Source organism: Phormidesmis sp. 146-33 (assembly GCF_052939515.1).
In genome coordinates, this window is sequence record NZ_JBJPHU010000006.1 from 1 (window position 1) to 57,671 (window position 57,671).

Sequence of the window (57,671 nt, forward strand, 5' to 3'; positions counted from 1 at the left end):
TATCCTGTGCTTGTATTGTCGTCAGGGCAATTCAAGTTTTCGGATAGGCACTTACAAACATGATTGCATTCCCGTGTTTATTGATCTAAAGGAGTTCAATACGGGCGAAATCGACATCGAAAAAACGATCGCCAAAGAGTTTCGCATTTGTGGATTTCCATCGCCAGAAGAATCAACGCAGAAACTTTTGCAGCAGGGCAAGCTTTTGGTCTTGCTGGATGGCTTAGATGAAGTGGCGACGGGGCGAATGAATGAGGCAATCAGCCAGATTCAAAACTTTGTCGATGCTCATAAACAAAACCGCTATATTGCGTCGTGTCGAGTGGCAGCTTATCGGCATAACTTTCGGCTATTTACCGATGTGGCGATGGCGGATTTTGACGACGGGCAGATCAAACAGTTTATCGACAACTGGTTTCGTTCAGAACCCGACCTCGCCCAAGAGTGCTGGAAGAAATTAAATAGTGATGAGCATACAGCCGCGAAAGAACTGACTCAAACGCCGTTGCTGCTGACGTTGGTTTGTTTGTTGTATGAACGATCGCGCAAGTTTCCCACCAATCGATCGACGCTTTATGAACGGGCGCTGCGAGTGTTGCTCGAAGAATGGGCTGCTGAGAAGGGCATTCCGCAAGACGACCTCTACAAAGGGCTAGACACCAAGCGCAAAGAGATGATGCTGGCAGAAATTGCCCATGATAGCTTTCAACAAAATCGATTGTTCTCGACTCGTCGCGAAATTGCTGACCAAATTGAGCAACTGTTGAAAGAAATTTTGCCAGATGAGAAAGGCGTAGATGGATCGAAGGTGTTGCGAAGTATTGAAGTGCAGCAGGGCGTATTGGTAGAACGGGCAGACGGAATTTATTCATTTTCGCATTTGACCCTGCAAGAATTTTTGACCGCGCAGCACATCGACGACCAGCGACAGATTGAGAAATTGGTGACAGAACACCTGACTGAGAACCGATGGAAAGAAGTCTTCATTCTGGTTGCGGGACTGATGCGCGGTGGAGCTGATGAACTGCTGTTGCTAATGGAGAGAGAAGCTCAAACCTACCTCAACACACCCAAATTAAAAGCTTTGATCAGGTGGGCAGACCAATCAACGGCAGGATCAGAGGGAAACTCTAAGCCTGCGGCTAAACGGACAGCAGCAATCTTTCTCGCCCTTGCTCTTGCCCTCGATATCGCCCGTGCCCTCGCCTTCGACACCGCCCTAGACATCGCTCTTGCTCTTGCCCTCGATATCGCCCGTGCCCTCGCCTTCGACATCGCCCGCGACCCTGCCCGCACCATCGACTTCAACATAGACATAGACATCGTCCTCTTCCTCGCTCGCGACATCAACATCTTCCGCGACCGCGCCCTCGCTTTTGAAGACACAAAAATCTTTAACTCTGTAAACTTTGTTGTGTTGGTTGCTCGACTAGAAGCTCTGAAGACTAAGATCCCCAACGACAATCAACCTATCGAAGTATACCGAGCCTTTTGCAACAAAGTTCTGCAAACCTGGTACAACGCCCTCAATCTAAATCCAGAACTAGTCAATTTATCCGAAGCAGAAGCTAAAGCTTTAGAGAACTATCTCTATGCAACCTTGCTGATGGTGCAGTGCAGACAAACCGCCGTGCGAGTGTCGCCCACAACCTGGGCAGGCATTGAAGACCGCATGGTGACAGTGAGAGAGTAGCTGACCCCTCTATACTGTTAGACAAACAGATTGATCAGCAGACAATGACGATTCAAACGACTTATACAGATGCCACCAACGACTTCGGCAGCGTCTACGAACAAGCGATCGCTCACCGTGAAGCGATCGAGATTACCCGCGAAGGCTCCGAGAGCGTTTCGGTCATCCCCACTGCCGAACTAGAAAGCATCAAAGAAACCGCTTACTTATTCCAGTCTCCCGAAAACGCTGCACGCCTACTCGCAGCGATCGAACGCGCCAAAGCCCGAACCTTTGAACCTCGAACCGTTGCTGATTTGCGCCAGGAGTTTGGGCTTGACGAAGAAGCGTAAAGAATCAAACTCTGAGAATACAGAGTCAGAGCAGCCTTCAACTTCAGAACGCATCCTGGTTTTTGATGCTCAATTTTTAGACGATCTGACCTATTGGGTTGAAACCAACTGCAAGACCGCACTTCGCCTATTGTCTCTGGTTGAAGAGATCAAGCGCAATCCATTTATGGGAACGGGAAAGCCCGAACCTTTGAAGTATCAGGGTGCAAATATCTGGTCACGTCGCCTCACTGACGCAGATCGTATTGTCTACCTGGTAAACGGCAACCGCATCGATTTCCTTCAAGCTCGATATCACTACAGCGATCGTTGAGTAGCGCCCTATTCTTCATCGATCGCATCATCCCGATCGCCATCGATCGTCCCACCCAAAATACTTTTGACTAACTCATCAACCGTGATACCGCGCTTTCGGGCAATGTATTCCAACATGCTCTCAACCTCGGCTTTCTGTTCTGCAACACCGACGCTAATGAGAGCCGCTGCCTGACTCGCCCTACTGCGACTATATAGCCATGCCAAAATGGTCAGCCAGTCATCATCATGTTCACCCAATGGCGGCAATGTAATTCTCTTCGTCATATTTGACTACACGGCTCCTGACTGATGACTGAATGTGCGCTTATCTGTGTGTTTGTGATTTCGATTGACACAGATCTGCACACTGCGGTAATATTCAAACAAGCGAAAAGCCAGCGCGTCCCGTGGAAAGTTCAGCACTGGCTATAGCTCCAAACTCAATGGAGACAATATCATTATGCCCTATCGAGACTTCTTGAATCGATGGTTAGTCGTGCGCTTATTGCCCGACATGCGCCACATCGTCGTCGCCTGTTGCCGAAACTCATCTGACGCAGAAGGCTACCTAAAAGTTTTGCGACGACTCTTACCCAAAGAACGCTTCATCATCGTCTTCGACAGCGATCCCGATTCCTCAGATCACGGGCTATAAAGTCACCGTTAGATCACATTAAACTAACGTGAATTCGATGGAGTTTTTTCGCTTCGGTCTTCAGCGCTTCTGCCCCCCAAGCTGCCAATTTTGGGGAACTTTGAGACAATATTTCTCGTTCAAAGTCCCTCACTCGTGGGGGATTTAGGGGGCTGCCCGGATTGGTAACCGTAGCGAAGGATTATCGTCGAATTCACGTTAACCAAGTCATCAACGCCCCAACCATTCAGTGACCAACTCCGGCTGATTTTTGGGCGCAAAGACCCGAACAGCATGATAGTTAACCTTCTCTCGCAGACGATAGACCTGCTTAATTGGGATATTCAAATCCTGCGCGATCGCCTCCTGAGTCTTGCCCTGCAAATAGAGTTTTAGCCACTCCGCCGCCAGAGGATCGACCCGCTCCGAGAGATAAGTTTCAAACTTCTGAGTCACCGACTGTCTAAGTTCTTGCTGTTCGGCTTGCGCTTGCGCGTCTTGATACTCAGAAACCGCCTGCCCATCCAGCAAACTCACCGACCCTTCAGACTCATCGGGCGCAATCTCTTCAGACACCAGACGAATAAAGTCCGCCGCCGGAACCTGAGTCATCCCGCCTCGCTGCGATCGCCGCAGATAATTCACAAATCGGTAAACCAAAAGTGGCTGATTGCGAATCGGACGCAGACAATACTCCTCAGTCGTCGCCAAAACCAGCGCATTCCGCAAGCGGGGATCACTCGTGCATTTTGCGATCCAGTTAATCTGCTGCTGCATATATTTGTCGTTTTGCAGCAATTCTTGAATCACCTCTTGCAGCACATCCACCACGCTACGCTGACGATCGCGAGACAGCGCAATCCACGTCCGAATCTTGTTGCGAATCAAAAATAGACTGCTCAACCGTTGAATCAGCCCCTTATAAGCGCGTTCGGGCCCAGCTTCGAGATATCGCTGCTGCAAAATTCGATAGCGGTAATCCATTGCTTGTTTGGCAACCTCAAGCTGCGTAGGAAGCAGATTCTCAAATCGAGCCTGATCTTCACCCAAAAGCCACTGAATGATCGCTTCGTGAGTAGGGCGACCGTGCTTAGAAAGGTCACTTTGCAAGTGGAGTCGCCATCTGTCAGCCAGTTCTTCTGCAATTACCATGAGACTGCCGTCCTCAATGCCCTGTTATAGAGAGTTTGCCTTATGTGCCAGGTCGAAATCACTTACCCATTCGGGTAACACTGGGGAGATGGATTCGATCGCTGACTGCCAAGTTTCTTAAAAGCACCTAACGTTAAAGTCTGATTACCAAAGCTTTAAGCATTGAAACTCAAAGTATAAAACGTTCTTCAGAGTTTGTTCTCAACTTAATAAAATTGATAAAACGCTGACTTTTGCCCGCGCCACAATCCAGAACATTCAAGACTGCTCGTGACTGCCTTCAAGGGATGCAGATAAAGACGCTGCGATGCGCTGTAAGGTTTCTGTGAGGCGATTGAGACGATCGAGCGTGTCATCCTGATTAACCGACAAAGTTTGCACGGCATCGCTCAAAGCAAAAAGCTGATAGCCCTGCTGCTCAACTTGATTAGACAGATCATCTACCCGCTCGGCCAGGCTTTCGATCGTTTCAGTGGTCATTAACACGGTTTCTCCTAGCTGCTGCACGATAAATTCCATGCGATTGGGCTGACTCTCCACACCTTGACCCCTTTTCTGTGTTCAACACGGTTCATAGTCTAAGGCAAACTGGAGCCTACAAAAATTATTCGGGCGATCTTCCCTGAAATATGCACATGCCATTGGAAGAGTAGTCTATTCGGAATGAATTCTCCAAATGGTGGAGTTACTTTCATCCTTTTGACGCTTGACACCGGGAACCTAAACCCGATCGCTTTCTTTTTGCCACGAGAGAGGCTAAATTCTGTTTTCTTCGATTCGGAAAAGTCCTCCGCAGAAAATGAGTGATCTTTCAGCATATTCACGGAAATACCGCTACTCTTCATCAAATCTTTACAAAAACAAGGAATCGTGAAGCCCGCAACAAGATTTGAGCAAGTGTGTCGAGTAAGACTGTTGGCAGATAGGGGTTTCAGCGTATAGTCGTACGTATATCTACGGAACTATTCTCAGTGTTTTCGCGGTTCCAGTAATCGGTTCGGAATCATGACACAAACTGCATTCTACTCAACGGACGCTAATTCCATTCGGTCAGGGGACACGTTTCAGATTCCTCATCAATCGAGCTACTCACTGGTCAAGCGGGCGATCGACCTGGTGGGCAGTCTTGTTGGGTTGACGATTTTGGCAGTTGTGTTTGTCCCGATCGGGCTGGCAATTCGCTTTGATAGCTCCGGGCCAATCTTCTATAGTCAAGAACGCCACGGGCTGATGGGCAAGCCTTTTCAGATCTACAAGTTTCGATCGATGGTAGACGATGCTGAGTCACTCAAGTCTCAAGTCGAGAATGAGGCAGATGGGCTAATCTTCAAAAACCAGTCTGATCCACGGGTGACCAGAGTTGGGCGCTTTTTGCGACGCACCAGCCTCGATGAAATTCCTCAATTTTGGAACGTCCTGCTCGGCGAAATGAGCTTAGTCGGGACTCGTCCACCCACCTCAGACGAAGTGTCTCGCTACAGCGACCATCATTGGCAACGGCTCAACGTCAAGCCCGGACTGACAGGCGAGTGGCAGGTAAATGGTCGATCGACCGTCAAAGACTTTGAGCAAATCGTTGCCCTTGATCTGCGTTATCAGGCACTTTGGACACCGATGTACGACCTCGTTCTCATCTTCAAAACCATCTATGTGATCTTTGCCAGAGTGGGAGCCTTCTAAATTGCGTGAGTTCGATGAAGTTTTTTACTTCAGTATTCACGGCTTCTACCCCCCAATCTGCCAATTCTAGCGACTTCCAGACAAGATTTTTGGTGCAAAGTCTCTCACAGGTGGGTTAGAGATTCTTCCCAGATTGATGGTCAAAGCAACGAACTTTATCGAATTTATGCTCCCTAGAATTGGGGGAATTGAGGGGGCTTTGCAAGATGGGTAACTTGTTTGGCAGAAATCTCCTTAATGCGATCGAGAAGGAGAATTGCAACACCAGCCGTTCTCCCTCCCAATTGATGATTCTCTAGGCGTGCCGCTTTTGGTGCCATTGCCAGGCGTGGGTGAGAATTTTGTGTAAGTCAGCATATTCAGGCGACCATCCCAACACGGTGCGGGCTTTTTCACCACTGCCAACCAGAGCGGGCGGATCACCAGGGCGACGATCGTGTTCCACAGCCACAATGTCTTTACCCGTGACCTGACGCGCCGTTTCGATCACTTCTTTGACCGAAAAACCGCTGCCATTGCCCAAATTAAACACATCGCTCTGACCACCTTTGAGCAGATATTCCAACCCCAAAACGTGGGCCTGGGCGAGATCATTGACGTGAATATAGTCGCGAATGCAAGTTCCATCGGGCGTGGGGTAGTCAGTGCCAAAGATCGCGATCGACTCCAGCTTACCCAGAGCAGCCATCAGCACCAGCGGGATCAAGTGAGTTTCAGGCTGGTGGTCTTCTCCCAATCGTCCTTGAGGATCAGCCCCCGCCGCATTAAAGTAGCGAAAGCTAACGGATTTGAAATCGTAGGCTTGATCAAAATCTTTGAGGATGCGCTCTACCATCAACTTGGTTGCGCCGTAGGGATTGATCGGATCTTGAGGGTGGTCTTCTGGAATCGGGACGATCGTCGGCACCCCATAGGTCGCACAGGTCGAAGAAAAGACAAACTGCTTAATGGAGGCGGCGACCATCGCTTCTAAGAGGGTCAGCGTCCCAGTGACGTTGTTGCGGTAATACTTGCCGGGAGTCGTAACAGACTCACCCACATAGGCGTAGGCCGCAAAGTGCATCACAGCCCCGATCGCATGATCTACAAAGACCTGATCCAGCAGGGCCCGATCGTTCGTATCCCCAACCACTAGCTCGGTCTGGAGAACCTTTTCGACAATATCGCGATGACCATACACCAGGTTGTCTAACACAACAACGGGATAGCCTGCCTGCTGGAGCGCTAACACGGCATGAGACCCAATGTACCCGGCTCCCCCGGTGACTAAGATGGTTGGCTTTTCTGACGGCACACTCATTCCTCTCAACTTGGACTATTGGGCAACTAACGATCGATTCAGATGATCGTCGCAACACTCAGGACAAAAGAGTGATTAAATTTCCCTTCGACAGCCAGCATCCAGAGCGGGGAAATGTCTGCGAGGCGGGCGATCGTCCTGACTTTTATTCTAGTTATCCCATCGCTTTACTTGCCAAACAGTTCTTTGGAGAGCAGAAAGAAAATTACGACAAATACAACCCCTGCCAAAATTAGTTCCATTGGTTTTACCTCCTAAACACCATCCCTTGAGACTGTTGATCGGCTCGGCGATCGAGTTAAATCATCTTGCATTTTCGCCGACGACGATCGTGTGACTCGCTGATTTTGCAAGGAACTTTACTTTTTGAATTGACTTTGAAGAAATTCAGGCGCGATCGCACAAAAATTGAGTGACAAACTGAAAAACTTCTGTACAATCCTAGTCTTGATGGGGTTAGATTTCCAGCGATTTTCCCGCGAATTTTTGATCCTTTTCTAAAAGATTAGCCGTCACATAGATTTTCCCAAATCGAACGTCCGAATCCAGGCTCAAAGGTTTATCTAAAGTCTCCCGTTCAATTCGCTTTTGTAATGGTTTAATGAGTGAGTCCAAAAGCCAGGTGACGGTCATCACCCCAGGACACTAAGGAATTACAGCATGGTTTTATTGGTAACAGATGTATTTGTCCTCTTAACCCAGGTTCTGCTCTGGGTCGTCGTCGGGCTGTTTGCCTGGTACGTTTTGCTGAGGGCACTACCCAGGGTGTTTTTAGGTGGGTTAGTTCTTTTGCTGCTGCTGGGTGTCGCGGCACTCACCTTTTATCGAGGATCGCCCGAACAGGGACTATTGGGAGACATTTGGCGAATTATTGCCGTCCCCTTTAGCCCGATCGGACTCATTCTAATTCTTCTACTGATTGCTTTTTCGCAGGTCTTTCGCGGCAAGGGGTTGACCAAAACGGGGATCAACCTGGTACGAATTGCCGTTCCGCTGCTGCTGATTTTGAGCATTCCAGCGGTGTCTTACTTTTTGGCCCAGCGAGCCGAATCGGAGGCCCTTGAGATCACTCGTCCCGCTCCGACGGAGGCTCTGGGTGGCGGCAGACGGGTAATTGTGGTCTTGGCTCAAGATACAACTCGCCTTCAGCTTCGTCCGCGTACCCAGCCGATTCCCGATCAAGCCCTTCCTCGAACCACCCAGGCCCCTTTGATTCCACCGCCTGAGCCACTCAATGAAAGCACGTTTGGAATTTTGGCGAGTCAGCCGATTCAGTTGACCGAGCGAGGAAACCGTCTGACTTATGCAGGTCAGCTTTACGCCGAAGAACGGGCCCGCGGCACGGCTCCTCTAATCGTGGTCACGGCTGGAGAAACGGCCCGCGAACGCAAAGAGGGTGACACGCGAGAAAACACGTCTGAAGCGAGGGCAGCCAGCACCTATCTGCAAAATCGATTTGGCATTCCTGAAGGCGACATCATTGAGGAGAGCCAGAGTCCGACGGTACATGACAGCGCTGAGAATGTTCGAGAGTTGCTGCGATCGCGAAACATTAGTTTTGGCAATCAACTGATCGTGGTAACTTCGGCGATCGAGATGACCCGCTCTGCGCTGACGTTTTCTAGAGAGTTTGCCAACGCTGGGACAAATGGTGCAGATGTCACGATCATTCCTCGTCCGACTGATTTTTATACGCTCCCGCCGCGAGATGCTCTTCGCCAGCGTCTTCGAGGTCGAGATCTGATTGAGCGAGGGTTCCGTCTCAGCGATCTGTTACCCAGCACCGACGCTTTTGCCCTCAGTTCTAGAGTCGTTGGCGAGTACGTCAACTCAATTTATTACTTCTTGCGCGGCTGGATTAGACCTGTGAGAACGCTTTAGAAGGGAAGAGGGAAGAGGGAAGAGGGAGAACTTTATTCTGCTTCGTGAGGGATGAAATGGGTCAGTCTGCGAATCCTTCTGCGATTTTCCGATCGCTTCTTGTTCCTCAATAGCAGTCAAACAAGAAATCAGGAAGGTGAATGCTCCGGAGTGAGCAGGAACAATTCTTTCCTCCCTCCTCCCTCTTCCCTCTTCCTCATCCCTCCTCTGCCGGATAGCGCTACGATGAGAAGTCGATCGCTCATTAAATCATCATGGCAAAGTCGCAGCTTAAGAAACTAGGGGTCTATTTGCGTCCTCATTGGCGAGATACGACGCTGGGCATTGTGGCACTGCTGGTGGTGAATGGGATTGGGGTGTACATTCCTTTGCTGATTCGAGATGGGATCGATGAGTTAGGGGTGACCTTTAGCTTCGACCAAGTTCTCCTGTATGGGGCGCTGGTGTTGGGGCTGGCCTCGGTGATGTGGGTCGTGCGGATGACTTCGCGGGTGCTGCTATTTGGGGTGGGGCGACAGGTTGAATTTGACCTCAAACAAAGGATTTTTAATCACTTACTGCATTTAGAACCTGCCTATTTTGGGGTGAATACGATCGGGGATCTGATCAATCGAGCGACCAGCGATGTGGATAACATTCGGCGGCTGCTGGGATTTGCGGTCTTGAGTTTGGCGAATACATTTTTTGCGTATAGTTTGACGCTGCCTGCGATGATGCGGATCAATCCCCGACTGAGTTTGCTGGCGATTTCGGTGTATCCGTTTATGTTGATTTTGGTGAATCTGTTTAGCAATAAGCTGAGAAATCAACAGTTGGCGGTGCAAGAAGAACTCTCGACCATGAGCGAGATGATTCAAGAAGATATGAGCGGCATGGCGTTGATCAAGATTTACGCTCAAGAAGAAAACGAGCGGGGTGCCTTTCGACAACTCAATCGACAATTGTTGGATGCCAATCTGCAACTGGCGTTGACGAGAAATATTCTGTTTCCGATTTTGCAGGTGTTGGCGGGCGGGAGTGGACTAATTCTTTTGTGGTTTGGGGGGGGCGCGATCGAGCAGGGCGTAATCTCAGTTGGAGACTTTATTGCCCTGTTGTTGTATGTGGAGCGATTAGCGTTTCCGACCGCGTTATTAGGATTCACCATTACGGCTTATCAACGCGGAGAAGTGAGTATCGATCGTATTGAATCTATTCTCACGGTGCAATCCAAAATTCAAGATAAACCGGATGCGATTTCATTACCGTTGTCTCAAGTCAAAGGCAGATTGACGGCTCACGATCTGACATTTACCTATTCCACAACTTCTCCTGAGAAGGCCGTTCCTGCGCTCGATCGCGTTAACTTTGAGATTCCGCCGGGTGAAACGGTCGCGATCGTGGGTGCGATCGGATCTGGTAAATCGACGTTGGCGAATGCGTTGCCGCGTCTGTTGGAAATTGCGCCTGGTCAGCTTTTGGTCGATGGCTATGATATTACGACGTTGAGAATTGAGGATTTGCGAAGCGCGATCGCCTATGTGCCTCAAGAGAGCTTTTTGTTTAGCACGTCGATCAAAAACAATATTCGATATGGCAGTCCGTTTGCCGAACAGTCAGCCGTGGAGTTGGCAGCGATTCAGGCTCAGATGCACGATGAGATTCTCAACTTTCCGCAGCAGTATGAAACGATCGTGGGGGAGCGAGGCATTACTCTATCGGGTGGACAGCGGCAACGAACGGCTCTGGCGCGGGCCCTACTCGTCGATAGCCCGATTTTGATTTTGGATGATGCGCTGTCGAGTGTAGACAACCAAACGGCGACTAAAATTCTTAGAAATCTTTCAGAAGGAACGGCCCGCAAAACCGTCGTATTTATTTCTCACCAACTGTCTGCGGCGGCAATGACTGATCGCATTTTTGTCATGGATCAGGGGCGAATTGTGCAATCTGGAACCCACGCTGCCCTGATTGAAATAGACGGACTGTATCGATCGCTCTGGAACCAAAACAAACTCGAAGAAGCGCTGAAGTAAGGAGGTGAATTTGATGAAGTTTTTTCGCTGCGTTGTTGACGGCTTCTGCCCCCCAACCCCCCAATTTTGGGAGACTTTCAAACAAGATTTTGGGTTCAAAGTCCCTCACTCGTGGGGGATTTAGGGGGCTGCCTGAATTTGTGAGTGGAGCGAGGAGATTCATTGAGTTCGTGTTGAATTAACGTGAATTTGATGAAGTTTTTTCGCTGCGTTGTTGACGGCTTCTGCCCCCCAACCCCCCAATTTTGGGGGACTTTCAGACAAGATTTTGGGTTCAAAGTCCCTCACTCGTGGGGGATTTGGGGGGCTGCCTGGATTTGTGAGTGGAGCGAGGAGATTCATTGAGTTCGTGTTGAATTAGCGGAGCGATCGAATCGTATCCATCACGACTTGAGCCACGCGATCGATTTCCTCAAGGGTATTAAATCGACCGATCCCAAACCGAATCGACGCATAGGCTAACTGATTCGACAATCCCAGCGCCGTCAGAACGTGAGAGGGTTCGATTTTTGCCGAGGTGCAGGCTGACCCCGAAGACACCGCGACGACTGGCTGCAATCCTAATAACAATGCTTGCCCGTCTACGCCTTCGACACTGAGGTTGAGGTTTCCGGCGAGGCGTTGGGTGGGGTGTCCGTTGAGATGAATGCCGTCTAGCTGACTGAGGGTTTGCCAGAGGCGATCGCGCAGTCCTAAAATGCGTTCTGACTCGGCTGGCATCGTTGCAATGGCTAACTCGACTGCTTTGGCAAATCCGACGATTTGAGGGGGATACAGGGTGCCCGATCGCAGACCTCTTTCTTGTCCGCCGCCGTGCATTTGAGCCGCAAGCTGGACTCGTGGATTTCGTCGTCGCACATAGAGCGCACCGATACCTTTGGGCGCATAAACTTTGTGCCCCGTTAGCGACATCAGATCAATCTTCATCGTCTCGACATTGAGGGGAATTTTGCCGATCGCTTGCGCTGCGTCTGTGTGGAATAGAACCTGATGTTGATGACAAATCGCGCCAATTTTTTCTAAAGGTTGTAGTACCCCAATTTCATTATTAGCAGCCATGATCGAGACGAGAATGGTGTCTGATCGCAGCGACTTTTCTAACCGATCTAAATCTAATAGTCCATCTGATTGGACGGGTAAAACTGTGACTTCAAAGCCTAAAGATCGTAGATAGTGACAGGGATCAAGCACTGCACGATGTTCAGTTTCCGCTGTGATAATGTGTCGCCCCTGACCAAAATAGGCTTCTGCAATACCTTTGATGGCTAAATTATTCGCCTCGGTTGCGCCACTGGTAAAAATGATTTCTTCGGGTGTTGCATGGATCGAATTGGCTATCTGAATGCGCGATCGTTTCACACTTTCTTCGGCTTCCCATCCATACGCATGACCCACACTTGCCGGGTTACCAAACTGCTCGGTAAAGTAAGGCAACATCGCAGATAAAACGCTTGGATCGACAGGCGTAGTCGCGTGACAATCGAGATAAATGGGACGTTGCATCGATCTTATGGATTGAGCCATTCTAGTTTCTAGGGTGCGACGCTTCGGGTGTCATCAGGTATCAATTATCAAACCTATTTTTTAGGCAGTCGTCGCGCCGTGTAAAACTCCTTAATTGGACGAGTCACTAGGTACGACATCGTACTGAACTCGACTCACAGGAACTTTATTATGAGAACAAGGTTAATTAATTTGAACCGCGATAGTGACGACTAGTTTTTTGTGACTATTACAGGTTTCAACACAAAGACATCTACCGATCGTTACAACTGATTGTATTCTAAACAACCCTCTCAAAAAATGCTTCGCTGGATTATTCACCTAATGTTACAAGGATTATTAGGAGTGACGTACTATTCTTTGGCGCTTGATGGTTTGAGAATTCTGGTGGTTGACCATGATGAAGATTCTAGAGACTTGTTAACAACGTTGTTTTTAGGATATGGCATCACAACTTTGACAGCAGACTCCGCCCAAAAAGCCCTGGAAATTGTCGAAAGAGACAAGCCTGACTTGCTAATTAGTGAATTGTTGTTGCCCTACGAGGATGGGTATTCGCTGGTAGAAACCTTGAAAGCTAGAGTGCCAGAGATGCCGAAGATCGCTTTGACGGTTTGTGCCAGCGATCAAGATCGAGATCAGGCACTTGCTGCGGGCTTTTATGATTATTTGATCAAGCCATTTGATTTTGAAAAGTTACTGAGTACGATCGCTTTTCTGATGCCTCAGTTTGCATATGTCTTAGATGTATCTTAGGCAATGGGCAACTTTCTGATCAACGTCTTCAAAAGGGGGCTAAGAAAAAGTTGCACATCGCCTATTTTCTTAAAGAACATTGAAGAAAGAACATTGAAGAACTGAGATGCTATTCAGATGATATAGAACGATGACTGCAACTCTGCCCATAGTCGCCAATTGTGTAGTTGTTTTGTTCATATTAAGTTTCTCTGACGATCGTCGTGGGTCAGGTTAATTTTCTCTACTTTTGCGGTAATGTCTAGTAATCGATAGAACCATTTCGTTTTGGACAGCAAAGCAACTCAGAACTTACTTTTGATGGCTGTTTTATCCAGGCAACAATTTGGTAGTTTGAAGAACATTGCGCCAGAGCACTGCCTCCTGAATTCGTTCTCAAAAACTGCCCCAAAGAATGTTCTGAAAAGGCTTTTATGGCTCCTCAAAATCAGATATTAGCCGCTCTGTCACCTGAGATTTATGAACAGCTTGCACCCTTTCTTCGGCAAGTTTCGCTAGAGCAAGGAAAGCGACTTCATGACCCAGGAGAACCGATCGAGGCGGTTTACTTTCCGATCGATTGTGCTTGCTCAATTACACTCACCATGAGCGATGGCATTACGACCGTAGAAACGGCGATCACGGGCTATCGAGATATGTTGGGAGTCAATGTGCTGATGGCAAAACAAGTCACGACCAGAACGACTTATCTAGTGCAAATTCCGGGTGATGCCTTCAAGCTGGATGCTCAGACACTACGGCAACTATGTGAGCGATATCCAGAACTGCGCGATCAATTGCTCAACTACACACAGGCTTTGATTGCTCAACTCTCTCAAAATGTGGCTTGCAATCGCGCTCATACATTAGATCAACGGTTTGCTCGTTGGCTACTCGAAGCCCAGGATCGGGTTAAATCCAATGAGTTTCGACTAACGCAAGACTTTATTGCAGAAATGCTGGGAGTCCGTCGGGCAGGGGTGACGGTAGCTGCCAACAAATATCAAGATCTGGGTCTAATTTCTTATCGACGCGGTGTGATCGAAATTCGAGATCAACAACGACTCGAAGCAATGTCTTGTGAATGTTTTAAAGCAATTAAAGCTGAATACGATCGCTTACTCGGTGCAGGGTGATGAGAAGTTCGACCATCGATTAACTCCGCTGTATGCAGTCCAGAATATCTATACCATACCTAGCTAAATGGGTGGTTTCAAAAAGATTGACTCAAGTAATAATGGGGTTCATTGGTGTGAGGTTGAAAAACGCGCGTTGCTGGAGGGATGAATCTGTGGGAAGTGTCCATCTTTTCGCCCCCTAAATCCCCCAAAAATAGGGGACTTTGAACATTAGGTTTCCCGCCGCTTTGGGGCAATTCATCCCCTGATTCAGCAACGCCGAAAAACGCAACGAATCACTCAACTAAGCGGAAGTCGAACGTTATGATGAATCACCTACTCAGAGTCAAAACTTTAATGGTTGCGATTGCGCTGTCACTCAGCATGTTCTTGGCAATTCCCAGTCTGGCTCAGGCAGCGACGACGGTCACGCTCGATGGTACAAAAGATGTGGTGAATGTGATGACCGTTTATCCCACCACTTCAAAAACTCAAGACCAGGTTTTCTCGCAGGTTTCTAAAGAAGAGAAAGCATCATTTTCAAAGGTTCCTGGCTTTCAAGACTCCTCTATCCTCAAAGCGCAAGATGGTTCTCAAGTGATTGCTTTATCTCAGTGGAAAGGCAAGGATTTGTCGAGCTTTCAGTCTTATGCATCCGAACATGTTCTCAACATTGCAGCAGGCGGAAAACCTCAAACCTTTGCTTGCCAAGTGCAACATACCGAAACGCGATCTGCTTCCTCGCCCAACTTTAATCAGGGGGATGTGATTATGTTCAGTCAATTCAAGATGAAGCCGAGTCAGAGTCAATCTGATTTAGCGATGATTATCAGTCAAGAAATGCCTGGTGTGTTAGAAATGACACCCGGATTGCAGTGGGCCGCCATGTGTCCTAGCACTGACAAATCGACGATCGCGCTGCTTGCTCAATGGAAGAGTCGCGACGATTTTGAGTCTCTCGGTCAGCAACCGGGCTTTGACAAAGAAACCAACTACTGGCAAACCTACGCCAACAATGAACATGGGCTATATGACGTAGCGCAGATCGTTCGCTAAAGTAGACGCTCAAGTAGCGTGCGATCGACTGGTTGCCAAAACAGGTCGATCGCTAAATAATTGAATGATCTGGAGTCGGAAAGCTCTTTTTAGGAATATCCTCAAACGCTTCGTCTGCAAAGCTCGAAAATGCCCATTCAATGTGAGCACAAAGTCCATCCAAATCAGGAAACAGACTTGCTGAATTCACATCCAAACGATCTAACTGAAAGCGAATATTTGCAAATTCATCAAATGGAATGATGAGTTTTGTGAGACGAGGTTTGTATGTGGGATCGTCTTCTAATGAGATAAACTTCTCTTGTTCCATATCAAAATAATGGGCAGTAAACCAGCCTGCTTGCGCTCGAATCCGAGAAGCAACCTTCTTGCCTCTGAGCAAATAACTTCGATCAATGCAAGTCGGATCTGCCTGCTTTGAGGGAATCGCATAATCGTCACTTTCTGGATGAAATAACCAGATGACACCAGATTCAGTCTCAACGGGGGGCTTGCAGACGCAAAACCAGAGAGACGCTAGAGGATTAACGCTCCAGTCCAACAATCTTGTGGCGAGTCCGTGGTGCTGCATAATTGACAGCCAATCCCAATCGTTATCAGGATGCTGCTCAAGCAACGGAAGGCTTCTTAGCTTAAAAACCTCAATGATTTCTCGCTCTGCCTGAAGAATAGGTAAGTAAGTTGTCAGACGAGCAATTTTGGGTAATAGAGTGCGATCGCGCCGTTGACCCCGATAAAGCGCACGTTTTCCACGATTGATCTCTGCAAGACAATCAATGTACTCGGTAACCGTGTGAATAACAACTTCTTGCATATGTTCTTCTCATTAAAGATGTTCTCATTAAAGATGTTTAGAGCAGAGAACTCGCATAAAGATCATAGCTCCAGTAATGATTTTATGAAACAGAAATTGTTAGAAGTGCAAGGAACGCAATGTTAATCTGACAGAACCTTATGGTTTGAGAATTTTGAGGATGGGATGGTTAATGAAATCGCACGATCGCTTCAAGATTCGATGCTCTTGGTATAGAAAGCATATTGGTCAGTGTTTACTAACTTTTAGGTCGATCGTCGTCCAAAAACTTTGAGCATATTCTGACTAGAACTTAGGGCACGATCGGTTAGTGCTTTGCGGTCTGCGGGACTAAACTTTGTAGTGATTTTGTTGTAGCCAGGTGCAACTTTGCCAACTTCTACTTCAGCGATCAAACGCCCGTCTTTAAACATCTGCGCCTCTCCTCGCCCCGTATCTCTAAAGGCAAATAGCTTTCCACTATAAAAGTAAGCCGTTGGCCCATTTTCGCCCTCTGGCCCTTGCATACTAACTCTGGTGGACAAGTCTTCTATGAGACAGAGTTGATATTTCAATCCTTGAAAGGTGCGCTTTTGGGGCTTACAGGCTTCGTCGATAAAACGAGTGTAGCGATCGAAGGTTTCTTTGTGAGTTTTGACGGTGGCGCTAGTGGGATGGGCACTGACTCTTGTCTGAACGGGTGACATGGCAACTCCAGAAGTCAAACAAAGAACGCCCGTCAACAGCAAAATTAGATCGAATCGCTTGAGCATACGGATAAACGCATAATTTTCTTTCCCAAGCCTAGGACATTTGCGACTCTAGCTTTTAAGTAAAATTACTTTGATCTCTCTCTAATTTAACGTCAATTCAATGAAGTTTTTTCGCTTCGATATTTTGCACTTCTGCCACCCAAGCTGCCAATTCAGGAGGACTTTTAGACAAGATTTCGGGTTCAAAGTCCCTCACTCATAGGGGATTTAGGAGGCTGGATTAATAACCGCAGCGAAAGATCTACATCGAATTCACGTTAATCAACTTCTACGCCTAGAACGATTTTTTGCGAATAAAGCCACCCGCCAGACCTCGGTTAGGATTGGCAAACTCAACCTCTTGCATATCGGTAAAAGTACAAGGAATCTTGGCCGCCCAACAATGCATATTGTCTTCAGGATAGAAATAGACAATGCCATTAGCCTGCTTTTCTACCACAGGAATATCCTTCATTCGTAGTGGTAAAAGCAATTGAGGATAAGAATACCCGACAACCACTAATACAACAGTTGCCGAAAACAAATTGAATACTAAATCATGCGATCGTATCAACGATTCCAAAAACTTTAGGAAATGAAGAATACGATCGAACTGTCTCATAAAAATAACCGCCATTGACAACGCTAACAAAAGCGCTACGTATGGCAAATTAAATCGAAAAAATGGAGAAGTCAACATCAGAAAGGTAATTCCTAAAACGCCGATCGCGGCTACCCAAATTTCACCTCGCAGCTTCGTCGCCTGAGTCAGAATCACATAAACCGCCGCCACTAGCGCCAGCACAATCAATGCCGCTGTGATCTTTTCGGTCGTTGATGTATTAAACCATTGCCAAATTGACCATATCCAGGGATTGATCCCCGCTGGCGGCGACCCATACCAGGTTGTCCAGCCATGTGTATTAGCGGCCGTCTGCTGCACTGCTTGAGAAGTCGGCGACCAGGGCAAATCAACGCAAAGCACCGCCGCCGGATAAAGCGGACAGCCCGACGTAAGAATTCCAGAAATCAGCATCGGAGACAACAGCAACAAAACGACTGCCCCGCCCCTGACAATCCTTCTCAAATTGACACCGGGATGAAAGACAAAAAACAGACTGGACATCACAACTAAAGGCAGCGCTGTCAGCTTAATTGTGAATGCCCCCGTGGCCAAAATCAGAGGAATCACCCGATCGCGTCGAGTTGCTCGTAAGGAATCATTCATCTCGTTGGCGACCAGGGTCGATCGGGACACCACCAACATCGACCAGCCAACAATGCCGACTAGAAAGGCGACGGGCAGATCGGGCGAAGGAGAAACCAAAATTTGTGACATCGGAACTAGCCAAATTGTGATCGGCAGCATGATCAACGCAAACGCGATCGCAAACAAATCGCTCAACCTTGCACCCATGAGGCTCTGTCTGAGGCAAATCAAAGCCTGCAACACTGCGATCAACAGCACAAAGCCATTCGTCACGGCACTCACCCGCGCATCAAAAATTTGAGCATTCAACGGAGCCGCCAGCGCAAACCACGACGAGGTGAAACCCAAATTGGTAAAGAGCAGCGACAATCCTGGCACCGTTCCATATTCAGCCAGCCACTGAATCAGCCCATAGTGATAGTAGCCCGTGTCATGCCAAGTCACCTGTCCGGTCGTCAGCGCAGCCACGAGGAGCGCCAATCCCAAAAACCCAATTATCACCCGATGCGGCACCCTTGTCCAAACCGCAGCCAGTTCTTCTCGTGTTTGTTGCCATTCTAGAGACGCAGCACTCAGCCCGATCGCCACGACACCTCCGACCAATGGAGACAGCGGCAAAATCAGAGAGGTCGCGAGTAGCGCGATCGACAACATCACCAACCCCAACCAGGCTGACACAATGAGGCGATCGCCCGTCCGATCAAATCCGTTGTTGGGCAGTTTGTTGAGCAAGGCGGTGCCGATCGGACAGCAGACGACAAATAGAATCAGCCAGACGACGATGAAGTAGAGCATGGGAGGGAGGAGGGAGGAGGGAGGGATGAGATATTTTGTAAAGGGATGTGCCCTGGTTACCCTGAATCTTTTGGGCTGGGAGTTGTCCTCACATCATTCACCATTTGCAGATCGATTCTGCATTCATCTTTCGCAGGGGTTGTCTATTATTCCGCAGTCCGCAGATCTCATGTTCTGTCTACCGCACTAACAATTTTGCTGGTTGCTCCTTTTCATAAGTAAACTCTTCGTAATAGGAGCGTTCTGTGTTGACTTGCCAGAGGTCGTGGTGTTCGCCAAACAGATTTCTCACCGCCAAAAACCCCGTCAACATGGAGTGATCTTGATTGTTGTAGCGGTGCATTCCATTGCGTCCCGTGGTTTGTAGATTCTCGATCGTCTCCAAAAAGTCTTGAATCACCTTGAGGTGTTGGCGATAGTCGCGATCGTAGACTGGGTAGGCTTTGGGCTGACGCAAAACGACTCCATCTTCGACCTCGTTGGCGTTGGCGAGTCCCAGTTTTACCAGTTCACAGGTGGCCAGATCTAGTAGCTCGGTGTCTGACATTTTCCACAAGTCGTCGCCATCGTTGCAAAAATACTCCATGCCCAGACAGGTTTTGCTGGCATCGGGCACCATCGCCGGACTCCAATTTTTGAAGTTTTGAATGCGTCCGACATTGACATCGGGACTGTGAATATAAATCCAATTGTCAGGAAACAAATGGGGGCGATCGACAATCAGCGAGACAATCATAAACGCCCGATAATTGAGCGCGTTGGCAGCTTGCAGCACTTCATCAGGGGGCGGAGGATCGAGCCGTTGAATCAGCGCAGAAATCGGCATACTCGAAATAAAGTGATCACCCGAAAGCTCGATCGTTGCTCCATTTTGTCGGACTGTGACGCTTTGAATGCGATTCCCTTCTCGCTTGAGTCGAGTCACGCCAGCATCTAAACGAACGGTTCCCCCCTGCTCTTCTACGGCGGCTTGAAAGCGCTCCCACATCATGCCAGGGCCCAAAATCGGATAGTCAAACTCTTTGATCAGCGTTTTGGTATGGTTGGTTTTGAATAGTGCATTGATCACGGCCGTCGTCAGCGACAGTCCTTTAATACGTTGGGCGGCCCAATCTGCCTGAATCTTATTACAAGGAATTCCCCAAACCTTTTCGGTGTAAGTCTTAAAGAAGGTGAGAAACAGCCGTTTTCCAAAGCGATTGGTCACCCAGTCTTCTAGCGTTTCTTCTTGGGGACAGGGAAAAATTTTGATTTTGAGATAGCTCAAGACAATCCGTACACTTTCTACAATGCCGAGTTTGAATAGGGTGTCTGAAATCTCTAAAGGGTAGTTAAAGAAGCGATCGCGGTAATAGATGCGAGAGAGGCGGGGCACCTTGATAAAGTCGTCTCCCATGACTTCTTGCCACAGTTTTTGCACCACTTCTACTTTGGTAAAAAAGCGATGTCCTCCAATGTCAAAGCGGTATCCTTTGTAGGTTTCAGTTCGGGCAATGCCACCCACTTGATTAGACTTTTCTAGAACGATCGGCTGAACGCCCCGTTTTACTAACTCATAAGCGGCCGTCAGCCCAGCGGGGCCCGCACCAATAATCACCACTGGATGATGTTTCACCTAAAACCTCAAATCGTTGTTGAAATGTAGAATAAAGCGCTTATTCAGAATCTAATAAACTCATGGGTTTATCCTCGTCCTGACATAGAAACTCTCTGATTTGAAATCGAGCCGATCAGTTGGGGGGGCGCGATTTGGGGTTGGAGTTTGAATTGGAGGGAACCGATCGCAAAGGCTAACCCGCTATACCCAAAATAGAGCCAGTGCCAGGGGATCGCTTGTAGCGCAAATTTCATGCCTCGCTCCTGATAAAAAAATCGGTATACAGACGCATTCAATCCAATCAGCGTCAAGGCACAAAGGGCCGTTAGCATCAGGGCACTCGACCACCCGCAGGCAAGGATGAGGGAAAGCACTAAGCCATACACTGAAACTACACTAATGCGGCTAGAAGTTTGCAGGTTGAGGTCGTTGATAAACTTGCCGTCTCGCCAGATCAATCGCGTCCAGGGTAAGGCTCGATCGTAGAAATCAGCTTTGAGCAACGATCGCACTCCCCAGCGTTTGAGATGTTTGACCTGTACCTGTTTGCTGAGACGGATTCGATAGCCTGCGCGTTTGAGTCGATAGCCTAGCTCAATATCTTCGATCGACGGTTTGTGATAGCTTTCATCAAAGCCCCCGATCGCCAAAAAGACCGGCCGCCGAATCGCTCCACAAGCGCCCCAAAACGTAGAAGCTTCTTCGCTGGCAGTCTGATGAGTGTAGTGATGCAGCAGATTTTTGTATTGCGATAAGAAGTTGGATGCGCCCGGTAAATCGTCGTAAGAACCAATCAGAGCAGCGAGATCGGGGTAGTGGTCAAATTCACGAATCACCTGTGACAGCGTGTCGGGTCGGATAGCCACATCAGCATCCATAAAAAATAGCAGTTCACCTTTGGCGGTCAGTGCCCCGACGTTTCGAGCATGTGCTGGCCCGCGATTGATGGGCAGTCTGATCACGGTTGCCCCAAATGTTTTGGCAACTTGCCAGGAGTCGTCCGTCCCGGCATCATCGACGACGATAATTTCTGTTGTGGGTGGGGCGCATTGACTAAGACTAGAGAGACATTTGCGAAACGCTTCCCCGCCGTTGTAGACCGGGATAACGATCGAGATCGAGGGTGAGAGTCCAGGAAAATCCATTATGGTCAGTGAGAAGCGTTCGTTGAGTATCTAGGGGGTATGGTATTCGACGTGCCTGAGTCATGGTATTTACAGACAACATCTTTGTAGAGTCTTCTAACTGATCCGTATTTTTTTGTTGAATAAAAAGATACCATGAACCTGAGATGCGGAAAGCACCTAAAGCTGACTCTGATGGCACAGTCGGGTTTTCTACAAGTTAGTCAGTTACACTTTATGAAAGCTTTATATTGTCTTGAGGAATCCACAGAGGAGTCGATCGCTGATCTGACGGGACTTGAGCGCAGATTTAGAGGGGGAACCAAAAGACCTGCTTTTGAGGAAGGGTTGAGCTTGAATGCGGGGCGTGTCAAAGACAACAGTCAGGTGAAGGACGCTAAATCGCTCCGTCCGCAAAATGACTAAAGTTTTAATTAACCGATCGTCATGTCAACCCATTCGAGCTAGGATTTGTCCAACGTGTGAAATGTGACATCCCGATGTGAAGAGCCAATCTGCAACTGCCCTGTCTTTACCGCTTGTCTCAGTGATTGTTCCGGCATACAATGCGGCAGCTTTTATTGAGAGAACCTTGACCTCAATTCTGACCCAAACTTATCAGAATCTAGAAGTGATTGTGGTCGATGATGGCTCTCAAGATAGCACCGTTGAAATCGTCGATCGCCTCTCTAAAACCGATGAACGAATTCTCTTAGTCAAGCAGCAAAATGCAGGCGTTGCGGCGGCTCGAAATCGGGCAATTCAACTAGCCAAAGGGGAACTAATCGCCCCGATCGATGCGGATGATCTCTGGTATCCTCACAATTTAGAAAAGCAGGTTCAATGCTTATTAGCGTCTCCTGAATCGGTGGGCTTGGTTTATAGCTGGTCGATCGATATTGATGAGCAAGATCAGCAAACGGGAGGATTTCACGCCGCGAAAATTGAGGGGAATGTTTTTCAAACGCTGCTGTGCCACAACTTTTTGGGAAATGCCAGCGCTACGTTGATTAAAGCAGGCTGTTTTGAGAAAGTGGGCGGCTACAATTGTCAGCTAAAAGCACAAAATGCCCAAGGTTGTGAAGATTGGGATTTGTATTTGAGAATTGCCGAAGGGTATGAATTTCGAGCCGTCCCTGAGTTTTTAGTCGGTTATCGTAAGATTCGGCAAAGTATGTCCTGTGACTATTCTTGTATGGCAAGATCGCACACTTTAATGTTGCAATCTATTCGAGAAAAACATTTAGAAATCCCCAACTTTTTATATCAATTGTCGAGTAGTAGTCTCTACTTATATTTCGCTCATCAAAGTTCTGATTGGGGAGACGATCGTACCACCTTGTTCTGGCTTTTTGAAGCGGTTAGAGTTGATCGAGTTACTCCATTTTTACGAGTGGGATACTATCAATTATTAATAAAAAGCTGGTTCGGATTCTCTCGTCCTCATCGACAAGCTGCTTCAAGCAACCGAAATAGAGCCAAAGTGTTTCTCAAAGTGCTTGTGGGAAATGGGTTGCAAACGCTGCTTTCACGAGTGGGACAAACTGGACGATCGACATTATCCGAACATTCTTCTTAAGGTGCTGCCCTTCATGACTTCTGCACTCACCCCGATTAAAGTTGTCGAGATTGAATTGGGACAGCCGATCGCTGCCTTTGATGAACTACACGGCTATGTCAGGCTTCAGGCATTGGTAAGACTGTATGGGACTGCGATCGGATGGATTAACGTTCCGATTAGCAATCATCAATGTTCAGCCGATTACCTTGAGCAACAGATTCTAGAACAGCATTGTGATTCAATTATTCAACAGCTTCTATTCAATCAATTATTGAAAGGATTACCTGAAAAACTACAGTTTGATGATCTACTCAAATTTCCGCCAATCAGCCAGCAGAAAGCTTTACCGTCTGTCACCGTTGCAATTTGTACGCGCGATCGCACCTCTGATCTCAATCTTTGCCTCACTTCACTTTGCCAATTAGACTATCCCAACCTGGATTTATTGGTCATCGACAACGCACCCAGCAGTGACGCAACTGAGAAATTAGTGCAAACTTATCCCCGCGTTCGCTATGTGTGTGAGCCGCGTCCGGGACGAGACTGGGCCAGCAATCGAGCCATTCTAGAAGCAACCGGAGACATTCTGGCTTACACCGACGACGATACGGTGGTCGATCGCAACTGGGTAAAATCACTCGCTCAAGTGTTTGTCGAAAATCCTGAAGTGATGGCGGTGACGGGGCTGGTCGTGCCTTATGAGTTAGAAACCGACGCTCAAGTTTTGTTTGAGATGAATGGCGGATTTGGGCGAGGATTTCGGCGACGGTGGTGGCGAGTCGGCCGAGGGCAACCTATGCACTGGACGCAAATGGGAACTGGCAACCTGGGCACCGGGGCAAATATGGCTTATCGGCGCAGTGTATTTGACGAGATTGGCTATTTTGATCCTGCTTTGGATGTGGGTACGGTGACGAATGGAGCAGGCGATCTGGAGATGTTTTTTCGCATTCTCAAAGAAGGTCATACGCTGGTTTATGAACCCAGTGCGATCGTGCGTCACCGACATCGACGAGACTATGCCCAACTGCGAACTCAACTCGCTCACAACGGTAGTGTTTATGCGTTTTTTGTGCGAACGGCGATCGTCTATCCCGAAACGACGCTTTCTCTGATTCGTCTAGGGTTGTCGTGGTTGTGGTCGGGTCATTTGCGTCCGTTGATGTTGTCCTGGTTGAGTCCGACTCGATTTCCGCGTGACTTAATTGTGGCTCAACTTTGGGGTTGTCTGACAAGTTTAGACAAGTATCCAAAATCTAAAAAAATTGCTGATGAGATTGCTAAAAAGTATGGAAAATCACCCAGCGATCGAGCCAAACAATCCACACCTATTCAAAAAGAAGCCACCGATAAAATTGCAGTTCGTTCAATTGAAATTACACAGCCTTTAGAACCGATTCACAACGTTACAGAAGTTGGTAAAGTCCGCGTCTTTGTCATGAAGCAGGGATCACCTTTGGGACAAGTTGATATTACAAATGACTATCAACCGATTAGCGTGATGCGATTGGGAACTGAAATCGTAGAGACATTGAGTTCAAAATTATGGAGTTCAAAATTATGGAGTTCAAAATTATGGGAATCTGATCGCGTTCCCTCTGCAACACTCCCCACGCATGTATCAGTCTCGATCGTGATTGGCACCTACGATCGCCCGGATGATTTGCGTCACTGTCTCCAAAGTTTGGTGTCTCAGACGTTTCTGCGATCGGTCGAAATCATCGTGGTCGATAATCACCCAGCATCGGAATTGACAACGGCGATCGTCAGCCAATTCCCCACCGTGCGTTTGATTGAGGAACCTCGTCAAGGAGTCGCCTACGCCCGCAATGCTGGAATTATTGCCAGTCAAGGAGAGATTATTGTCACGATCGATGATGATGTCACGCTGTCGATCGACTGGCTCGAAAAACTCATTGCTCCCTTTGCGCGCGCCGATGTGATGACCGTGACGGGAAACATTTTGCCCCTGGAACTAGACACCCGCCCCCAACAGCTTTTTGAACACTACGGCAACGGCGGACTCGGACGCGGATTTGAGCGATTTGAAGTCAACGGCGACTGGTTTGAGCGATCGCCCTTTCACGCCGTCCCCACCTGGGAACTAGGAGGCACTGCCAACGCCGCCTTTCGAGCCAGCATTTTTCGCCATCCCGCGATCGGACTCATGAACGAACCCCTCGGCCCCGGAATGCCTTCAGGAGTCGGAGAAGACATCTATCTGTTCTACAAAGTTCTCAAAGCAGGCTACACGATCGTCTACGAACCGACCGCCTACGTCTGGCACAAACACCGCCGCGAAATGGCTGCCCTGCGTCGTCAGCTATACAACTACAGCAAGGGGTTTGTCGCCTATCATTTGACCACGGTACTGTGCGATCGCGACCTCCGCGCTTTGGGCACCCTACTCATCTTCTTGCCGCTTTACTACCTCAAACGTCTGTTGCTCTGGCTTAAAGGAGACCGCTTTTACCCCCTGTCACTCATCTGGCTAGAAATCGCCGGAAACCTGGCTGGGTCGTGGTCACTGTGGCGATCGTGGCAGCGAGTCGATCGACAAGGACGCACCCAAGTTCAAACCCCCGCCTCACCCACCAAAACCGTAGAAACAAGGCAAACCTAAAATCTCCTCCCTCCTCCCTCCTCCCTCCTCCCTCCTCCCTCCTCCCTCCTCCCTCTTTCATCCCTCCCCATGTCCAATCGCATCAAAGTCACCGATATCGAGTTAAGCCGTCCGTTAGAATCCATTACTAACCTGGAGGGCTATCAGTTTTTGCGCGGTCTGGTTAAGCTGCATGGAAGTCCGATCGGTTATATTCAGCTTCCAGTCAAGCGGGGAGAATGTTCGGGACACGCCATCGCTCAGGCGATTTTTCCTCAGTTTGCGGAAGCGATCGGGCGGCAGTTGATCAACTATCGATTAGCCGTTCCAGATTCTAGCTGGCAAATTGCGGATTTACTCAAGCTGGCTCCCGTTGAAACTCAGAATTTGCCGTCTGTCACGGTTGCATTTTGTCCTCGACGATCGACGGAACTTGATCTCACGGATTGTCTACAGGCACTCCAAAAACTTGAATATCCCAATTTAGAAATTCTGATTGTCGAAAACGCTCCCCAGAGTGACGCACTTCAAAAAATCGTGCAGCAGAATTATCCAACTTTTCATCACCTCTACACCGATAAAGTCGGACTCAATCAAGCGCGAAATCTGGCGATCGAGAAAGCACAAAGCGAAATCATTGCCTTCACAGACGAACAGGGCCTCGTGGATACAAATTGGATTGGCGCGATCGCCACCTCGTTTGCCCAAAATTCTCAAGTCATGGCGCTCACAGGATTGGTAATTCCTGACCAGATCGAAACCGAAAATCAGGCGCTCTTTGAGTTTTGGTATGGTTTGGGGCGAGGGTGCGATCGACACTGGAATTCTTCTCTCAAATCCTGGAGCGATCTGGGCACGATGCAGCTAGGTTCTGGGGTGAATATGGCCTATCGTCGCAGATTGTTTGAGCAGATTGGCGTGTTTGACCTGGCACTCGATCGCGACACTCTGACCGAAGGCGGCGGCGATTGGGAAATGTTTTGTCGAATTCTGATTGCCGGACAGACGCTTCTCTATGAGCCAAATGCGATCGTTCGGTATCGGTCTCCAGAGTATGATCAAGCGATGCGATCGTTTCTCACTCGCAATCTCACCAGCTTTTACGCTTACATTTACACAGGCATTGCAGCTTATCCAAAATTACGTTTAAGCTTTTTGTGTTTAGCGTTGTGGAAGTTTGCGCGGCTGTGTATTTCTTGGTTGCGTCCCTATAATCTGCCTCGCGATTTTATTATTGCTGAATTTCAGGGCGTGTGGCGCAGTTGGCAAGGCTACCAGCAAGCAAGACAGACCGCCCCCATTCATAAAGTTGCGCCGATTGAACCCACACCCAAATTAATGACCACGCAGGCAATTGACTTGAGTGATTTACCTGATTTGCTTCCCGATTTACTTGACATCACAGACTACCAAGCCACTCGAGTTTTTGTTACCGAAGGTTCGACATTCATCGGTTCTGTAGACATCAAAAATCAGTTTGCACCCATCAGTGCTGCTCAACTGAGAGACGCGATCGCTCACCAACTCACCTTCGATCTGCTCTCTCTTCCTCACCAGCGTAACCGCGAAACTGCCCGCAAAGCCTTAGATTTTCTGCTGACCCAGCATTGGACTCCGATCGCTAAACCGATCACTTCCCAGCCCTCACTCTCTGACCAAATTCCTGTCAGCATCATCATTACAACCTGCGATCGACCCACTGACTTATTAAACTGTCTCCATCATCTCACCGCCCAAAAAACGACTCGACCCATAGAAATTATCGTGGCCGACAATCGCCCAAACTCAGGCTTGACCCCGCCGATCGTCGCTCAATTTCCCCAAGTCAAACTCGTTCAAGAGACTCGAAAAGGCGGAGCGTATGGACGAAATGCGGCGATCGTCGCCAGTACAAGCGAAATCATTGTCACCGTCGATGATGATGTCACCGTTCCACCGGATTGGCTCGAAAAGTTGATTGCTCCGATGGCTCGTCCCGATGTCATGGTCGTTACGGGAAATGTCTTGCCGTTAGAACTCGAAACCCCCGCCCAACTAATGTTTGAGAAGCTGAAAAACGGTTTGAGCGCCGGATTTTTACCTTTAGAAGTCGATGGAAACTGGTTAGCCTCTTTTGAATATTCTCCCCCCGTTTGGGAGTTGGGCGTATCGGCAAATTCCGCGATGAGAGCCAGCATTTTTAGCCATCCACAAATCGGATTAATGGAGGAAACCCTGGGCCCCGGAACGCCCTCCGCAGGTGCCGAAGAAACCTATCTCTACTACAAAATTCTCAAAGCAGGGTACACCTTAGTTTACGCTCCCGAAGCGTATGTGTGGCACCGTCATCGACGAGAACTGTCCGCCTTTTATCGGCAAATTTATGGTCAAATGAAAAGCTGTACTGCCTATCATCTCCACCTCTGGTTAAACGAAAAAGACAACCGAGGATTACGCCAATTGGTCAACGTCATGCCTCGCTATTTTGTCTGGCGAATCGTCGATCGCCTCCAGCGCAAACACGACACTCCCTGGCTCTATCTCTGGCAAGAAATTTCTGGCTTAATTGCTGGCTCTTGGGGCTATTGGCAAAGCTGTCAACTCGTCAAACGCAATGGTCGCAGTCAGCCCTACATTCCAGTTGTAGAACGAACCGAATCTCTTCAAAATCAATCCTATGTTTCTCAAAAGTAGACCGCCTATTTGGAAAAAGCGGCAGCTAGTCTACTACCGGGATTTGCTGCGAGAGTTGGTTGTCCGGGATTTGAAGCTGTTGTATAAGCGATCGACTCTCGGTATCGCCTGGACGCTGATCAGTCCTTTGCTGCAATTATTGGTATTCACGTTCGTATTCCGTCTGGTGCTATTGGTGAATGTCCCTCAGTATTCATCATTTGCGTTTAGCGGTCTACTCGTCTGGACATGGACACAAACATCTCTTTTTCAAGCTACGGGATTAATTACAGGCAATCGCGCTCTGGTTCGTCAGCCAGGTTTTCCGATTACTATTTTACCGATCGTCACCGTCACCACTGGTTTAATTCACTTCCTGTTAGCGTTGCCTGTCCTATTATTTTTTCTAATCTTCGATGGAGTTCAGTTAACCTACAACTTTACATTTTTACCCATCTTATTCGTATTGCAATTTATTCTCACCGTTAGTTTTGCTTATCCCTTAGCAGCATTGAATGTGACCTTTCGAGATACTCAACATACATTAGGCGTTGTATTACAGTTGATGTTCTATATTCTGCCGATTTTCTATGATCTCAACAAAGTTCCTGAGCAGTTTCGATCGCTCTTTGCCCTCAATCCGCTGGTCACTTTACTCGAAGCCTATCGAGCCGTCTTAATCTATGGCACTCCACCCAATTGGCGATCGCTGCTAATTTTGGCTATCCTATCGGGCATCCTCCTTCCTCTGGGATATCGAGTTTTTAAGCGCCAGAGTGAACGCTTTGTAGAAGAAATTTAGACCCTCATGCAACCTGCTGTCACCGCCCACAGACTGGGCAAACGCTACAGTCGCTATCACGCCGATCGCCCCCGCACCATCATGGAGGCCGCCCTTTCGGGACATCGCCGTATGAAAGCGATCGACTACTTTTGGGCACTGCGCGAGGTGAGTTTTACGGTTGCCCCTGGTCAGATGTTGGGGGTGATCGGTCACAATGGGGCAGGAAAATCGACGCTACTTCAGCTTTTGAGTGGGGTGGTGCGTCCCGATGAAGGGCAGATCAAAGTCAACGGACGAATGGGCGCACTGTTGGATTTGGGGGCAGGCTTTCACCCCGATTTGACAGGACGAGAAAATGTATTTGTCAGCGCGATCGTGGCAGGCTTGACCCGACGAGAAGTGACCCGACGCTTTGAAGCGATCGTCAACTTTGCAGAATTGGACTCATTTATCGACAATCCTGTTCGCACTTACAGTACCGGAATGTTGATGCGGCTGGCTTTCTCGGTAGCCATTCACACAGAGCCAGATGTGCTGTTGATTGACGAATTTTTATCGGTGGGCGATGGCGCATTTCAGGGCAAGTGTCTTGATCGCATTGCTGATCTCAAATCAAATGGTTGTGCAGTCGTGCTGATTTCTCACAACGTTGAACAAATTCAGCAACTATGCGATCAGGCTTTGTGGCTCAAACACGGGCAGGTCGAAGCTTACGGCGATCCCGAAGTGGTTGCAGGACGGTATGCAGGCATTATGGATTTGCAATCTCACGCCAAAAAATTTCGCAGTTATTCTCGTGAAATAGAAATCACAGCAGTTAATTTATTCGATTCACGTCACAACTCTATTACTGAAATTAACAATGGCGATCCGATGACGATCGAGATCAACTACAAATCACACCAGCAGTTTCTATCTGTGATCTTCAGCGTTAGCATTAGTGATGAAAACGGTCAGATCTACTTTAACACCAACACATTCACCTCAGCATTGACGATTCCGATATCTATAGGAATGGGAAAGATTCGCTTGTGTGTCGATCGCTTAGATCTCAGTGGTGGTCACTACTATGTTAACGCTGGTATATTTTCCCCCGATTGGAATCTCACCTACGACTATCACTGGAACCAGCATCCGTTCCAAATCGCCTGGACACCCAACGAGCAAAGCCTCCTCTGCCCCCCCCGCCACTGGGAAATCGTCTCGCCCATTTCCCTCGATCTGTAGCCCTCTCCATGTCTCAAAAGTCCCCTAGAATCGGAGGGCAGAAGTTCCAAACAACAAAGCCAAAGACCTTTATTGAATTCATACTATTCAGAATGATTACTGCCCGATCGCTCCTCTCGCCATTTCCAAAATCCTGCCACAATCTGCCGTTCCGCTCGCTCAAAAATCTGCTGCCAGTCATACTGCTGTTCGACTAATTGCCGACCGTTTACGCGCAGCTTTTCCTGGAGTTCGTCATCCGAGAGGAGTTGCAAAATTGCTTCCGCAAACGATTCTGGCTGGTCACGGATGAGTAGATGCACGCCCTCCACGATCGCCAACCCTTCACAGCCCAAACTCGTCGTCACCACAGGCAACCCCATCGCCATCGAGTGGAGAATCTTAATCCGAGTGCCGCCCCCAATTCGTAATGGAACGATCGTCATCTGACAATTTTGAGCCACCTCACTCATCGTCTCCGGATTGGCAATCACCCGAATTCTAGAATCCTGGGCCAGATCGAGAATCGCTTGAGGCGGGTCAGCCCCAGCCATCCAAAAACAAATGGTCGGGTCTTGCTGCCAAACGATCGGTAAAATCTTCTCCACAAAGTAGCAAGCTCCGTCAATGTTGGGATAGTAATTTAAGGTGCCGATAAACAGAATATTTTTGTTGTGAGGATTCTCTAACAGGGTCACTTCAGTAGTATCAATGCCGTTGTTTATCACGATCGTTGAACCAATATTGCAGCGACTTTCTAGCGTTTGGCGATCGCTCTCACTCACCACCATTCTGAGATTAAATTTCCGCCAGTATTCCGTTTCAAAATCTGCTAACAACGCCGACTCTGAATCGGATTCCAGAAATGCTTTTACTGATTCTGTTTGCGTTGCCAATTTATTTACTTCTACGTTGCCGTTAACTTCCGCACAGCGTTTTAATAATTGTGATTCAACATTATGTTCTCCTAATACACAATATGCATTTTGAAAAATATCTCGGTATTGTGCCATGTATATAAAATCACACAACACAATGTCAAAATTAGCAGTCTGCAAAGTACTGAGAATCTTACGCATTCTCTGACTACTGTAGCGATGAATTAGTTTAGGCTGCTGAGGTTGTCGAGGGGGCGCATCGCCTAACATGACTGTGATTGACAGATTGCAAAAATGGCTCACCTCTGCCTCTAACCGATAGTCACCCTGCGAAAACACAAACGAAACTACGACTAAATGATGCTGACGGCTCAACGCTTGCATCTCATAAAACATGCGAGTAATTGCACCATGCTTAGGGGGATAAGTCGGATATGGCGTGACCATCAAAATTCGCAAAGACTCGCTCTTATTCACCTGCGTCCGAGAATGCTTTTGAGAGTGTTTTTGAGAATACTCTTGAACATAAGCCTGAATTCTTTGATCCTGATCTTTGAGATGCAAAGCATAGTCTAGACAAGACCGAAGATACTCCATATTGGGGTGTCGTTTTAGCACCTGTTGGTAAACCTCGATCGCCCCCTCCACATCTTCTTGAGCCACCAACACCTGACCCAAATAATAATAAGACCAGGGAAACCCAGGAGCTAACTCAATAGCTCGACGCAAAGGCGCGATCGCCGCCGCCCACTGGCCTGATTTAAAACACGCCTCTCCCAATGTGAAATGAAACCAGGAAACTGCATCGTTCAAATCAATCGCCTGCTGAACGGACGCGATCGCCGCTTCCCATTTTTCCTGTCCGATCAGCGCTTTACTCAACCCATGATGCAACCAGGGCAAATTAGGATCTAAAGCGATTCCGATTTGACTTGCTGAAACGGCTTCTTTCCATTGACCCTCCCCCATGTAAGCCTCAGCCAACGTTTTGTAAAACCAGGGATTTTTTGAGTTCAATTCAATCGCTCGTTGGCAAGCAGCGATCGCCGCTGACCACTGTTCTGCCTGGACGAGGGCTTTGCTCAGTCGGTGATGAGCGCCCGGATTGGTAGAACTGGACTTGACGCTCAGACGACCGATCGCGACGGCGCTGCTTTTATACCACTGTTTTAATCGCTGAATCACACTCATATTTCAGAAGTCTTTCGGTCAAGTTTTCAACTGTAGTCGTCGTCAATTACACTCGGAGATCACCCAGAGAATTGTGATCAAAAGCTGTTATTCTAATAGAAGCCAATCCTGGTTGAACTGTCATCTGAGATTGTAGCCATTAGCTTCTCATTTATCGTTTCACTCACACTTTATGCGCCCTCGATCGCACAATAAATCCTTGCCATCTTCACAATCAATTTCATTCCCGATAAGTGATGTGATTCTGACGGCTCTTGCCTTTCTATCTTGATTTTGATCTCTGTAGCCAGATAGTCCCAGCCTTCCAAGACCAACCCATCCGATGCGAGCAAGAACACTTTCAACGTAGAAGCGGCTGACTGGGAGACCTGTCAACCCGACTGTAAACGAATGAATTAGCGCGATCGTTCAGCAATGGAACTACCTGTGGTTTAGGGTGGTTTTTACAAATAGCCTTGTTGCAAAATACACACTCATACCAAATCAACGGTTACTTGCTACAGATCCTCGCCTCTAAATCCCCCAATTCTGGCTACGGTGTACACATAAGTCGTTGTCGCTTCGTTTCAGTCGGTTTCAGCCCCCTAAATCCCCCATGTTGGGAGACTTTGACAAAGGAAAGATTTCCAAAGTTCAAAGCCAGGACGACGGCTCAAAGTCCCCCATTTTTGGGGGATTTAGGGGGCGAAGGATCTCAGCAATGACAGATTGATCGACTTGGGTGTACACGGCAGCCAATTCTGGGGGGCTTTGACTAAGTTTGACTGATCAATTAGTTGCAGCTTATTTTCAACTTGGTATTACATTCTCGATTTCTTAGTAGCGTCGGGAATTTTTGCTTTCATCCGCGATCCTGAACGAAGGCGGTCACTTCAATCTATCTGACCTTAGCGATCGCGCATTCTGCACTGAAGAAAAAAGGCTAGAGCGCACGCAAAATTGGAACTTCCTACAGGACGATCAGCAACGCCTGATCACTAGCAATCCAAAGATTAGCGAGAGTGCTTCATCGCATTAATTGACCGCAGATCAGGACATTTTTAGCCAAAAGGTTGATAATTCGCGTCAAAAACATCTATCTTAAGCTAGACTCTACACTTGCCCTCTGGAGAGGTGTATGATTGACTTCTCTTTATATCGCTCCCCAGAGACAGCTCATCAGGTCAGCTATTTTGCCGCCAGCGAGAATTGAATGATGACTGATATTAGCCAACAACTCACAGAAAAAGCGGATAAGATCGTCGAAGAATGGGTGAAAGCGGTTTCTCAAGATCGACGCATTCAAAGTACCGATCGCTTATCGCCCACCGCTGTCCGCGACCACATTCCGGTAGTGCTAAAAGCGCTGTCAACCGTTCTCTCGCGCACCGAAGAAAGTAACGTCGAGTCTCTAGCAAAGGCTAGCTTAGAGCATGGAGCGCTGAGGGCAGAACAGGGGTTTGACCCGACAGAGATTGCGCGAGAGTATCACTTATTGCGATCAACGATCGTTTCAGCGTTGCAAGACAATCTTCTCAGTGATTCAGTTACGAATGTGATTCGGGCTTTTGTATTGATCGATGCTGTGATCGATGAAGCGATCGCGCAGTGTTTCAAAAGCTATGTGCGAGAGCGGTTACAAGAACTAGAACAACTCCAAACTCAGTTAACGCTGACCAATCAAGAATTAAATCGTCTCGTCAGTGTCAGCCAAGACAATCTTTCTTATCTCGCCCACGAACTCAAAACACCGCTCAACTCCATTATTGGCTATTCAGAATTAGTACTACGTCAGCAGAAAAAGTCTGAGGTCAAAGATAGCATTCCTACACTGGATCACCTTGAGCGAGTGCTTCGCAACGGTCGGCAACTGCTGCACTTAATCAACAATGCGTTAGAACTGTCACGCTACGAATCTGGGCAAATGCAGCTTAATCTGACGCGGGTTGATGTGCGATCGGTGATTGATGCGGTGTTAGAAGTGATTCAACCGCTTGCCGATGCTAAAAATTTGCAGTTGATTGTCGATGTAAAGGCGCCGATTTTGATGGTGACCGACGCGATGCGCCTACAGCAAATCCTGACCAATCTCTTGAGCAATGCTGTCCGCTATACCGAAAAAGGAACCATTACGATCGCTTGCCAACTCCACGATTGCGATTGGTCAATTACCATCCGTGATACTGGGATTGGCATTTCTCCTGAAGACCAGAGTCGAATTTTTGAGCCTTATGTCCGAGTCGTGTCAGCCGATCACTCTCACGTCCCTGGTAGTACTGGATTGGGCCTGGCGATCGTCGCTCGATTAGTGAAGCTGTTACAGGGAAAGATTTCTCTCACTTCAGAAGTCGGAGTTGGTTCAACGTTTGTGGTTTCTTTGCCGATCGCTGTTAACGAGTCAAAAAAAGTCCTTTGTACAGGGATGAGGGATGAGGGATGAGGGATGAGGGATGAGGGTTCTGAATTGAGTGCAATGATTGGTTTGTGATATTCAGTTCAATTTGTATGCCGACTCAGATTTCTGCGCCTGTTCAGACTGCATCTGCTAAAGATTTTGTTTATCAGCCCCCTGCGATCGCTCACAATGCCAAACGGATTTTGGTAAAACCCAATCTTGGCTATCCTGTTGGGCCGCCTGTGACGGTGAGTATGGGCGTTTTGAGGAGTGTGCTGTCGGCGTTGCGGCTGGCGAGTCCCCAGGCTGAAATTTTGATTGTCGAGGGCGTTTGCTCTCCCGTTAGTCTGGCTGATATTGCCGGAAAGAATGGACTATACGCGCTTCTTGATGAGGGAATGCAGCTATTGGACGCAGATGCGCTGTCGATCGTCGAGTATCCCAATCTTTCTCCGACTCCGGTTCGGTTTCAGACGATGTGGGCCCCTGCTCTTTTGCAAGAAGTCGATTGTCGCATCACCGTCGGAACCTTTAAGCGCACGATACTGAAAGATCAGCCTCTCATTTCTGCCTCACTAAAAAATCTCTACGGACTCTTTCCTCGCGCCAAATACAAAGCCAGGAGCGCCAATTCACGCGGACAACTGCATCGCCCCTCGGTGCCGCAAATCTTACAGGATGTCTATTTTTGCATTGGGCATCTGTTTGATGGAGCCGTGGTGGATGCTGATCGCCGTTTGATGAGCCACGATTGGAAACCTGACAAAGGAACCGCGATCGAGGTTGGCAAAGTCTTTTTTGGAGACGATTTGGTAGCGGTCGATCGGGCTGCTTGTCAGGCGACTAAAGAACCGATTCCTGACTATTTAGAAGCCATTGAGCAACATAGAAAACAGCCGCAGATTACTCAACCTGATTGAGCGGACAGGAAATAGAGGCTTTCCCTGACCAATTTGTAAAGGTATTGCTATCTCGATAGTGACGAGGAGTGTGCATCAACAAGCGCCAAGCTTCTCCGGCGTTCAAGAGATTATATCGCTCAGGATAATGAGCTTTCAATAGTTCTTGAACCATCGGATAGTAATCAGAATTCATGCCGGGGAAAATGTGATGTTCTGTATGGTAAGAAAAGTTTAAATGCAGTCGATCGAATAGCTTAGGAACTCGCAGCGAAACGGTATTAACAAGCGGATCATTCACGCTCGTCATCTCACACAGCAAATGGTTGGTGAAGATGTAAAACATCGCTCCAGCATAACCAATCGCGATCGGAAGAAAATAGCCCAGCAGCAGTTGCTTTAAGTCAAACTCTAAATAAGCAATCACGCTGAAATGAATGGCAATGACTACAAGATATTCCTGTGCGATCGCCCACCGTTCTTTTGGACTGACCGTCAAAGCAGTCGGAACATACTGAACCGATTTGCGATTAAACAAAACAACAGCCGTAAGATTGCGAAATCCATGAACGCCCCAAGCGCTGACCATTCCCATCACTAAACCCAGGGGACTCACCTCAGAAGAAGGCACAAACTGATTTTGAATCCATTTGCCCCAGGTGTTGGGCTGCTCATAGGTGTAGCTGCGATCGGGATCAGCGATCGAGTTTGTTTTATTGTGGTGTTCTCGATTGTGAACCGCCTTCCAGAGGGTAGGTGGCATCCACCAAACTGCAAGTGCCAGTAGCGTAACCCCGTGACTAAGACGAGAATTTTTGATCACGCTGCCGTGCATCAAAGCATGAACACTAAATAGCAAGACAATCACACTGTTGCCCATAATCAGCGCGATCGGTAAAAACAGCCCCAGTAAGCGAATGTCCCAATCATTGAGCGTGGCGGCGATCGTCCAGCCTACTATCAAAATGACTAAATTAGCGAGCAAAATCGTTAGTTTGCCTGGGTCAGGAGCGAATGCTTCATCCGGAAGAAGAGGGCGCAGCGCTCTAGCATACTTTGCCTGGTGGATGAGCGGTTCGTGAATCAAAGTTCTCAACTTATTGATAGCCTTAAATGCAGTGGAAACTTCTTGCTCAATCGGTTTAGTCTTTTCAGAAGCAGATCTAAAAAGCAAAGCTAGAGTCTGTTTAAACAAGTTTGGGGCAGCAACCTGATTTAGCTGCCACCCCATCAATAGAGTTCTATAGCAATCCTATTTGAGTTGTGAGCGGCGGCTAGTGATGAGGGGTTAGTCGTAGATCGCTAAGAACTAATCGCCAAAAACCCGCCCTTTAAGGACTCTCATACTAAATCAATTTGTGAATGCTACAGATCCTTCGCCCCCTAGATCCCCCATTCTGGGGGACTTTGAGAATCCGGGACTTCTTTGGCTTGAAGTTTCCCACAAGTAGGGGATTTAGGTTGCTCTCCAAGATCTGTAGCACTCAAAGATCAATTTGGCATTACAACTGATTTAGGACTACTAGATACGATCGCTCAACTATGCAGGAATCAGCACAGTATCAATGACGTGAATTACGCCGTTATCAGCCGCAACATCTGGTGTTGTCACGGTGGCATCATTGACCTTGACACCACTGGAGGCATCAATCTTCACATCTGAACCTTGAACAGTGGTCGCTGACTTCAGCTTTACCACATCAGCCGCCATCACTTTGCCTGAAACAACGTGGTAGGTGAGGATTTGCGTCAGCTTGGGGATATCCTTGAGCAGTGAATCTACGGTGCCTGCGGGAAGTTTAGCAAACGCTTCGTCAGTCGGTGCAAAAACGGTAAATGGGCCAGCGCCCTTGAGGGTATCTACTAAACCCGCAGCCTTGACAGCAGCGACTAGAGTGCCAAATGAACCAGCACCAATGGCAGTATCAACAATGTCTGACATAAATTTACCTAGCTTGTGTGTCTGTAGCAAAGATAACGTAATTTTGTAAAGAAAAGTGTCTAATTGCTCATGTAACTGTCTTAAGACATAGAAATTGCAAGGATTGGCTTCTAGCGCAGTTAGCGGGGCTAAATCATCAGGTTGTATTTCGGATGTTTTTAATTACAAACATAAAAGAGCGCTTTAACAAAGATCCGTGTTTTCGCGAGTTTCTTAATTTTGGTTTAAGAATTTTAATCAGAAGCTTATGTAATGTTGACTATCTATGATCGCTTAAACTCCCTCTACACTAAGGTTCCAGAAGTTAAGCTGGACAATATAAAGATTGTCTAACGGCTTCCCGCAACTCAGTGTTTTGCAGTTAAGGTGTGACAAATGTAACTGAGACTTTCCCCGATTTGCAGAAAAAAGAGAGAAAAATTAGTTACGCCCCTAGGTGCTTTACCATTATCCATCGCGCTCATTTACCGAATTGTTCTCTGCCATGTCACCTATGCGCCGCCATTTTACGCCTGCTACTCGTTACTACATTCGCAAACTTTTACAACAAAACCTCGATCGACTGATCTTTCCAATGTTGGACAGGGGCATCAGAGCCGACGACACCAGCAATGTAAGAGAAATTTTGACCAGCTTATATGTCAAAGAATCAAAAGTCGATTCGATGATGCTTGAGTTAGAACGGCTGGCTTTGCTGCATCAATCTCTCAATCAAGCGAGTGTCAAAGATCAGCAGGATTTGCAAAAAACGGAAGCTCAAATTTTTGGCTTGTTAGGCTGCGAAATCAAAGCCTCTTTTTTAGAAACGCTGACGATCGGCTTTCAGTTTACGCACCGCTAACCAGTTGTCGAAAGGCCACTTCTCCCGAAATTGTGTCAAACGATCGGTCGGTGGCCGCTTCTTTTTGGTAGCTTGGGGTGAGGTCGATCGCTTGTTTTAGACTCTCGACGGCTGCATCAATTTTGCCTTGTCGGGCGTAACAGGTGGCTTTGTTATAGTGAGAACGCGCATAGTCTGGCTTGATTTCCAACGCTTTATTGAAACTGGAAATGGCTTCCCGATCGCGCCCTAGTTGAATCAGCGCCACTCCCCGTTTGTCCCATGCTTTATGGGAATTGGGCTTGAGCCGCACGACTTCGATAAACGAGGTAATCGCCTCTTGATGCTGGTTTAACTCCTCTAGCGCCAAGCCACGATTCATCCAGGCTACCGAGTCGTCAGGTTGAAACTGCACCGCCCGATCGAACGACTCAAACGCCGCTTGATTGCGTCCTAACATTCCCAACGCCACGCCTCGATTGACCCAGGCCTCCGAAAATTCGGGCTTTTGTTTCGTGGCTTTTTCATAGGACGCGATCGCCTCTTGATAGCGTTTTTGACGACTGAGCATAAGACCATGACTGACCCAGGCTTTGTAGTGAGTGGGCTGAAGTTCGATCGCTTTGGTAAATGCATCAAACGCATCTTTGTCTCGACCCACTTTTTGCAGCGCCAATCCTTGTTGATACCAGATGTCTGCGTTGTCGGGCTGGATTTCGAGGGCTTGCTCATATTGCACGATCGCCGCTTGATACAGTCCTTCCGAAAACAGCGCATTCCCCCGATTTAAGCAAGCCTTTGTATCGACAAACAGATTGGGATGAATGGATTGCAGCAGTTCGATTTGTTCGGCGAGAGCCTGAGTTTTTCTCTGAACTTTGGTAACGGTGGCTTCGGAAACGGGAGAAGCTTCGGCAAGCTGTTGTAGGATGAGTTCTTTTTGCTCTTGGGCGGTTGATTGCAGTTCTGTCAGTTGGGCTGAAAATTCGGATTGTAGCTGTCTGAGAGTCTGTAGGGTGGATTCTTTTTCAGTGTTGGTCTGCGATCGCAGTTGCACGACTTGATCAGAGAATTCGGACTCGATCGTTTCTAAGCGTTTGAGAATCAGGTCTTTTTTCTGATGAAACTGTGTCTGAGCTTCTGCTTGAAGTTGAGCAAGCTGAGGTTCAAAATTGGACTTTAGCGTTTCTAAGTTTTCTAAAAGTGAATCATTGCGGCGTTGGGCAGTTGATTGAAATTCTACTAATTGAATATTGAATTCCTGTTCCGACTTTTGTAGATTTTGAATTAGCTCCGACTTTAATTTATCCAGATCTTCTAGTGATAAATTCTTCTGTTTTTCAGTAATTTCTTTGAATTCAGAAATTCTAGTGTTGAATTCTTGTTCCGACTTTTGGATATTTTCAAGAATGTTTTCTTGCTGTTGTCGGATTGTTTCTCTCAACATTGTAACTTCAGGAGTCACTTCAGCAACCAGCGTTTCCAGATTCTCTAACATAGCATCTCGACGCTGTTCAACAACCTGTTGAGTTTCTGTCAATCGAGCATCCAAAGTCTGTTCGGATTGCCGGAACTTTTCGAGAAGATTTTCTTGCTGCTGTTGAGTCATTTGTCGCAAGGTATCCAGTTCTGGAACAAACTCGGCTGCAATTTGACTCAGATTCTCTAGCAGATCGCTTTTACGTTTCTCGATCGTCGCTCTCAGCGTTGCCAATTCTGTGTCAAACTCTTGCTCAGACGATTCTAAACCCTGCAAAACTCGCATTTGTTGGTGCTCAACCGAGGACTGGAGCGCGACAAGCTGAGGCGCAAATTCTGAAGCCAACAATCTCAAAGCGCTGAGCGTCGAATCCTTTTGCTGCTGTGCTGTTCCTTGCAGTTCCACAAGATTAGATTCAAAGGTTTGTTCTGACTGGTCGATCGACTGAAGCGATCGTTCCTGACGCTGTTGGACTGTTTCTTGCACTTGAGCAAGCTGAGTCACAAATTCAGCATCTAATTGCTCTAACTTCTGCTGATAGCTTTTGAGTTGAGTCGCAAAATCCGTGAGAATTTGGCTTTTTGACTGAGACAGCTCGGCTCCCAATCCTGAGAGATTCTGCTGTTCGCGATCGATGTTTTTTTGGAGTCCACTTGCCGCATCCTCCACTGAGTCAGCTACCGCTTCCAACTCGTGCAAAATAGCTGTCGCATCTTCTCGCGTCCGCAAAATCTGCCCCTCTAGCGCCTCTAATCCTGCAACCTGACCTTTGACCCGCGTCGTCACTTCTTGAATGACTGCCCGACGTAGAATCCAGAGGGTGGCGATCGCGCCTCCGACCAGCAAAATCAAAATAGTCAGCAGAATATTAAACAACGCCGTCATCTGAGCCAGAGACTGACTGACATCCGCTTGACTAGAAGGCTGAGAAGCTTGCGCCACCTTGATTTGAGAAGATGGCTCGGAGGGTGTCGCGCTCACCACTTGACCTGACAGACAGCAAAGCGAAAGAACCACCCCACTTTGCCAAAGAACTGTAGAGAACGCTGGATTGCGGTACTTCATTGAGAAAATCCTCGTCTGTCAGCCAATTTTAATTGATTAAATCACCTCTTCCAGGGTAATCAAAATTTGGTCAGATGCTCGAAATCTAGAGCGGGGGACTTACTCTCAGTCGGTCTCATCCAAACTCTCTGCACCCTCCACTTGAAATTTGAGCAGGCGATTTTCGTAGCGACGATTGCGACGGCGACCTTTGGCGGGTGTGGCGCGTTTGCCATCGCGTTTGTCGTGGACGATGTGATTGAGGTCTTGGGCATCATCCCAGTCCTGCAAATCGCCGGGTGAGGTTCGCTTAGTCATGAGTTGGTTGCCATTTCATCAAAAAAAGGCAGAACGAAGTGCTAAACGTCCTACCTTTCTCCGTAAGTTTTACAGGAGTCTGCATCATGGCAAACTACTCTGCTGCGGTCTCTTCTGACGTTTCTTCTGCCACGGCTTCTGGCTCAGGTTCGGGAGCGGGTGCAGCGGGTTTGACGGGTTTGGGGCCGCGCATCAGTGCCAAATTAACAGGCTGTTTTGATTCTTCGCGATCGCCCCGTTTGCCTTTGCGGTCTGAGCGACGGTCTCCCCGGTCTTCGGTACGATCGGAAGCACGATCGGCGGTGCGATCAGCGCGTTTGGGGGCGGGCGGCGGCGTAGAAGATCTGGGTGCAGAATTTTGGGGCGCAGAATTTTGAGATTCTGAACTGTGATCTGAGCCTTTAGACTCTGAAGGTTGAGAACTGTCGCCAGCAGGAGCGGACTGACGTTCAGATTTTTTGATGGGACGTTCTACCATGTTAATTTTTGTTGACTACTTTGCACGATACCTTGTTTTGGCACCTCCTGAACCGCTTTTTGGGCACTTAACTTTTGCGCGACTTTACGGTTATGCAGAAGTTTGGACTTTAGAGGCTAGATCCTGGATTTTCAGTCTAACGTCCAATGTCCAAGGTCTGGCTAAGGGCTTTGACTAAAGTTTCATTTTGCTCATGAGTGCCGATCGTGATGCGGAGTTTGTCGTCTAGTCCAGGTTGGTTAAAGTAGCGGACGAGAATGTTTTGAGCTTTGAGGTGTTGGTAGAGAAATTCTGCATTGGGCTGGGGAGGCTGTACCAGGAGAAAATTGGCTTGAGAATCCCACACTCGAAAGTTGAGGTGTCTCAGGTCGGCTGCGAGTCGAGTTCTAGAAGCTTTGATGCGATCGACACAAGCATTTTTGTAGCCCTGATCGAGAATGGCGGCCGCTCCGACAGTACAGGCGATCGCGTCGATGTTGTAGCTGTCTTTGACTTTGAATAGTTGACTCAACAGGTGGGGCTGTCCGATGCCAAAACCCAGACGCAATCCCGCGAGAGAATAGCCTTTGGACAAGGTTCTGATCAATAAAACATTCTCAAATTCTTTGACCAACTCTAGAGCATTCGTCTCAGCAAAATCGACGTAGGCTTCATCAATTACCAAAATGCCCGTCAGATGAGCGGCCAGTTTTCGCAGATCAGCGATCGCCACTCCATGCCCCGACGGACTGTTAGGCGACGCGACAAAGGTAACGGCTCCCTGAGCAGCAATCAAGCTTTCTAGCGACAATTCAAACCCTTCCCCGTAAGGAATCTCGACCACTTCGGCGGCTTGAATGGTAGTCAGCGTTTGATACAACACATAGGTCGGTGTGGGGTAGACCACTTTGCGTCCCGGTTCTGTACAAGCGCGAATCACGATATTCAACAAGTCATCGCTACCGTTACCCACAATAATTTCATCGGGTGAAATGTCTAACACCTGACCTACCGCTTGTCTAAACTCATTTCCATAAGGATTGGGGTAACGTCTGAGCCATTCACCGTCGATCGCGCTTAAAGCCTCGATCGCTTTGGGTGACGGCGGATAAGGATTCTCGTTGCTGTTGAGCTTGATGATTCCGCTCCCGTGTTTGGGCTGTTCACCAGGCTTGTAGCCAGCCATTGCTTGAATGTTAGAACGAAAATAGTCAGCCATTGCGATCGGGTGATGAGTTGGACTGTAGACATTGGACTGTAGACATTGGACTGTAGACGTTGGACTGTGGACACTAGACAGGGGAGCATTTGAAGTAAGAGGATGTTTGAAAAGTGTTTCTTCTAACGTTTCAGAGTTTCGATCCCCCTAAATCTCCCTTCAAAAGGGGACTTTGAGCCGTCGTCATGGCTTTGAACTTTGGAAATCTTTCCTTTGTCAAAGTCCCCCAAACTGGGGGATTTAGGGGGCTGAAGCCGCCTGAAACGAAGCCACCAGACTTGTGTGTACACGGTAGCTTTTTTAAGGGGGGCTAGGGGGATCTCCAGACGATTTGATACGTTTCAAACATCCTCTAAGGTCTACAGTCTAAAGTCTCTGGTCTAAAATCCGAATAGATATTTTCTTGGCAGGATGACAGTCAGTAAATCATACTAACTCTGTTGAATATATTATTGAACGCTCATCAAAGGTAAGCAAATGTTTCTGAAATTAGGGTCTCGGCTGTTGTTGACCTCGATCGTACTCACAAGCCTGATCACGCCTGTCTTAGCACAAGTTGAAAATTCCACTTCTTACAGTCAACGGAATGTTGCACAATCTAAACAAGTCAATGCTGATAAACGTTCTTACACGCTAAAAAATGATGACTGGACGATTACGATCGGTAACACGAATTCGTGGTCAGGTGTGAATGGCACTGGAAACCTCACTTACCGGGGCTGTGATACCCAAAATCGCTGCCTCAACTTAACCGGGGGACGAGTCACCTGTCGCGACGGAATCTGTCGAATTGGCTGGCGAAATCGAGACTACTCCTACGTTTTAGAAGAGCCGATGGACAACCCTGATCTCCCCACAGCGCCCGGATCTAGAACCGTTCTGATTGTCCGCAAAGGCGCAAAAGTAATCCTACGCGCCACAGGATTGACCAGCGTTGCCAATAATCGTTAGAATGCGATCGTCAGCCCAAAAGAATACGATCGACAAACTTCTCAATCAGTTGATTGGCGATCGGTGTTTCTTGCAACTCGCTCAACATTCGCTCCAAAACTTCTGGGTGATCAAAATAGCGATTTTGGTAGCGACGAATTCGGATTGCCAACTCTTGAGCATTCATTTCGGGGTGAAACTGAAACGCATAAAACGGTCTGTCTGGAATCTTGAAAGCGTGATAGGGACACTGATCGGAGGATGCGAGTAAAACTGCATTTTGAGGTAACGCGATCGCTCGTTCTTTGTGTCCTGAGACGGCCCAAAATCCATCCGGTACATCACAAAACAATAAATCATGCGTGGCCGCTGGCGTTAACCAAAGTGGATACGTTCCCACTTCCATCTTGTCTTTGTCTACAATCACTTTTCCACCCAGCGCTTCTACCACTGCCTGAAACCCAAAGCAGGACGCAAAAACAGGAATGTGCTGATCGACACAGTGAACCAAAAGACGCTCGATCGCAGGCACAAACCTGTACACGTCAGGCTGAGTCACCGAAGCGTCGCTAGATCCGCCCACAAACAATGCATCAAATCCATTGAGCTGCGTTACCTCAAACTCAGGCGTTTTATAAACATCCAGCACCGAAAACTGATGAGCTTCTAAGCGACTGTAATGTACAAACGCACCAAACTCTTCCTGTCGAGTCAGGCTGTCATGACGAATTTGCAGCAGCAGAATCTTTAAGTCAGACCGATGTTTTGTCAAGCTACAATGCCTCAAATTGTGCAGTAAACCCCTCTAACAACAGGCACTCATCTTGAAATGATTCGGCCTCATCCACATTCTCGATCTGAAACTCCATAATGCGCCGCTCGTCGTCTTTCATCTTCTTGCTAGAGAGCGATTTTGCCCCATATTTGGCGACGATCGCATTAAAGTCTTTAGCATAGGTACGCCAACTATCCGCAGAACAGTAAACAATAACTCGCCACATAAAAATTTCTGTAAAAGGACGAGTCTATTGTCGCATTTGCGATGAGAAAATTTTGGACTCCCAACTTGGGACTTTCAACTTTGGACTTTGGTTTAATATCAGCTTGATCTTTCATAGCTATAGACTCTCAAACTCCCCTCCCTACGGCTTCCCCCCTAATCGAAGGTGTGATTTTCTGGCTCCCCGCCTGACTAAGGAAGGGTTGGGGGAAATCGAAGATCCATTGCATCTAATGCATCTAAGAAGTGATTTGTGTAACGCTCTGATTTGTGTAACGTTCAAATGGCCCTATTTGTAATGCAAAAAGAGCCGACTAAATTCATCAAAAAACGATCGCTAAATCAACCTATAAATCAAATCAAAAGCTGATCTAACGAATAGATTCAACGACTTTGACCGCTTCTTGTGGGCTGATATTGCGGCAGCGATTCAATGCTGGGTTAACATCTGCCCCTGTAAATCGATAAAACGGGCCGCTTCCTATCCAGTTTGACAATAGAGTAGACCGATTGGCCGAACCAAATCTGCCCAACTCCAGCGTGGTTTTGCCATAGGTCGGATTGTTCACTGGAAAGCTTTTTTCACCCGATGGCAGGTCGCCAATTCCGCCGCTAGTGGCTTCGATCGCAAAGCAAAAATCTTGTGAAGTGTCGCGACCAAACTTGCGATAAATCATCAGATACCTTAGTCCGCCAATTCTCGCGTTGCGTTGGGCGTTGACCTGAATTTCGTCTAATCGAAACCCCAAAGGCACGTAAGAGAGGGACGCAGCCTTGAGTCCAGTGGCTTTGAGAATTTGCAGTTGGGCTGGGCTAAGTTGAGCGTCTGGGTTCGGTTTAGCAGATTGAGCGTGGGCGGTTCCAGTCGTCATCACACTGAGGACGATCGCTGCCTTGACAAAGTTCTGATAATTTTTCATCTTCTGCAAAAAGTTTAGGATATCCGATCTATTCCTGGAGTGGATGCTGTTTTCGGGCGTTTTTTGAAAATAGGTTTATACTCGATCGACAAGTCAAGTTAGTTCACTTGAACTAGCGAATGATCACAAAACCTGATCAATTCCTTGCCGAATTTAAGAACTACATATAGAGTAGTAAGACATCTTTTTGTCACCCCAACGCTATATATGAGACAGGGAGTCCCAAATGGTTCGAGACATTGAACGAATTAGACCCAGAGACCTTTCAGATCCAAATGTCCAAACTTCAGGACAGCTAAACGGGCAGTTTCCCCCATCGGCACCTGCTGCAAACCCTGTCTTTTATCGTACCTACAGCCGCAAAATTGCTGACGATCGCCGTGAATCTTGGCAAGAAGTCAGCGATCGCACCATTCAAGGACTCGCCGAACTGGGACAGCTTACCGCAGAAGAGCGCACTCTGATCGAGAAGATGCAGCAGTCGATGCGCTGTCTACCGTCTGGACGCTGGCTGTGGGTGGGCGGCACGGGCTGGATTGCTAAACCCGAAAACTTCTCAGGCTCCTACAATTGCACCAGTACCAATGTGACCGACTGGCGATCGTTCGGCTTGATGATGGATCTGTCCATGATGGGATCAGGGACAGGTGCCGTTTTAGAACCCAAGTACACAAGCCAACTTCCAGTCATTCGCAATCGCTTGAAGATTCGATCAGTTAGTGAAATCGGGTCTCAGCCTGTCGATCAGCGTCAAGACCAGACAGAACTCTTTGTCAAAGGCAATCAGGTGACGATTCGAGTCGGTGACAGTCGTCAGGGTTGGGTGGCTTCTTACCAGAGCTTATTAGAACTCTCAACCGACGATCGCTTCACCAGTGATGTAGAAATCATCGTTGACTTGAGCCATGTCCGCCCCGCAGGTGAGCGCCTCAAAGGATTTGGCGGTGTGGCTAACCCTGTCCGGTTACCGGGACTATATGAACGCTGTGCTACGGTTCTCGATCGGGCGATCGGTCGTCAACTCACGTCTGTCGAGTGCTGCATTCTCATTGACGAAGCCGCCGCCTGTGTCGTGGCCGGCAATATTAGGCGCTCAGCGGGGATGCGTCAAGGCAGTAGTGAAGATGTAGAGTTTGCGGGAGCGAAAGATAACCTTTGGCAACAAGATGCTGAGGGCAATTGGCGAATTGACCCCGATCGTGATGTTCTTCGCATGGCCAATCACACTCGCGTCTATCATCATCAGCCCACTGAGCAAGAATGTATCGATGCCGTTCGCAAGCAGTTTTACTCCGGGGAAGGCGCGATTCAGTATGCACCCGAAGCGATCGCTCGCTCTAACGCAGATATTCTCACCACACTGGAACTAAAGACTGAGTTTCTACGGGCTTACAACGCAAGTCAAGGGCAACAATGGATACAAGAACATTATCCAAAAATGCCGACTCAAGAATTAGAACATCGGCTGGGACGCTACGGACTTAACCCATGTGGGGAAATTTTGGGAGAAAATTTTCACTGTAACCTTTCTGAAGTTCACCTCAATCAGCTTGATCCGTTTAACTTCAACGAACAAGAAGAAGCCTTTACAGCGGGTGCGTTGTCGGTTGCGGCATTGTTGAACCACAAGTTTAATGAGCCTCGCTATCAGTATTCTCGTGAGCTTGATCCGATCGTCGGCGTTTCCTTCACCGGACTTTTCGATTTCTTTGTGAATGCTTTTGGCGTGGAGTGGCTGCGCTGGTGGGAGGTGGGTAGACCTGATACGGTCACGGGCTTACAGTTCAAGCAAAAAGAACAGGAGTATCTAACTCGCTGGCGAGAAATCGTGCATCGGGTCGTTGGAGAGTATTGCGATCGTCACAACCTGCGTCGCCCCAATCGCTGCACCACCGTCCAACCTGCCGGAACCAAATCGCTGCTCACTGGCGCAAGTCCTGGATGGCATCCGCCCAAAGCCCAACGGTTCATTCGTCGGATTACGTTCCGCAAAAACGATCCGGTAGCGATGGCTTGTCTAGATTATGGTTACAGCACTGTCCCTTCCCAATCTGACAAAGACGAAGCGGGTAACTTGCTGAATGATCCGTTTGATCCGCGCTGTACTGAGTGGTTAGTTGAAATTCCGGTCGAAGTGCCTTGGGCCAGCATTCCAGGAGCCGATGAGATTGAGATCGAAAAGTTCTCAGCGATCGCTCAGATGGATTTCTATTTGCAAGTTCAGCGCTACTACACGGCTCACAATACCAGCGCAACTATTGAACTTCGCGAAGATGAGATCGAAGCGTTGGCATCTCGAATCTATCAAGCGATCGACCAAAACGAAGGCTACATCAGTGCTGCATTGTTAGCGCGATTTGATGCACCTTTCCCCCGGTTGCCGTTTGAGAAAATCGATCGAGCCACCTTTGAGCAGCTTCAACAACAAGTGCTTTCACGTCAGAAAACGACCGATTTCTACACGGCTCTGACTCGCTACGATTCGGGTGAAGTGGTCGCCGAAGGGCCCGCCGGATGCGATAGCGATAAGTGCATGATGCCTGAGAAGAAAGGTTAGAGCGATCGGTTTTGTTTACTCCCCGTTTTCCACAGTGAAGGCGGGGAATTTTGATCATCTAGCCCATTTTTTTCTGCCATGTTGTTAGAGCAAGATTGACGATCGTCTCTAGAGAATTATCCTCCCTCTGATACCTCATACGTGATGCATAGTAATCATATTTGGTGGCACAGAGTTTGCTTGCTGGCGAACAGAAAGCGCGAGGGGGCTTGCCAGCTTTAAGATCTCTTGCGCGGTAATACTCAAACCATTCTCTAGAGGTTCTTAATTTACCTAACCCTGTACCGACACTTGCAAGATGGGTGACATGCTTCCAATCTGTCCAGATGCGATGACGACCCACCGCAAAGTTTTGTTGACGTTTTTGGTAAGGAACCCACAAGAATAGAATGAGTTGAGCCGTTTTGCTGTCAACTAGAAACTCTACACACTGCTTCCTTTTTCCTGGTTGTCCGTATAGAATAGTGTCTTGCTCAGGCATCTCTTGTATGCGTGGATCAAATCTGAGAACTTGCTCTCGAATGCTGAGAACTTGCTCTCGATCTACAACTGACATTCCACCCAACACCTCCAATAATCTTGGTGGAGGCGATGGTAAATCAACATTCTTAAGTTGAAGAATCTCTGTATATGGAATGGGTGCTTTGCAAACTGGTTGTTGTTCAAGATTTTGAAGCGATATCCAGAAGGAGGAATCTAAGTCCTGCTGAACACAAAAACTTAAAAATTCAGTCTCTAGCTTTGAATACTTTCGATCAATTAAATTGTGACGATGAAAACTAGGAGCAATCCCAATCAGGCGAACGGGTTGGCTATAGTCAATTTGGTCAAACCAAGGCTTTTCACTGATTAGATTGTCGTAGTAACGAGTAAGTTGCTGAACGAGGTATCGGTCTTCAGCATTTTTCATCTCAATAATGACTAGCTCTCGGTTTAAGCCAACCGCAATAATGTCACAAATCTCACCTTTACAAATAAATTGACGAGCAATAGGTTGGATTGGAAAGAGCGTATTCAAGTTCTCCCAGATAAGAGATTCTAAGATGCTTTCATTTTCAAACGCCCATCCACCAGAAACGCGAGTTAGCATTTAAAGCTCTGCTATAAATATGAATAATTTAGCTTATTTTATACAGGATGCTGTGATTCAACCACTGATAATACTTAATTCTCATGGTGCTTACTCTTGCTATCGAGGCGAGGATTTTAGCGATCGTCGCGCACGATCGAGTTCCCATCGCGTTAGATAATTGAGAGAAGTCGATCGGGCGTAGGCAGGTGGTCAACTCCTCGACTATCAAAGCTAAAATAAATCCTATGGAACAAGAAGTCATCACCCTCCTCTCTAGCCGCGAAATTGACAAAATGCGTCGTGCCGGACACCTAGCCGCACAGCTACTCGACCACCTCGAACCCCTCGTCAAACCCGGCGTGACGACCCTGCAACTCAATGACGAAGCCGAACGCTGGACGCAGGCACACGGAGCCAAGAGCGCACCCCTCGGCTATCACGGCTTTCCCAAATCGATCTGCACCAGCGTCAATGAAGTTGTCTGTCACGGCATCCCCAACGCTAAACAAATTCTCAAAGACGGCGACATTATCAATATCGACGTAACGCTGATTCTCGACGGCTACCACGGCGACACCTCCAAAATGTACCTCGTCGGCGAACCGTCTCCTTTGGCCAAACGACTCGTCGAAGTCACCGACAAATGCCGTCATCTCGGAATCGAGCAGGTCAGACCTGGCGCAAAAATCGGCGACATCGGGGCAGCCATTCAGGAATATGCAGAGTCTCAAGGGTTCTCTGTAGTGAGAGATTTTGTGGGTCACGGCATCAGCAATATTTTTCACACCGCGCCTCAGATTCCTCACTATGGCAAACGCGGCACGGGTAAAAAGCTGCGTCCCGGAATGGTCTTTACGATCGAACCCATGATCAACGAAGGCACCTGGGAAGTCGAAGTTCTCAAAGACAAATGGACGGCCGTCACCAAAGATCGTAAACTCTCAGCCCAATGCGAACATACGCTCGTCGTCACGGCAACCGGGTATGAAATTTTGACGCAGAACTAAACGCTGAACTAAGAGAAAGTAGATTCTGCTACCTGGGGAGCGTTACACAACTGTCGCAGACTGGATCGAAACTCTGCATCTAGATAGTGACTTTGCAGAGTTTGCCACTGTTCGCAGGCATGAGCAACATTGCGATCGAGATGTCGAGCCACCGTCGGACAACTCTCCTCAAGAGAAACCTGTAATCGCGTTATCAAATAATCTTGCATCACAGCGCTGTCTTGAATCTGCCCCAACACTTCTTGAATCGTCTTAAACTCATCCACCTGCGTCGCGTAGTGATCGTCATAAAAATCGACAAACAGTTCGGTTTGATAGCGTACCCGTTTCATTTGTTTGCGAAGATCGTGCAGCGTTGAGCTGTGTTGATTGAGAAATTGCCCGATCGTCTCAGGCTGTAGTGGAGGAACTGTGGCTTTGCCACTTTCAAAGGTGGCCCCGACGAGCCAAGCAGGATGAAGCAACGTTTTGCTAATCAACGGCAACAATAGATCAGGTAACACTTCTAGAATTGGCAGTTGAGCGATCGCATCGTATTTAGGCTTGTCTAACCAGTGATCAAAGGCATCTTTGAGATCTTGGTATTTACTACTTTTTAGGGTCTGTTTTAGCTGATCAAAATCCTGTTTGCGCTGCTTGTGCATCTTTTTGAGCAACGTGGTCAATTTCGACTGTTCTGCTTTGGGCAAATCGGTTTGCTGTTGAGCTTCGAGCGCTGCGGTCAACACATCCAGATCGCGAACCGCCCCCAACGACTGAGCAACCCTGGCAAGACGACGATCGCTGGCGGCTGTGGGCAACTCGATCGCAAACCCAAACACTTGAATTGCCGTCCGCAACCGTCGGATTCCCACCCGCATTTGATGCAAATATTCTGGATCTTTGTCTTGCAAAACGTCTAATTCGTGTTTGACAAATTTTTTGAAATGTTTAGCGATCGCCTGGTAAGCAAAGTTCTCTAGCGTTTCCTCTTGAGCAGGCTTTTGCATTGGCTTCTCTAGGGTTGTCTTCATAGCTGTCGGTATCTATCGTCATCTAGCAGGATAAGAGAACGCTAACCTCTTAATCTTCCTGCTAATGGGATAACTCCTTAAAAACAGGGGGAATTAAAGGCTGATTGGAGAATTTATTAGTTAGAACTGATTAGTTAGAGTTTATTAGTATTTAAGACAAGAATAGGAATATGTGAGATTAGCGATGCAGCTTGAACTGATTGCTCGATCGCCTGAAGGTAACAAAAGTGGCCAAAGTGTTCTATTTATTCACGGTGCCTATCATGGCGCATGGTGTTGGGAAGAACATTTTCTAGATTATTTTGCTCAGTTGGGATATTTTGCCTACGCGCTCAACTTGCGAGGACATGGAAATAGTGACTCAAGCTCTCAAAAAGTTAGTTTTAGTGAATATTTGGAAGATATCGATCGAACAATACAAAAAATTGAGAAACCGACCATTCTAGTCGGTCATTCACTGGGTGGGATGCTGGTTCAAAAATATATTGAAAAAAACTCTGTGCCTGCCGCAGTCATCATGTCTACAAGTACACCGTCAGGATTGCGTGCCGTAGGACTTCGCTTTCTTCGCCTTTATCCTGCTAAAACAATTCAAATGCTGTTGACTTCTAACCCAGATGTTTTGTGGCATTCTTCACAAGTCATTCAAAGCTTTTTCCTACCCAACAAGCTAACCGAAGAGGCAAGAAATCAATATAGTCAGAAAATTGTAAATCAATCTGAATCCGGATATTTAATGTTAAAAGAGCTAACGTCTCTAAAGTTTAATCGCCCTGTAAAACCTCAGCAGGTATTAGTCATTAAGGGTACAAAAGATCCCTTAGTTCCAGACAAGGAGTGTACAAAGATTGCTAATATTCACCACACAAAGCCTATCTTGCTAGGCGACCTTTCTCACGATCTAATGTTGGGAGAAGATTGGAGGATTTCGGCAGACATCATTTTAGAATGGCTCCAATCTCAAGGTCTAAATTAGGGTTACATGCCTGGTTGACCTGGGATGAGTTCAAAACTGGTTGCAGTCGCGGAACTCGATCGCCACAAACCGAAACATCCTCTTTTGAAAGCGCTACCATAAAACGAGCAGATTTACACTCAATCTAGAAATTTAGATAGCACCTAGCACATAATTTCTACCGAAAAAACACTGGTTTTTATTTGTTCTGTGAAATTTTCGCGAGAAAATTATGTAATTTTGACAAAGAATTGCTTGAGGGGTTTCACCCTACACCCCAAAGGTGACATACTGTGTTCAGTAGATGCACCCTGATGACAGGGGGAGTTGCGAGATGCGACCCTCCCTTTTTTCTTATCTATCGGCTTTCTGAAATCATCCTCTACCCCTTTGACTTGATATAATCCGCTCTCATGGATCGATAAGGGAAGGGAGATAGGATTATGGCAGATTGGCAGCAGGTTTCGGGTGGGGTGACAGCCCCCAAGGGATATCGATCGACAGGCATCACCGCAGGACTCAAGCCGTCCGGTCTCCCTGACTTAGCACTGATTGTCTCTGATGCAGACGCGATCGCTGCCGGAGTATTCACCACTAGCCAAACGAGAGCGCCTGTCGTCGATTATTGTCGAGAACGCCTTCAGGCAAAGTCGATCGCCCGCGCTATTCTCTGCAACGCCGGACAGGCCAACGCCGCCACCGGGACTCAAGGCATGATAGACGCGCTAGAATCTGCCCAACTCGTGTCTCAAGCCTTAAACATTTCCTCAGATTTAGTCTTGCTGGCCTCGACGGGCGTGATCGGGCAGCGGATTAAAATGGATGCCATTCGATCGGGCATTCCCCAACTAATTGCCACCTTGAGCGAAACGGGTTCGGACGCGACCGCTAGAGCCATCATGACGACGGATTTAGTTCCTAAAACGATCGCTTTAGAAACGATGATTGGCGATCGTCCCGTCCGAATGGGAGGCATTGCCAAAGGGTCAGGCATGATTCACCCCAATATGGCAACGATGCTGTCTTTTGTCACTTGTGATGCGGCGGTGTCGTCCCAACTGTGGCAACAAATGCTGAGTCGAGCCGCCGATCGCAGCTTCAATCAAATCACCGTCGATGGAGACACCAGCACCAATGACACGCTGATTGCTTTGGCCAATGGTCAGTCTCGCACCCCCGCCATTACCGAGATGGGAGCCGATGCCGACAAGCTAGAAGCGATGTTGACAGAAGTGTGTACCTATCTAGCGAAAGCGATCGCGCGGGACGGTGAAGGAGCCACCTGCCTGATCGAGGTGCAAGTTTCGGGGGCCCCAGACGATGATGGTGCTCGGCAAATTGCCAAAACGATCGCAGGGTCTTCTCTCGTCAAGTCCGCAATTTTTGGACGCGACCCCAACTGGGGAAGAATCTCAGCCGCTGCGGGACGGGCAGGCATCCCCTTTGAGCAAAGCGAACTTCAGATCAAGCTGGGCGACTTTTTGATGATGCAAAACGGACAGCCTCAAATGTTCGATCGTCCTTCTGCCAGCGAGTATCTCAAACAAGCCGCCGCCGGAGCTTATCTGCAAGAAGACACCGTTCTCATCTCAGTCAGTGTCGGCAACGGATCAGGAAGCGGCAAAGCCTGGGGCTGCGATCTTAGCTACGACTATGTGAAGATCAACGCAGAATACACGACTTGACATCCTCTACGCCCACGGTGAATCTTTATCCCACAAACTAGCAAGACCACTTCCTCCCTCCTCCCTCCTAATCCGGGTCTTGCAAATACCGCCGAGGATTGCCCTTTTGTCCTGGTTGCGCTTGCTGACGATACCAGCGTTGCCAATTTTTGGAACTGCGAATCGCTAACCAGAGTAACAGTAGGGCAATAATTCCCCCTTGGCGGGGCGCATCAAAGGCAAATAGTACCAGCGCAACACACAAAATATCTTGAAAAAAAATAATCCATAAAGGTAAACCGCTCAAACGGTAAAACCAGCCGACCTGCACCAGTTGTAAGACCAGGGCCAGCAAGCCTCCCACTGCCCCCAATAGATTAGACAACCAGCCGGGAACATCGGTTGCTTGGGCGATCGCCATTCCCATCATTGCCCCCACCATCGGACTGAGCAAAAGTTGAACGATTTGTAGCGATCGCTGTCCAACGCGATTCTTTGATGCGAAGATTTCCAACAGCGACCAACTGACCAGCACACCCAGCACGATCGGCGGCGACAGACGAGACAAAATGGGCACCCGCGACCACAACTCTCCTCCAAAGACGAGACCAATGACCAGCAGCGGTAGGGCAATTCTCATTCCTGCGGCCGCCGACGCAGAGAGAACGGCCAGGAGAAGTTCAATCATGGGCTAAGAAGGGTTATCAAGAGGGGCAGACAGTTAAAGCCGTTTGGGGGCGACGAACTTCAGGAATCGTTTCTTCATCGTGAAGGAACCTCATCTATCTTTGCATTTGCTTTCTAGATAAGCCGGAAAAATAACAGTTATGGCAGATTCTCTCTTATCGGATGCGGCTCGACAGTTAGAACGGGCACTAAAGTACACTTCGGTTTCTGAGGATACGATCGAGTCGCTCAAATTTCCCAAAGCCAGCCTTACGGTTTCGATTCCGGTGCGAATGGATGATGGGTCGCTGAAGGTGTTTCAAGGTTATCGGGTTCGTTATGATGACGCTCGCGGGCCAGGTAAGGGAGGTGTGCGCTATCATCCCAACGTTTCGCTTGATGAGGTGCAGTCTCTATCGTTTTGGATGACGTTTAAGTGTGCGGCGCTGAGTTTGCCGTTTGGGGGCGCAAAAGGGGGCATTACGGTCAACCCCAAAGCGCTGTCTCGACTCGAATTGGAGCGGTTGAGCCGGGGGTATATTGACGCGATCGCTGACTTTATTGGCCCCGATGTCGATATTCTGGCTCCCGATGTCTACACCAACGCGATGGTCATGGGCTGGATGATGGATCAATACAGCATTATCAAGCGGCAGCTTAGTCCCGGCGTGGTGACGGGCAAGCCGATCGCAATGGGAGGCAGTCTAGGACGGGAAGCGGCGACGGCGATGGGGGCGTTTTATGCGATTGAAGCAATTTTGCCGAAGTTCGATCGCGTTCCACAAACCACAACCGTTGCCGTTCAAGGGTTTGGCAATGCAGGAGGGACGCTGGCGGACTTGCTATTCAAAGCGGGCTACAAGGTGGTGGCGGTCAGCGATTCTCAAGGCGGAATCTATGCCAAAAATGGGTTAGATATTCCCAGTGTGCGCCAGTTCAAAGATTCGACTCGTGCAATGAAAGCCGTTTATTGTGAAGGGACGGTCTGCAACATTGTGGATCACGAGGTGATTACCAATGAGGAACTGTTGGCGTTAGACGTGGATATTCTGATTCCTGCTGCCTTAGAAAAGCAGATCATAGAAACAAACGCTCCCGCAGTCAAAGCCAAACTAATTTTTGAAGTGGCCAACGGGCCGATCACCTCTGCCGCCGATCCCATTCTTGAAGCTAAGGGAATTTATGTCTTTCCTGACATTTTGATCAATGCAGGAGGCGTAACCGTCAGCTACTTTGAATGGGTGCAAAACCGCAGCGGCATGTACTGGACGATCGGCGAAGTCAACCAGAGCCTTCAGCGCAAAATGATCGACGAGACAGAACAAATCTGGACGATCGCGCACACCCACTCCATCCCCATGCGAACAGCCGCCTACGTTCACGCTTTAAATCGACTAGGAGAAGCGATCGATGCCAAAGGTACCCGCCTCTACTACAACGCCCACTAAAGGCAATAGACTCAAGACATAGGACATCAAATGCTGTTCTGCCTGGAGTCTAAAGTCCAGAGTCCCGTTTAATTTTGAGGTGCGATCGACAAGGTGTAAGGATTGCGTCCCTGGGCACGATCGCCCACATAGACTTGATACTTTCCTTTTGTCCAGCGTCCTGGAATTTCGATTTTGCCACCCGACAAGCTATCAGCTTGCACACAGAAGTTTTGCCCTTGAGATCCGGTAATTAGTAGCGTCGGTTCGCCTGATCCTTGAAGGCTAAAGCGAAGATTGGCATCAGCCGTCACCTGGATAACGTGATTGGGCGTATTGTTAATAAACCCTGCACAGCTTGCATCTTTTTTAGGGCCGCCAGAAGTTCCATTCAGGGTCATGGTTTGCGAGTTTGGAGCGATCGCAACTGTTTGACTCACTGCAAGATTTCCTATTGCCAAAACAGCGGCCAGCGCAGTCGGAATTGTTGCCCAACGAGATAGTTTCATCGAATTCACCCCCAACAGAGACGAGACTTATATAGATTTAGTATCGCAAGCCACGAAAGTCCTTAAGAGCCGAGTTGTTACTGTTTGTGAAGTGTCACGGGGAAGGAGCGCCAAGCCTTTACACAATCAGGGTTTTCATACCAGTTCATACTTTGATGCTGCGGACTTCAGATTTTGGACTTCAGACTTAGACAAAACAGCATTAGAGCCTAACGCACATTCCTTTATTTCTTAAGACGACCAAAGTTCTCGGAGGTTTCTAATGAAAACATCGTGAAGGCTAAAAAAGATTACGCTATCTGAGATGAAAACACGATATGAGTTTTGAGTAGAAGCTTCCTAACCCCATCCCCATGAACGACCTCGACATTCGAGAATGGCTACTCACTAACGGGCTAGGCAGCTTTGCCAGTGGCACCATTTGTGATGCGCGTACTCGCACTTATCATGGGTGGTTGATGGCGGCGCTTGATCCCCCCGATCGCTGCACGCTACTGCTTTCTCACATTGATGCCAGTCTAGAAATCGCTGGATTTGTCTTCTCACTGGGGACAAACTTTTGGCATGACGGTACGGTGTCTCCGAAAGGGGAAATGCTGCGATCGTTCTCGCCTGATCCGGTGCCGACCTGGGTTTGGCAACAAGATGACTGGGCATTGACTCGTCAGATTCTCATGCCCTACGGGTTAGAAAAGCAGGATCAAGAAGCGTCTGGTTTACCTGAGTTTAGTCATCGTGTGTTGATGCAATATCGCTATCAGGGGCAAAAAGTAGCGGTTTTGAGATTGCGTCCTTTGATTGGCGATCGCCCCCTTCATCAACAGCAACACCAATCCCCTGATCTGAGCTTTTCTCAA

At 48.1% G+C, this 57,671-nt stretch carries 52 protein-coding genes (1 of these 52 running past the window's edge); 27 read left to right on the forward strand and 25 right to left on the reverse strand.

Features of this window, described 5'->3' with window-relative positions:
• The 3 genes from ACJ2PR_RS03980 to ACJ2PR_RS03990 form a co-directional block, all read left to right on the forward strand.
• Positions 1 to 1,693 (forward strand): NACHT domain-containing protein (locus ACJ2PR_RS03980; protein WP_446876014.1); only part of this gene is annotated, 1,693 nt, incomplete at its 5' end.
• A gap of 44 nt (positions 1,694 to 1,737) precedes the next feature.
• Positions 1,738 to 2,025: a type II toxin-antitoxin system Phd/YefM family antitoxin gene (locus ACJ2PR_RS03985; RefSeq protein WP_446876015.1), complete on the forward strand. Its 288-nt coding sequence runs from the start codon at positions 1,738 to 1,740 to the stop codon at positions 2,023 to 2,025.
• Complete coding sequence (locus ACJ2PR_RS03990; RefSeq protein WP_446876016.1) at positions 2,009 to 2,338, forward strand: Txe/YoeB family addiction module toxin; 330 nt, start codon at positions 2,009 to 2,011, stop codon at positions 2,336 to 2,338. Before ACJ2PR_RS03985 ends, ACJ2PR_RS03990 begins: the two co-directional genes overlap by 17 nt.
• Before the next feature lie 8 nt (positions 2,339 to 2,346).
• Here the strand turns inward: ACJ2PR_RS03990 and ACJ2PR_RS03995 are convergent, their stop codons facing one another.
• On the reverse strand, positions 2,347 to 2,607 hold the full coding sequence (locus ACJ2PR_RS03995) for a hypothetical protein (RefSeq protein WP_446876017.1): 261 nt from the start codon (positions 2,605 to 2,607) through the stop codon (positions 2,347 to 2,349).
• Positions 2,608 to 2,613: 6 nt separating this feature from the next.
• Positions 2,614 to 2,745 carry a hypothetical protein gene (locus ACJ2PR_RS04000; RefSeq protein ID WP_446876018.1) on the reverse strand — a complete coding sequence of 44 codons (132 nt, stop codon included), beginning with the start codon at positions 2,743 to 2,745 and terminating at the stop codon, positions 2,614 to 2,616.
• A gap of 37 nt (positions 2,746 to 2,782) precedes the next feature.
• On the opposite strand from ACJ2PR_RS04000, the gene ACJ2PR_RS04005 reads away from it, so the two are divergent.
• Complete coding sequence (locus ACJ2PR_RS04005; protein ID WP_446876019.1) at positions 2,783 to 2,977, forward strand: hypothetical protein; 195 nt, start codon at positions 2,783 to 2,785, stop codon at positions 2,975 to 2,977.
• A 210-nt stretch (positions 2,978 to 3,187) separates the two neighbouring features.
• On the opposite strand, the gene ACJ2PR_RS04010 is transcribed toward ACJ2PR_RS04005, so the two are convergent.
• Both ACJ2PR_RS04010 and ACJ2PR_RS04015 read right to left on the reverse strand, forming a co-directional pair.
• Positions 3,188 to 4,108 (reverse strand): HetZ-related protein 2, encoded by a 921-nt coding sequence (locus ACJ2PR_RS04010; protein WP_446860657.1) that lies wholly within the window; start codon positions 4,106 to 4,108, stop codon positions 3,188 to 3,190.
• Positions 4,109 to 4,366: 258 nt separating this feature from the next.
• Entirely contained in the window at positions 4,367 to 4,648 is a 282-nt protein-coding gene (locus ACJ2PR_RS04015; RefSeq protein ID WP_446875246.1) for a hypothetical protein, read from the reverse strand.
• A gap of 465 nt (positions 4,649 to 5,113) precedes the next feature.
• Between ACJ2PR_RS04015 and ACJ2PR_RS04020 the strand changes: the two genes are divergently transcribed.
• Positions 5,114 to 5,788: a sugar transferase gene (locus tag ACJ2PR_RS04020; RefSeq protein WP_446867714.1), complete on the forward strand. Its 675-nt coding sequence runs from the start codon at positions 5,114 to 5,116 to the stop codon at positions 5,786 to 5,788.
• A 295-nt stretch (positions 5,789 to 6,083) separates the two neighbouring features.
• Here the strand turns inward: ACJ2PR_RS04020 and galE are convergent, their stop codons facing one another.
• Positions 6,084 to 7,088, reverse strand: coding sequence for a UDP-glucose 4-epimerase GalE (galE, locus tag ACJ2PR_RS04025; RefSeq protein ID WP_446860654.1), 1,005 nt, complete (start codon positions 7,086 to 7,088; stop codon positions 6,084 to 6,086).
• A 71-nt stretch (positions 7,089 to 7,159) separates the two neighbouring features.
• Here galE and ACJ2PR_RS04030 point away from each other — a divergent pair, with 71 nt between their 5' ends.
• From ACJ2PR_RS04030 to ACJ2PR_RS04040, 3 genes are all read left to right on the forward strand, one after another.
• Positions 7,160 to 7,324, forward strand: a complete 165-nt coding sequence (locus ACJ2PR_RS04030; RefSeq protein WP_446876020.1) for a hypothetical protein — start codon at positions 7,160 to 7,162, stop codon at positions 7,322 to 7,324.
• Positions 7,325 to 7,748: 424 nt separating this feature from the next.
• The gene (locus tag ACJ2PR_RS04035; protein ID WP_446860652.1) at positions 7,749 to 8,969 is read left to right on the forward strand and encodes a YdcF family protein; all 1,221 of its coding nucleotides are present in this window, start codon (positions 7,749 to 7,751) and stop codon (positions 8,967 to 8,969) included.
• A gap of 254 nt (positions 8,970 to 9,223) precedes the next feature.
• A complete protein-coding gene (locus tag ACJ2PR_RS04040; protein WP_446867711.1) occupies positions 9,224 to 10,984 on the forward strand; it encodes an ABC transporter ATP-binding protein in 1,761 nt (586 codons plus the stop codon).
• Positions 10,985 to 11,341: 357 nt separating this feature from the next.
• On the opposite strand, the gene ACJ2PR_RS04045 is transcribed toward ACJ2PR_RS04040, so the two are convergent.
• Positions 11,342 to 12,487, reverse strand: coding sequence for a cysteine desulfurase family protein (locus tag ACJ2PR_RS04045; RefSeq protein ID WP_446876021.1), 1,146 nt, complete (start codon positions 12,485 to 12,487; stop codon positions 11,342 to 11,344).
• A gap of 345 nt (positions 12,488 to 12,832) precedes the next feature.
• On the opposite strand from ACJ2PR_RS04045, the gene ACJ2PR_RS04050 reads away from it, so the two are divergent.
• The 3 genes from ACJ2PR_RS04050 (at position 12,833) to ACJ2PR_RS04060 (ending at position 15,396) form a co-directional block, all read left to right on the forward strand.
• On the forward strand, positions 12,833 to 13,243 hold the full coding sequence (locus tag ACJ2PR_RS04050; protein WP_446876022.1) for a response regulator: 411 nt from the start codon (positions 12,833 to 12,835) through the stop codon (positions 13,241 to 13,243).
• Positions 13,244 to 13,656: 413 nt separating this feature from the next.
• A complete protein-coding gene (locus ACJ2PR_RS04055; RefSeq protein WP_446876023.1) occupies positions 13,657 to 14,358 on the forward strand; it encodes a Crp/Fnr family transcriptional regulator in 702 nt (233 codons plus the stop codon).
• Between the two features lie 339 nt (positions 14,359 to 14,697).
• The gene (locus ACJ2PR_RS04060; RefSeq protein WP_446876024.1) at positions 14,698 to 15,396 is read left to right on the forward strand and encodes a hypothetical protein; all 699 of its coding nucleotides are present in this window, start codon (positions 14,698 to 14,700) and stop codon (positions 15,394 to 15,396) included.
• 52 nt (positions 15,397 to 15,448) lie between these two features.
• Here ACJ2PR_RS04060 and ACJ2PR_RS04065 read toward each other — a convergent pair whose 3' ends face one another.
• The 5 genes from ACJ2PR_RS04065 to ACJ2PR_RS04085 all read right to left on the reverse strand — a co-directional run bounded on the left by ACJ2PR_RS04065 (position 15,449) and on the right by ACJ2PR_RS04085 (position 21,688).
• A complete protein-coding gene (locus ACJ2PR_RS04065) occupies positions 15,449 to 16,210 on the reverse strand; it encodes an FRG domain-containing protein (RefSeq protein ID WP_446876025.1) in 762 nt (253 codons plus the stop codon).
• A gap of 245 nt (positions 16,211 to 16,455) precedes the next feature.
• Entirely contained in the window at positions 16,456 to 16,962 is a 507-nt protein-coding gene (locus ACJ2PR_RS04070) for a hypothetical protein (RefSeq protein ID WP_446876027.1), read from the reverse strand.
• A gap of 274 nt (positions 16,963 to 17,236) precedes the next feature.
• Positions 17,237 to 18,946: an LIC_10190 family membrane protein gene (locus ACJ2PR_RS04075; protein WP_446876028.1), complete on the reverse strand. Its 1,710-nt coding sequence runs from the start codon at positions 18,944 to 18,946 to the stop codon at positions 17,237 to 17,239.
• 178 nt (positions 18,947 to 19,124) lie between these two features.
• Entirely contained in the window at positions 19,125 to 20,561 is a 1,437-nt protein-coding gene (locus tag ACJ2PR_RS04080) for an NAD(P)/FAD-dependent oxidoreductase (protein WP_446876029.1), read from the reverse strand.
• A gap of 68 nt (positions 20,562 to 20,629) precedes the next feature.
• Positions 20,630 to 21,688, reverse strand: a complete 1,059-nt coding sequence (locus ACJ2PR_RS04085) for a glycosyltransferase family 2 protein (protein ID WP_446876030.1) — start codon at positions 21,686 to 21,688, stop codon at positions 20,630 to 20,632.
• Positions 21,689 to 21,862: 174 nt separating this feature from the next.
• Here ACJ2PR_RS04085 and ACJ2PR_RS04090 point away from each other — a divergent pair, with 174 nt between their 5' ends.
• The 6 genes from ACJ2PR_RS04090 to ACJ2PR_RS04115 all read left to right on the forward strand — a co-directional run bounded on the left by ACJ2PR_RS04090 (position 21,863) and on the right by ACJ2PR_RS04115 (position 30,493).
• Positions 21,863 to 22,093, forward strand: coding sequence for a hypothetical protein (locus ACJ2PR_RS04090; protein WP_446876031.1), 231 nt, complete (start codon positions 21,863 to 21,865; stop codon positions 22,091 to 22,093).
• A 76-nt stretch (positions 22,094 to 22,169) separates the two neighbouring features.
• Positions 22,170 to 23,246 carry a glycosyltransferase family 2 protein gene (locus ACJ2PR_RS04095; protein WP_446876032.1) on the forward strand — a complete coding sequence of 359 codons (1,077 nt, stop codon included), beginning with the start codon at positions 22,170 to 22,172 and terminating at the stop codon, positions 23,244 to 23,246.
• Positions 23,247 to 23,259: 13 nt separating this feature from the next.
• Positions 23,260 to 25,851: a glycosyltransferase gene (locus tag ACJ2PR_RS04100; RefSeq protein WP_446876034.1), complete on the forward strand. Its 2,592-nt coding sequence runs from the start codon at positions 23,260 to 23,262 to the stop codon at positions 25,849 to 25,851.
• A gap of 69 nt (positions 25,852 to 25,920) precedes the next feature.
• Positions 25,921 to 28,503, forward strand: coding sequence for a glycosyltransferase (locus ACJ2PR_RS04105; RefSeq protein ID WP_446876036.1), 2,583 nt, complete (start codon positions 25,921 to 25,923; stop codon positions 28,501 to 28,503).
• Positions 28,487 to 29,284 (forward strand): ABC transporter permease, encoded by a 798-nt coding sequence (locus tag ACJ2PR_RS04110; RefSeq protein WP_446876037.1) that lies wholly within the window; start codon positions 28,487 to 28,489, stop codon positions 29,282 to 29,284. The genes ACJ2PR_RS04105 and ACJ2PR_RS04110 overlap by 17 nt, the downstream gene beginning before the upstream one ends.
• 6 nt (positions 29,285 to 29,290) lie before the next feature.
• The gene (locus tag ACJ2PR_RS04115) at positions 29,291 to 30,493 is read left to right on the forward strand and encodes an ABC transporter ATP-binding protein (RefSeq protein ID WP_446876038.1); all 1,203 of its coding nucleotides are present in this window, start codon (positions 29,291 to 29,293) and stop codon (positions 30,491 to 30,493) included.
• 83 nt (positions 30,494 to 30,576) lie between these two features.
• Here the strand turns inward: ACJ2PR_RS04115 and ACJ2PR_RS04120 are convergent, their stop codons facing one another.
• Positions 30,577 to 32,541 (reverse strand): tetratricopeptide repeat protein, encoded by a 1,965-nt coding sequence (locus tag ACJ2PR_RS04120; protein ID WP_446876039.1) that lies wholly within the window; start codon positions 32,539 to 32,541, stop codon positions 30,577 to 30,579.
• A 1,192-nt stretch (positions 32,542 to 33,733) separates the two neighbouring features.
• Here ACJ2PR_RS04120 and ACJ2PR_RS04125 point away from each other — a divergent pair.
• The gene (locus tag ACJ2PR_RS04125; protein ID WP_446876041.1) at positions 33,734 to 34,960 is read left to right on the forward strand and encodes a sensor histidine kinase; all 1,227 of its coding nucleotides are present in this window, start codon (positions 33,734 to 33,736) and stop codon (positions 34,958 to 34,960) included.
• Positions 34,961 to 35,025: 65 nt separating this feature from the next.
• Positions 35,026 to 35,835, forward strand: a complete 810-nt coding sequence (locus ACJ2PR_RS04130) for a DUF362 domain-containing protein (protein WP_446876042.1) — start codon at positions 35,026 to 35,028, stop codon at positions 35,833 to 35,835.
• Here ACJ2PR_RS04130 and ACJ2PR_RS04135 read toward each other — a convergent pair.
• Positions 35,819 to 36,910 (reverse strand): fatty acid desaturase family protein, encoded by a 1,092-nt coding sequence (locus ACJ2PR_RS04135; RefSeq protein WP_446876043.1) that lies wholly within the window; start codon positions 36,908 to 36,910, stop codon positions 35,819 to 35,821. The two genes, ACJ2PR_RS04130 and ACJ2PR_RS04135, sit on opposite strands and share 17 nt — an antisense overlap.
• A 444-nt stretch (positions 36,911 to 37,354) precedes the next feature.
• Entirely contained in the window at positions 37,355 to 37,756 is a 402-nt protein-coding gene (locus ACJ2PR_RS04140) for a fasciclin domain-containing protein (RefSeq protein WP_446867693.1), read from the reverse strand.
• Positions 37,757 to 38,240: 484 nt separating this feature from the next.
• On the opposite strand from ACJ2PR_RS04140, the gene ACJ2PR_RS04145 reads away from it, so the two are divergent.
• On the forward strand, positions 38,241 to 38,597 hold the full coding sequence (locus tag ACJ2PR_RS04145) for a hypothetical protein (RefSeq protein WP_446860630.1): 357 nt from the start codon (positions 38,241 to 38,243) through the stop codon (positions 38,595 to 38,597).
• On the opposite strand, the gene ACJ2PR_RS04150 is transcribed toward ACJ2PR_RS04145, so the two are convergent.
• The 4 genes from ACJ2PR_RS04150 to hisC all read right to left on the reverse strand — a co-directional run bounded on the left by ACJ2PR_RS04150 (position 38,584) and on the right by hisC (position 43,094).
• Entirely contained in the window at positions 38,584 to 41,121 is a 2,538-nt protein-coding gene (locus ACJ2PR_RS04150) for a tetratricopeptide repeat protein (RefSeq protein ID WP_446876044.1), read from the reverse strand. The genes ACJ2PR_RS04145 and ACJ2PR_RS04150 overlap by 14 nt on opposite strands.
• A 105-nt stretch (positions 41,122 to 41,226) precedes the next feature.
• A complete protein-coding gene (locus tag ACJ2PR_RS04155) occupies positions 41,227 to 41,418 on the reverse strand; it encodes a hypothetical protein (RefSeq protein ID WP_446867690.1) in 192 nt (63 codons plus the stop codon).
• Between the two features lie 94 nt (positions 41,419 to 41,512).
• Positions 41,513 to 41,896: a hypothetical protein gene (locus ACJ2PR_RS04160; RefSeq protein WP_446876045.1), complete on the reverse strand. Its 384-nt coding sequence runs from the start codon at positions 41,894 to 41,896 to the stop codon at positions 41,513 to 41,515.
• Between the two features lie 136 nt (positions 41,897 to 42,032).
• Complete coding sequence (gene hisC, locus ACJ2PR_RS04165) at positions 42,033 to 43,094, reverse strand: histidinol-phosphate transaminase (RefSeq protein ID WP_446876046.1); 1,062 nt, start codon at positions 43,092 to 43,094, stop codon at positions 42,033 to 42,035.
• A 477-nt stretch (positions 43,095 to 43,571) separates the two neighbouring features.
• Here hisC and ACJ2PR_RS04170 point away from each other — a divergent pair, with 477 nt between their 5' ends.
• Positions 43,572 to 44,045, forward strand: coding sequence for a hypothetical protein (locus ACJ2PR_RS04170; RefSeq protein WP_446876047.1), 474 nt, complete (start codon positions 43,572 to 43,574; stop codon positions 44,043 to 44,045).
• 10 nt (positions 44,046 to 44,055) lie between these two features.
• On the opposite strand, the gene ACJ2PR_RS04175 is transcribed toward ACJ2PR_RS04170, so the two are convergent.
• The 3 genes from ACJ2PR_RS04175 to ACJ2PR_RS04185 all read right to left on the reverse strand — a co-directional run bounded on the left by ACJ2PR_RS04175 (position 44,056) and on the right by ACJ2PR_RS04185 (position 45,944).
• Complete coding sequence (locus ACJ2PR_RS04175; RefSeq protein WP_446876048.1) at positions 44,056 to 44,796, reverse strand: type 1 glutamine amidotransferase; 741 nt, start codon at positions 44,794 to 44,796, stop codon at positions 44,056 to 44,058.
• 1 nt (position 44,797) lies between these two features.
• A complete protein-coding gene (locus ACJ2PR_RS04180; protein ID WP_446860623.1) occupies positions 44,798 to 45,025 on the reverse strand; it encodes a hypothetical protein in 228 nt (75 codons plus the stop codon).
• A gap of 370 nt (positions 45,026 to 45,395) precedes the next feature.
• Entirely contained in the window at positions 45,396 to 45,944 is a 549-nt protein-coding gene (locus ACJ2PR_RS04185) for a hypothetical protein (protein ID WP_446876049.1), read from the reverse strand.
• Between the two features lie 226 nt (positions 45,945 to 46,170).
• On the opposite strand from ACJ2PR_RS04185, the gene nrdJ reads away from it, so the two are divergent.
• Positions 46,171 to 48,501 carry a ribonucleoside-triphosphate reductase, adenosylcobalamin-dependent gene (gene nrdJ, locus ACJ2PR_RS04190; RefSeq protein ID WP_446876050.1) on the forward strand — a complete coding sequence of 777 codons (2,331 nt, stop codon included), beginning with the start codon at positions 46,171 to 46,173 and terminating at the stop codon, positions 48,499 to 48,501.
• Between the two features lie 58 nt (positions 48,502 to 48,559).
• On the opposite strand, the gene ACJ2PR_RS04195 is transcribed toward nrdJ, so the two are convergent.
• On the reverse strand, positions 48,560 to 49,591 hold the full coding sequence (locus ACJ2PR_RS04195) for a recombinase RecB (RefSeq protein ID WP_446876051.1): 1,032 nt from the start codon (positions 49,589 to 49,591) through the stop codon (positions 48,560 to 48,562).
• Between the two features lie 227 nt (positions 49,592 to 49,818).
• On the opposite strand from ACJ2PR_RS04195, the gene map reads away from it, so the two are divergent.
• Positions 49,819 to 50,580 carry a type I methionyl aminopeptidase gene (map, locus tag ACJ2PR_RS04200; protein WP_446867681.1) on the forward strand — a complete coding sequence of 254 codons (762 nt, stop codon included), beginning with the start codon at positions 49,819 to 49,821 and terminating at the stop codon, positions 50,578 to 50,580.
• An 8-nt stretch (positions 50,581 to 50,588) separates the two neighbouring features.
• Here map and ACJ2PR_RS04205 read toward each other — a convergent pair whose 3' ends face one another.
• Positions 50,589 to 51,593 (reverse strand): CHAD domain-containing protein, encoded by a 1,005-nt coding sequence (locus tag ACJ2PR_RS04205; RefSeq protein ID WP_446876052.1) that lies wholly within the window; start codon positions 51,591 to 51,593, stop codon positions 50,589 to 50,591.
• Positions 51,594 to 51,777: 184 nt separating this feature from the next.
• On the opposite strand from ACJ2PR_RS04205, the gene ACJ2PR_RS04210 reads away from it, so the two are divergent.
• Both ACJ2PR_RS04210 and argJ read left to right on the forward strand, forming a co-directional pair.
• Complete coding sequence (locus tag ACJ2PR_RS04210) at positions 51,778 to 52,569, forward strand: alpha/beta hydrolase (protein ID WP_446876053.1); 792 nt, start codon at positions 51,778 to 51,780, stop codon at positions 52,567 to 52,569.
• A gap of 422 nt (positions 52,570 to 52,991) precedes the next feature.
• Positions 52,992 to 54,233 carry a bifunctional ornithine acetyltransferase/N-acetylglutamate synthase gene (gene argJ / locus ACJ2PR_RS04215; RefSeq protein WP_446876054.1) on the forward strand — a complete coding sequence of 414 codons (1,242 nt, stop codon included), beginning with the start codon at positions 52,992 to 52,994 and terminating at the stop codon, positions 54,231 to 54,233.
• A gap of 67 nt (positions 54,234 to 54,300) precedes the next feature.
• On the opposite strand, the gene ACJ2PR_RS04220 is transcribed toward argJ, so the two are convergent.
• Positions 54,301 to 54,900 carry a DUF4126 domain-containing protein gene (locus ACJ2PR_RS04220; protein WP_446860614.1) on the reverse strand — a complete coding sequence of 200 codons (600 nt, stop codon included), beginning with the start codon at positions 54,898 to 54,900 and terminating at the stop codon, positions 54,301 to 54,303.
• A gap of 139 nt (positions 54,901 to 55,039) precedes the next feature.
• On the opposite strand from ACJ2PR_RS04220, the gene ACJ2PR_RS04225 reads away from it, so the two are divergent.
• Positions 55,040 to 56,326, forward strand: a complete 1,287-nt coding sequence (locus tag ACJ2PR_RS04225; RefSeq protein ID WP_446876055.1) for a Glu/Leu/Phe/Val family dehydrogenase — start codon at positions 55,040 to 55,042, stop codon at positions 56,324 to 56,326.
• Positions 56,327 to 56,394: 68 nt separating this feature from the next.
• Here ACJ2PR_RS04225 and ACJ2PR_RS04230 read toward each other — a convergent pair whose 3' ends face one another.
• A complete protein-coding gene (locus tag ACJ2PR_RS04230; protein ID WP_446860612.1) occupies positions 56,395 to 56,814 on the reverse strand; it encodes a hypothetical protein in 420 nt (139 codons plus the stop codon).
• Positions 56,815 to 57,167: 353 nt separating this feature from the next.
• On the opposite strand from ACJ2PR_RS04230, the gene ACJ2PR_RS04235 reads away from it, so the two are divergent.
• A protein-coding gene (locus tag ACJ2PR_RS04235; protein WP_446876056.1) for an amylo-alpha-1,6-glucosidase crosses the window boundary here: on the forward strand, positions 57,168 to 57,671 show its 5' end (the start). 1,500 nt of this gene lie beyond the right edge of the window; the window shows 504 of its 2,004 coding nt (coding positions 1–504); the start codon lies at positions 57,168 to 57,170; its stop codon lies beyond the right edge, outside the window.

Coding starts and splice junctions, on each gene's coding strand:
- ACJ2PR_RS04020 (WP_446867714.1), top strand. CDS start 5,114: ATGACACAAACTGCATTCTACTCAACGGACGCTAATTCCATTCGGTCA.
- ACJ2PR_RS04065 (WP_446876025.1), bottom strand. CDS start 16,210: ATGCAAGAAGTTGTTATTCACACGGTTACCGAGTACATTGATTGTCTT.
- ACJ2PR_RS04045 (WP_446876021.1), bottom strand. CDS start 12,487: ATGCAACGTCCCATTTATCTCGATTGTCACGCGACTACGCCTGTCGAT.
- ACJ2PR_RS04085 (WP_446876030.1), bottom strand. CDS start 21,688: ATGGATTTTCCTGGACTCTCACCCTCGATCTCGATCGTTATCCCGGTC.
- ACJ2PR_RS04140 (WP_446867693.1), bottom strand. CDS start 37,756: ATGTCAGACATTGTTGATACTGCCATTGGTGCTGGTTCATTTGGCACT.
- ACJ2PR_RS04155 (WP_446867690.1), bottom strand. CDS start 41,418: ATGACTAAGCGAACCTCACCCGGCGATTTGCAGGACTGGGATGATGCC.
- ACJ2PR_RS04185 (WP_446876049.1), bottom strand. CDS start 45,944: ATGAAAAATTATCAGAACTTTGTCAAGGCAGCGATCGTCCTCAGTGTG.
- ACJ2PR_RS04100 (WP_446876034.1), top strand. CDS start 23,260: ATGACTTCTGCACTCACCCCGATTAAAGTTGTCGAGATTGAATTGGGA.
- argJ (WP_446876054.1), top strand. CDS start 52,992: ATGGCAGATTGGCAGCAGGTTTCGGGTGGGGTGACAGCCCCCAAGGGA.
- ACJ2PR_RS04220 (WP_446860614.1), bottom strand. CDS start 54,900: ATGATTGAACTTCTCCTGGCCGTTCTCTCTGCGTCGGCGGCCGCAGGA.
- ACJ2PR_RS04150 (WP_446876044.1), bottom strand. CDS start 41,121: ATGAAGTACCGCAATCCAGCGTTCTCTACAGTTCTTTGGCAAAGTGGG.
- ACJ2PR_RS04170 (WP_446876047.1), top strand. CDS start 43,572: ATGTTTCTGAAATTAGGGTCTCGGCTGTTGTTGACCTCGATCGTACTC.
- map (WP_446867681.1), top strand. CDS start 49,819: ATGGAACAAGAAGTCATCACCCTCCTCTCTAGCCGCGAAATTGACAAA.
- ACJ2PR_RS04035 (WP_446860652.1), top strand. CDS start 7,749: ATGGTTTTATTGGTAACAGATGTATTTGTCCTCTTAACCCAGGTTCTG.
- ACJ2PR_RS04180 (WP_446860623.1), bottom strand. CDS start 45,025: ATGTGGCGAGTTATTGTTTACTGTTCTGCGGATAGTTGGCGTACCTAT.
- ACJ2PR_RS04210 (WP_446876053.1), top strand. CDS start 51,778: ATGCAGCTTGAACTGATTGCTCGATCGCCTGAAGGTAACAAAAGTGGC.
- nrdJ (WP_446876050.1), top strand. CDS start 46,171: ATGGTTCGAGACATTGAACGAATTAGACCCAGAGACCTTTCAGATCCA.
- ACJ2PR_RS04105 (WP_446876036.1), top strand. CDS start 25,921: ATGTCCAATCGCATCAAAGTCACCGATATCGAGTTAAGCCGTCCGTTA.
- hisC (WP_446876046.1), bottom strand. CDS start 43,094: ATGGCTGACTATTTTCGTTCTAACATTCAAGCAATGGCTGGCTACAAG.
- ACJ2PR_RS04145 (WP_446860630.1), top strand. CDS start 38,241: ATGTCACCTATGCGCCGCCATTTTACGCCTGCTACTCGTTACTACATT.
- ACJ2PR_RS04160 (WP_446876045.1), bottom strand. CDS start 41,896: ATGGTAGAACGTCCCATCAAAAAATCTGAACGTCAGTCCGCTCCTGCT.
- ACJ2PR_RS04120 (WP_446876039.1), bottom strand. CDS start 32,541: ATGAGTGTGATTCAGCGATTAAAACAGTGGTATAAAAGCAGCGCCGTC.
- ACJ2PR_RS04110 (WP_446876037.1), top strand. CDS start 28,487: ATGTTTCTCAAAAGTAGACCGCCTATTTGGAAAAAGCGGCAGCTAGTC.
- ACJ2PR_RS04040 (WP_446867711.1), top strand. CDS start 9,224: ATGGCAAAGTCGCAGCTTAAGAAACTAGGGGTCTATTTGCGTCCTCAT.
- ACJ2PR_RS04125 (WP_446876041.1), top strand. CDS start 33,734: ATGATGACTGATATTAGCCAACAACTCACAGAAAAAGCGGATAAGATC.
- ACJ2PR_RS03985 (WP_446876015.1), top strand. CDS start 1,738: ATGACGATTCAAACGACTTATACAGATGCCACCAACGACTTCGGCAGC.
- galE (WP_446860654.1), bottom strand. CDS start 7,088: ATGAGTGTGCCGTCAGAAAAGCCAACCATCTTAGTCACCGGGGGAGCC.
- ACJ2PR_RS04115 (WP_446876038.1), top strand. CDS start 29,291: ATGCAACCTGCTGTCACCGCCCACAGACTGGGCAAACGCTACAGTCGC.
- ACJ2PR_RS04090 (WP_446876031.1), top strand. CDS start 21,863: ATGGCACAGTCGGGTTTTCTACAAGTTAGTCAGTTACACTTTATGAAA.
- ACJ2PR_RS04230 (WP_446860612.1), bottom strand. CDS start 56,814: ATGAAACTATCTCGTTGGGCAACAATTCCGACTGCGCTGGCCGCTGTT.
- ACJ2PR_RS04075 (WP_446876028.1), bottom strand. CDS start 18,946: ATGCTCTACTTCATCGTCGTCTGGCTGATTCTATTTGTCGTCTGCTGT.
- ACJ2PR_RS04055 (WP_446876023.1), top strand. CDS start 13,657: ATGGCTCCTCAAAATCAGATATTAGCCGCTCTGTCACCTGAGATTTAT.
- ACJ2PR_RS04205 (WP_446876052.1), bottom strand. CDS start 51,593: ATGAAGACAACCCTAGAGAAGCCAATGCAAAAGCCTGCTCAAGAGGAA.
- ACJ2PR_RS04070 (WP_446876027.1), bottom strand. CDS start 16,962: ATGCTCAAGCGATTCGATCTAATTTTGCTGTTGACGGGCGTTCTTTGT.
- ACJ2PR_RS04130 (WP_446876042.1), top strand. CDS start 35,026: ATGCCGACTCAGATTTCTGCGCCTGTTCAGACTGCATCTGCTAAAGAT.
- ACJ2PR_RS04225 (WP_446876055.1), top strand. CDS start 55,040: ATGGCAGATTCTCTCTTATCGGATGCGGCTCGACAGTTAGAACGGGCA.
- ACJ2PR_RS04195 (WP_446876051.1), bottom strand. CDS start 49,591: ATGCTAACTCGCGTTTCTGGTGGATGGGCGTTTGAAAATGAAAGCATC.
- ACJ2PR_RS04005 (WP_446876019.1), top strand. CDS start 2,783: ATGCCCTATCGAGACTTCTTGAATCGATGGTTAGTCGTGCGCTTATTG.
- ACJ2PR_RS04060 (WP_446876024.1), top strand. CDS start 14,698: ATGGTTGCGATTGCGCTGTCACTCAGCATGTTCTTGGCAATTCCCAGT.
- ACJ2PR_RS03995 (WP_446876017.1), bottom strand. CDS start 2,607: ATGACGAAGAGAATTACATTGCCGCCATTGGGTGAACATGATGATGAC.
- ACJ2PR_RS04010 (WP_446860657.1), bottom strand. CDS start 4,108: ATGGTAATTGCAGAAGAACTGGCTGACAGATGGCGACTCCACTTGCAA.